This is a genomic window from Brevundimonas sp. UBA2416 (genome assembly GCF_002343105.1).
In the GTDB taxonomy this organism is placed as follows: Bacteria; Pseudomonadota; Alphaproteobacteria; order Caulobacterales; family Caulobacteraceae; genus Brevundimonas.
The window spans coordinates 942-52858 of sequence record NZ_DDRM01000042.1 but is presented as its reverse complement, the minus strand read 5'-3'; the positions used below and the strand labels follow the sequence as shown (position 1 = coordinate 52858).

General features: G+C 69.1%; 53 protein-coding genes and 1 tRNA gene. 27 read left to right on the top strand and 27 right to left on the bottom strand.

The window, feature by feature from the left end; genetic code table 11:
- The first annotated feature begins 238 nt into the window (after positions 1-238).
- From B3E43_RS13540 to B3E43_RS13495, 10 genes are all read left to right on the top strand, one after another.
- The gene (locus B3E43_RS13540; RefSeq protein ID WP_291833195.1) at positions 239-418 is read left to right on the top strand and encodes a Flp family type IVb pilin; all 180 of its coding nucleotides are present in this window, start codon (positions 239-241) and stop codon (positions 416-418) included.
- A gap of 222 nt (positions 419-640) precedes the next feature.
- A complete protein-coding gene (locus tag B3E43_RS13535; RefSeq protein WP_291833203.1) occupies positions 641-820 on the top strand; it encodes a Flp family type IVb pilin in 180 nt (59 codons plus the stop codon).
- Positions 821-939: 119 nt separating this feature from the next.
- On the top strand, positions 940-1452 hold the full coding sequence (locus B3E43_RS13530) for an A24 family peptidase (protein ID WP_292030359.1): 513 nt from the start codon (positions 940-942) through the stop codon (positions 1450-1452).
- A 112-nt stretch (positions 1453-1564) separates the two neighbouring features.
- Positions 1565-2485 carry a Flp pilus assembly protein CpaB gene (gene cpaB, locus B3E43_RS13525; protein ID WP_292030357.1) on the top strand — a complete coding sequence of 307 codons (921 nt, stop codon included), beginning with the start codon at positions 1565-1567 and terminating at the stop codon, positions 2483-2485.
- Positions 2482-3906, top strand: a complete 1425-nt coding sequence (locus tag B3E43_RS13520) for a type II and III secretion system protein family protein (RefSeq protein ID WP_292030354.1) — start codon at positions 2482-2484, stop codon at positions 3904-3906. Before cpaB ends, B3E43_RS13520 begins: the two co-directional genes overlap by 4 nt.
- A gap of 8 nt (positions 3907-3914) precedes the next feature.
- Positions 3915-4589 carry a CpaD family pilus assembly protein gene (locus tag B3E43_RS13515; RefSeq protein WP_292030352.1) on the top strand — a complete coding sequence of 225 codons (675 nt, stop codon included), beginning with the start codon at positions 3915-3917 and terminating at the stop codon, positions 4587-4589.
- 6 nt (positions 4590-4595) lie between these two features.
- On the top strand, positions 4596-6143 hold the full coding sequence (locus B3E43_RS13510) for an AAA family ATPase (RefSeq protein ID WP_292030349.1): 1548 nt from the start codon (positions 4596-4598) through the stop codon (positions 6141-6143).
- Between the two features lie 3 nt (positions 6144-6146).
- Positions 6147-7760: a CpaF family protein gene (locus B3E43_RS13505; RefSeq protein WP_292030347.1), complete on the top strand. Its 1614-nt coding sequence runs from the start codon at positions 6147-6149 to the stop codon at positions 7758-7760.
- 5 nt (positions 7761-7765) lie between these two features.
- Complete coding sequence (locus B3E43_RS13500) at positions 7766-8743, top strand: type II secretion system F family protein (protein WP_292030345.1); 978 nt, start codon at positions 7766-7768, stop codon at positions 8741-8743.
- A gap of 16 nt (positions 8744-8759) precedes the next feature.
- The gene (locus B3E43_RS13495) at positions 8760-9749 is read left to right on the top strand and encodes a type II secretion system F family protein (RefSeq protein WP_292030343.1); all 990 of its coding nucleotides are present in this window, start codon (positions 8760-8762) and stop codon (positions 9747-9749) included.
- Position 9750: 1 nt separating this feature from the next.
- Here the strand turns inward: B3E43_RS13495 and B3E43_RS13490 are convergent, their stop codons facing one another.
- Positions 9751-10185: an SRPBCC domain-containing protein gene (locus B3E43_RS13490; protein WP_292030342.1), complete on the bottom strand. Its 435-nt coding sequence runs from the start codon at positions 10183-10185 to the stop codon at positions 9751-9753.
- Positions 10186-10230: 45 nt separating this feature from the next.
- Positions 10231-11532, bottom strand: a complete 1302-nt coding sequence (locus tag B3E43_RS13485) for an MFS transporter (RefSeq protein WP_292030340.1) — start codon at positions 11530-11532, stop codon at positions 10231-10233.
- Between the two features lie 101 nt (positions 11533-11633).
- Between B3E43_RS13485 and B3E43_RS13480 the strand changes: the two genes are divergently transcribed.
- Entirely contained in the window at positions 11634-12947 is a 1314-nt protein-coding gene (locus B3E43_RS13480; RefSeq protein WP_349677588.1) for an amidohydrolase, read from the top strand.
- Positions 12948-12950: 3 nt separating this feature from the next.
- The gene (locus B3E43_RS13475; RefSeq protein WP_292030338.1) at positions 12951-13145 is read left to right on the top strand and encodes a hypothetical protein; all 195 of its coding nucleotides are present in this window, start codon (positions 12951-12953) and stop codon (positions 13143-13145) included.
- 178 nt (positions 13146-13323) lie between these two features.
- Here the strand turns inward: B3E43_RS13475 and dapE are convergent, their stop codons facing one another.
- Positions 13324-14484: a succinyl-diaminopimelate desuccinylase gene (gene dapE / locus B3E43_RS13470; protein WP_292030337.1), complete on the bottom strand. Its 1161-nt coding sequence runs from the start codon at positions 14482-14484 to the stop codon at positions 13324-13326.
- A 50-nt stretch (positions 14485-14534) separates the two neighbouring features.
- Between dapE and B3E43_RS13465 the strand changes: the two genes are divergently transcribed.
- Positions 14535-15005, top strand: coding sequence for a cupin domain-containing protein (locus B3E43_RS13465; RefSeq protein WP_292030335.1), 471 nt, complete (start codon positions 14535-14537; stop codon positions 15003-15005).
- Complete coding sequence (locus tag B3E43_RS13460) at positions 15002-16285, top strand: MFS transporter (RefSeq protein ID WP_292030333.1); 1284 nt, start codon at positions 15002-15004, stop codon at positions 16283-16285. Before B3E43_RS13465 ends, B3E43_RS13460 begins: the two co-directional genes overlap by 4 nt.
- A 10-nt stretch (positions 16286-16295) precedes the next feature.
- Here the strand turns inward: B3E43_RS13460 and B3E43_RS13455 are convergent, their stop codons facing one another.
- The gene (locus B3E43_RS13455) at positions 16296-16805 is read right to left on the bottom strand and encodes a GNAT family N-acetyltransferase (RefSeq protein ID WP_292030331.1); all 510 of its coding nucleotides are present in this window, start codon (positions 16803-16805) and stop codon (positions 16296-16298) included.
- A gap of 70 nt (positions 16806-16875) precedes the next feature.
- Positions 16876-17904 (bottom strand): 2'-deoxycytidine 5'-triphosphate deaminase, encoded by a 1029-nt coding sequence (locus B3E43_RS13450; protein WP_292030329.1) that lies wholly within the window; start codon positions 17902-17904, stop codon positions 16876-16878.
- Between the two features lie 87 nt (positions 17905-17991).
- Here B3E43_RS13450 and apaG point away from each other — a divergent pair, with 87 nt between their 5' ends.
- The gene (gene apaG / locus B3E43_RS13445; RefSeq protein WP_292030327.1) at positions 17992-18399 is read left to right on the top strand and encodes a Co2+/Mg2+ efflux protein ApaG; all 408 of its coding nucleotides are present in this window, start codon (positions 17992-17994) and stop codon (positions 18397-18399) included.
- 231 nt (positions 18400-18630) lie between these two features.
- Here apaG and B3E43_RS13440 read toward each other — a convergent pair whose 3' ends face one another.
- Positions 18631-19137, bottom strand: a complete 507-nt coding sequence (locus B3E43_RS13440) for a GcrA family cell cycle regulator (protein ID WP_292030325.1) — start codon at positions 19135-19137, stop codon at positions 18631-18633.
- Positions 19138-19445: 308 nt separating this feature from the next.
- Here B3E43_RS13440 and B3E43_RS13435 point away from each other — a divergent pair, with 308 nt between their 5' ends.
- From B3E43_RS13435 to argF, 3 genes are all read left to right on the top strand, one after another.
- Positions 19446-20252 (top strand): ABC transporter permease, encoded by an 807-nt coding sequence (locus B3E43_RS13435; RefSeq protein WP_292030323.1) that lies wholly within the window; start codon positions 19446-19448, stop codon positions 20250-20252.
- Between the two features lie 249 nt (positions 20253-20501).
- On the top strand, positions 20502-21698 hold the full coding sequence (locus tag B3E43_RS13430) for an aspartate aminotransferase family protein (protein ID WP_292030322.1): 1197 nt from the start codon (positions 20502-20504) through the stop codon (positions 21696-21698).
- Positions 21699-21712: 14 nt separating this feature from the next.
- Complete coding sequence (gene argF / locus B3E43_RS13425) at positions 21713-22627, top strand: ornithine carbamoyltransferase (protein ID WP_414631360.1); 915 nt, start codon at positions 21713-21715, stop codon at positions 22625-22627.
- Here the strand turns inward: argF and B3E43_RS13420 are convergent.
- The gene (locus B3E43_RS13420) at positions 22624-23130 is read right to left on the bottom strand and encodes a pyridoxamine 5'-phosphate oxidase family protein (protein ID WP_292030320.1); all 507 of its coding nucleotides are present in this window, start codon (positions 23128-23130) and stop codon (positions 22624-22626) included. The genes argF and B3E43_RS13420 overlap by 4 nt on opposite strands.
- 70 nt (positions 23131-23200) lie before the next feature.
- A complete protein-coding gene (locus tag B3E43_RS13415) occupies positions 23201-23407 on the bottom strand; it encodes a hypothetical protein (RefSeq protein WP_292030319.1) in 207 nt (68 codons plus the stop codon).
- Between the two features lie 219 nt (positions 23408-23626).
- Between B3E43_RS13415 and B3E43_RS13410 the strand changes: the two genes are divergently transcribed.
- From B3E43_RS13410 to B3E43_RS13400, 3 genes are all read left to right on the top strand, one after another.
- A complete protein-coding gene (locus tag B3E43_RS13410; RefSeq protein ID WP_292030317.1) occupies positions 23627-26479 on the top strand; it encodes an SEL1-like repeat protein in 2853 nt (950 codons plus the stop codon).
- 124 nt (positions 26480-26603) lie between these two features.
- Positions 26604-27527, top strand: a complete 924-nt coding sequence (locus B3E43_RS13405; RefSeq protein ID WP_292030315.1) for a sulfite exporter TauE/SafE family protein — start codon at positions 26604-26606, stop codon at positions 27525-27527.
- A complete protein-coding gene (locus B3E43_RS13400) occupies positions 27527-28333 on the top strand; it encodes a TIGR02186 family protein (protein ID WP_292030313.1) in 807 nt (268 codons plus the stop codon). Before B3E43_RS13405 ends, B3E43_RS13400 begins: the two co-directional genes overlap by 1 nt.
- Positions 28334-28416: 83 nt before the next feature.
- Here B3E43_RS13400 and B3E43_RS13395 read toward each other — a convergent pair whose 3' ends face one another.
- The 6 genes from B3E43_RS13395 to B3E43_RS13370 all read right to left on the bottom strand — a co-directional run bounded on the left by B3E43_RS13395 (position 28417) and on the right by B3E43_RS13370 (position 34909).
- Positions 28417-28638 carry a hypothetical protein gene (locus B3E43_RS13395; protein WP_292030311.1) on the bottom strand — a complete coding sequence of 74 codons (222 nt, stop codon included), beginning with the start codon at positions 28636-28638 and terminating at the stop codon, positions 28417-28419.
- Between the two features lie 201 nt (positions 28639-28839).
- On the bottom strand, positions 28840-29061 hold the full coding sequence (locus tag B3E43_RS13390) for a hypothetical protein (protein WP_292030309.1): 222 nt from the start codon (positions 29059-29061) through the stop codon (positions 28840-28842).
- A gap of 158 nt (positions 29062-29219) precedes the next feature.
- On the bottom strand, positions 29220-30314 hold the full coding sequence (gene hisC, locus B3E43_RS13385) for a histidinol-phosphate transaminase (protein WP_292030308.1): 1095 nt from the start codon (positions 30312-30314) through the stop codon (positions 29220-29222).
- A 16-nt stretch (positions 30315-30330) separates the two neighbouring features.
- A complete protein-coding gene (locus B3E43_RS13380; RefSeq protein WP_292030306.1) occupies positions 30331-31026 on the bottom strand; it encodes a hypothetical protein in 696 nt (231 codons plus the stop codon).
- Positions 31026-32066 carry a DUF2125 domain-containing protein gene (locus B3E43_RS13375; RefSeq protein WP_292030304.1) on the bottom strand — a complete coding sequence of 347 codons (1041 nt, stop codon included), beginning with the start codon at positions 32064-32066 and terminating at the stop codon, positions 31026-31028. Before B3E43_RS13375 ends, B3E43_RS13380 begins: the two co-directional genes overlap by 1 nt.
- Before the next feature lie 11 nt (positions 32067-32077).
- Positions 32078-34909 carry an ATP-dependent DNA helicase gene (locus B3E43_RS13370; protein ID WP_414631361.1) on the bottom strand — a complete coding sequence of 944 codons (2832 nt, stop codon included), beginning with the start codon at positions 34907-34909 and terminating at the stop codon, positions 32078-32080.
- Positions 34910-35000: 91 nt separating this feature from the next.
- Between B3E43_RS13370 and B3E43_RS13365 the strand changes: the two genes are divergently transcribed.
- Positions 35001-37544 carry a ligase-associated DNA damage response DEXH box helicase gene (locus B3E43_RS13365; protein ID WP_292030300.1) on the top strand — a complete coding sequence of 848 codons (2544 nt, stop codon included), beginning with the start codon at positions 35001-35003 and terminating at the stop codon, positions 37542-37544.
- Entirely contained in the window at positions 37541-38272 is a 732-nt protein-coding gene (pdeM, locus tag B3E43_RS13360) for a ligase-associated DNA damage response endonuclease PdeM (protein WP_292030299.1), read from the top strand. Before B3E43_RS13365 ends, pdeM begins: the two co-directional genes overlap by 4 nt.
- On the opposite strand, the gene B3E43_RS13355 is transcribed toward pdeM, so the two are convergent.
- The 4 genes from B3E43_RS13355 to B3E43_RS13340 are packed head-to-tail and all read right to left on the bottom strand — an operon-like array spanning position 38211 to position 41198.
- On the bottom strand, positions 38211-38981 hold the full coding sequence (locus tag B3E43_RS13355; RefSeq protein WP_292030297.1) for a lysophospholipid acyltransferase family protein: 771 nt from the start codon (positions 38979-38981) through the stop codon (positions 38211-38213). The genes pdeM and B3E43_RS13355 overlap by 62 nt on opposite strands.
- Position 38982: 1 nt before the next feature.
- Complete coding sequence (locus tag B3E43_RS13350) at positions 38983-39600, bottom strand: YdcF family protein (protein WP_292030295.1); 618 nt, start codon at positions 39598-39600, stop codon at positions 38983-38985.
- Positions 39601-39609: 9 nt separating this feature from the next.
- Positions 39610-40491 carry a cell division protein FtsX gene (locus tag B3E43_RS13345; protein ID WP_292030292.1) on the bottom strand — a complete coding sequence of 294 codons (882 nt, stop codon included), beginning with the start codon at positions 40489-40491 and terminating at the stop codon, positions 39610-39612.
- The gene (locus B3E43_RS13340; RefSeq protein WP_292030291.1) at positions 40488-41198 is read right to left on the bottom strand and encodes a cell division ATP-binding protein FtsE; all 711 of its coding nucleotides are present in this window, start codon (positions 41196-41198) and stop codon (positions 40488-40490) included. Before B3E43_RS13340 ends, B3E43_RS13345 begins: the two co-directional genes overlap by 4 nt.
- A gap of 66 nt (positions 41199-41264) precedes the next feature.
- Between B3E43_RS13340 and B3E43_RS13335 the strand changes: the two genes are divergently transcribed.
- The gene (locus B3E43_RS13335; protein ID WP_292030289.1) at positions 41265-42206 is read left to right on the top strand and encodes an MJ0042-type zinc finger domain-containing protein; all 942 of its coding nucleotides are present in this window, start codon (positions 41265-41267) and stop codon (positions 42204-42206) included.
- Positions 42199-42744 carry a phosphoribosyltransferase gene (locus B3E43_RS13330; protein WP_292030286.1) on the top strand — a complete coding sequence of 182 codons (546 nt, stop codon included), beginning with the start codon at positions 42199-42201 and terminating at the stop codon, positions 42742-42744. Before B3E43_RS13335 ends, B3E43_RS13330 begins: the two co-directional genes overlap by 8 nt.
- Before the next feature lie 25 nt (positions 42745-42769).
- Here the strand turns inward: B3E43_RS13330 and B3E43_RS13325 are convergent, their stop codons facing one another.
- The 4 genes from B3E43_RS13325 to argH are packed head-to-tail and all read right to left on the bottom strand — an operon-like array spanning position 42770 to position 46281.
- Positions 42770-43339, bottom strand: a complete 570-nt coding sequence (locus B3E43_RS13325) for a M23 family metallopeptidase (protein WP_292030283.1) — start codon at positions 43337-43339, stop codon at positions 42770-42772.
- A 45-nt stretch (positions 43340-43384) separates the two neighbouring features.
- Positions 43385-44659 carry a diaminopimelate decarboxylase gene (gene lysA / locus B3E43_RS13320; RefSeq protein WP_292030281.1) on the bottom strand — a complete coding sequence of 425 codons (1275 nt, stop codon included), beginning with the start codon at positions 44657-44659 and terminating at the stop codon, positions 43385-43387.
- A 7-nt stretch (positions 44660-44666) separates the two neighbouring features.
- Positions 44667-44903, bottom strand: coding sequence for a hypothetical protein (locus B3E43_RS13315; protein ID WP_292030279.1), 237 nt, complete (start codon positions 44901-44903; stop codon positions 44667-44669).
- A 10-nt stretch (positions 44904-44913) separates the two neighbouring features.
- The gene (gene argH / locus B3E43_RS13310; RefSeq protein WP_292030442.1) at positions 44914-46281 is read right to left on the bottom strand and encodes an argininosuccinate lyase; all 1368 of its coding nucleotides are present in this window, start codon (positions 46279-46281) and stop codon (positions 44914-44916) included.
- A gap of 61 nt (positions 46282-46342) precedes the next feature.
- On the opposite strand from argH, the gene B3E43_RS13305 reads away from it, so the two are divergent.
- Positions 46343-46966: a TlpA family protein disulfide reductase gene (locus B3E43_RS13305; protein WP_292030277.1), complete on the top strand. Its 624-nt coding sequence runs from the start codon at positions 46343-46345 to the stop codon at positions 46964-46966.
- Positions 46967-46970: 4 nt separating this feature from the next.
- On the opposite strand, the gene B3E43_RS13300 is transcribed toward B3E43_RS13305, so the two are convergent.
- Both B3E43_RS13300 and B3E43_RS13295 read right to left on the bottom strand, forming a co-directional pair.
- The gene (locus B3E43_RS13300) at positions 46971-47273 is read right to left on the bottom strand and encodes a hypothetical protein (RefSeq protein ID WP_292030275.1); all 303 of its coding nucleotides are present in this window, start codon (positions 47271-47273) and stop codon (positions 46971-46973) included.
- A 64-nt stretch (positions 47274-47337) separates the two neighbouring features.
- Positions 47338-47414: transfer RNA gene (locus B3E43_RS13295), tRNA-Met, on the bottom strand.
- 233 nt (positions 47415-47647) lie between these two features.
- Between B3E43_RS13295 and B3E43_RS13290 the strand changes: the two genes are divergently transcribed.
- Positions 47648-48871, top strand: a complete 1224-nt coding sequence (locus B3E43_RS13290; RefSeq protein ID WP_292030273.1) for a PQQ-dependent sugar dehydrogenase — start codon at positions 47648-47650, stop codon at positions 48869-48871.
- Here the strand turns inward: B3E43_RS13290 and dapD are convergent, their stop codons facing one another.
- The 3 genes from dapD to argB are packed head-to-tail and all read right to left on the bottom strand — an operon-like array spanning position 48872 to position 51359.
- On the bottom strand, positions 48872-49729 hold the full coding sequence (gene dapD, locus B3E43_RS13285) for a 2,3,4,5-tetrahydropyridine-2,6-dicarboxylate N-succinyltransferase (RefSeq protein ID WP_292030271.1): 858 nt from the start codon (positions 49727-49729) through the stop codon (positions 48872-48874).
- The gene (locus B3E43_RS13280) at positions 49729-50421 is read right to left on the bottom strand and encodes a pyrimidine 5'-nucleotidase (protein ID WP_292030269.1); all 693 of its coding nucleotides are present in this window, start codon (positions 50419-50421) and stop codon (positions 49729-49731) included. The genes dapD and B3E43_RS13280 overlap by 1 nt, the downstream gene beginning before the upstream one ends.
- On the bottom strand, positions 50418-51359 hold the full coding sequence (gene argB / locus B3E43_RS13275; RefSeq protein WP_292030267.1) for an acetylglutamate kinase: 942 nt from the start codon (positions 51357-51359) through the stop codon (positions 50418-50420). The genes B3E43_RS13280 and argB overlap by 4 nt, the downstream gene beginning before the upstream one ends.
- Positions 51360-51917: the final 558 nt, after the last annotated feature.

Here is a 51917-nt window from a genome sequence, read left to right as displayed (position 1 = left end):
CGGAGCGGAAACGCTCCGGCCCCTTTCCTTTGGCTGTCGCTGCAAACAGGACGCGGGGCTGCTGCACGGGCCGCCGTCCGCAACATGAAAACTTTTTAGAGTAAATCTCCAAGTAACCACGCCCACCCACGCAGCTTTAACCGTTATCGGCGAAAACAGTCCTGCGTTTGGGGGTCAAGCGGGCTACCGGCTCCCCCCGTATCAACAGCTCGCTTCACCCCGTCCAAAGGAAAATCCAATGACCAAGTTTGTTTCGAAGTTCATGTCCGACGAGTCGGGCGCCACCGCCATCGAGTACGGCCTGATCGCCGCGCTTATCGCCGTCGTCATCATCTCGGCCGTGACGGCCCTGGGCACGACCATCAAGACCAAGTTCAACGCCGTCGTCACCGGCATGGGCGGCACCGCCGGCGCCTAAGCGCCGACGACAGTCCTGAAACCGGCGAGGGGCCGGAGCGGAAACGCTCCGGCCCCTCTGCTGTTTGCGCCCTAGGCCGGGCCTTTGTGGGCAAGCTTTCGGTAAGGATGATCGTGCGCTTCAGCTTAACTGTGGGCGCCGCATGGTGAGGATGTTCAGGGGGTCAGGCGGTTGACCGGCTCCCCCCGCCAGTCACCAGCAACCCCTCGGGAGGAAAATCCAATGACCAAGTTTGTTTCGAAATTCATGTCCGACGAGTCGGGCGCCACGGCCATTGAATATGGCCTGATCGCCGCGCTTATCGCCGTCGTCATCATCTCGGCCGTGACGGCCCTGGGCACGACCATCAAGACCAAGTTCAATGATGTCGTGACCGGCATGGGCGGCACCGCCGGCGCCTAAGCGCCGACGACAGTCCTGAAACCGACAGGAGGCCGGAGCGGAAACGCTCCGGCCTCTTTCGTTTGCGCCAGAGGCTTTATGGCAACCGGGTTTTAACCGTCGGCAGGTCACAAGGGGGAATGGACACCATCACCCTGATCCTTCTTGGCGTCATGCCGGCGCTCGCCATCGTCGCGGGCCTCAAGGACCTGACGTCGATGAAGATCCCGAACTGGATCTCCGGCCTTCTGATCCTCGCCTTTTTCCCCGCCGCCCTCGCGGTCGGCCTCGATCCGATGACGGTAGCCGTCAATCTTGGCGTCGCGGCTCTCGCCCTGGTCGTCGGAGCCGGCATGTTCGCCCTGCGCTGGATCGGCGGGGGCGACGCCAAGCTGATGGCCGCGACCTGCCTTTGGCTGGGCGCCACCGGCTCGGGCATGTTCCTGCTGTGGACCGGCGTGATGGGTGGGCTGTTCTGTCTGGTCCTGTTGTTCGCGCGGTTTCATTCGCGCCCCTATCTGCTGGGCGCGCCCGGATGGGTGGTGCAGCTGATGGAGCCCCGCGGCGACATTCCCTACGGCGTGGCCATCGCCGCCGGAGCCTTGATGGCCTATCCGGCCTCGCCGCTGCTCGCCGCCTTCATCGCGGGATAGTCAGGTTCGGCCACCACTTAGGTCCGCGTTAACCCGCACCCGGCATGGTCGTTAACGGTAGGGGGCCGAAGGACCGATTCAGGGGTCCGGCCCGGCCTGCCGGAGACCGTCGATGAAGCCCGCCCGTATCATCGTGATCTGCGTCGCCGCCGTGGCCGCCATCGGCCTGGCCCTGGTCGTGCGCGCCATGGGATCGCCCTCGAATTCGCCGACCGCCGTCGCCGCCGCCGCCGCCGTCCCGGAGCGGCCCATGGCCAAGGTGCTGGTTGCGGCCAAGGATCTTCAGCCCGGACAGCGGCTGACTGAAGCGGATCTCGCCTGGAAAGACTGGCCCGTTGACGAGGTCAATCCGGCCTTCATCACCGACGGCACGACGCCTCTACCCTCCGCCGAGGCGGCTGAGGGCGCCGTCCCGGCCGCCGCGCGCCCCGAAGGGGCGGTGGCCTCGGTCACCCGCGCCGCCACGAATCTGACCACTGGCGGCGCCAAGGCGGACTATGTCGGCTCGGTGGTGCGTGAACCGATCCTGGCCGGAGAGCCGATCGTCGGCCGCAAGATCGTCCGCGCCGGGGACAGCGGCTATATGGCTGCCTATCTGGAGCCCGGCATGCGGGCCATGGCCATCCGCGTCACGGTCGAGACCGCCGCGGGCGGTTTCATCCTGCCCGGCGACCGGGTCGATGTCCTGCTCACCCGTGAGACCACCCTCAGCAACATGGGCGCCCAGGAAGGCGACCGGTCCAAATTCGCCTCCTCGACCGTGATGCAGAACATCAAGGTTCTGGCCATCGACCAGTCGACCCGGGCTGGCGACGACGAACAGGCTGTCGTCGGCGCCACCGCCACTCTAGAGGTCGGCCCTCGCGACGCTGAAGCCCTGGCCCTGGCCAAGTCCGAGGGCGAGCTGAGCCTGGTGTTGCGCTCCTACGCCGACACCGGCGGCCCTTCCGGGCGGGTCGCGCCGGTCGCCCGCCAATCCTCCGCCATCCGCGTCTATCGCGGCGGCGCGCCCGAAGTGGTGGTGGTCCAATGAAGCATCTGATCGCGATCGCTCTCGTCGGCCTGACGGTCGCCGCCGTCGCGCCCGCCGGGCCGACAGAGGCCCAGGCCCAGTCCCGCGCCGCCGTCCCGATGGGCGCCGGCGCCCAGCTGATCAATCTGCCGCGCGGCTCCTCGATGGCCATCGATCTGCCGTCCGACGCCCGCGACGTCATCGTGCCGAACCCGATGGTCGCGGAGGCCATGCTGCACTCGCCGCGCCGCATCACCATCATCGGCCTGCAGCCCGGTGAAACCGATGCCGTGGTTCTGGACACGGCCGGCCGCACCATCCTGTCGCTGCGCATCCGCGTCGACGCCGGCGTCTCGGCGCTCCAGGACACCCTGGGCCGGGTCATGCCGGGGTCGCAGGTCCGCGCCGAGGCCGTCAACGACAGCATCATCCTGACAGGTCCTGTCAGCAGCCCTGGCGAAGCCGACCGCGCGGCCCAGGTGGCGCGCGCCTTCGTCTCGGCCCCCGAAAAGGTCATCAACATGATGACCATCGCCGGTTCCGATCAGGTCATGGTCAGGGCCCGCGTCATCGAGGTCCAGCGCACCGCGATCAAACAGCTGGGTCTGGACGTCAACGGCGTCCTCAGCAGCGTCGGCGACGGCCTGACCTTCGCCCAGGGCGCCACCTTTGGCGTGTCGGGCAGCCAGCTGGGCGGGGGCGTGCTCAATTATCTCGACCAGGCCGGCGACGGCAGCCGGCTCAGCACCAACATCCGCGCTTTCGAGCGCGCCGGCCTGGTCCGTATCCTGGCCGAACCGAACGTGACCGCGGTCAACGGCGAGAACGCCGAGTTCCTCGCTGGCGGCGAATTCCCCGTCCCGAACGGGCGCAGCGTCGACGCCACCACGGGCCAGGTCACCATCGGCATCGAGTTCAAACCCTATGGCGTGCGTCTGGGCTTCCGTCCGATCGTCCTGTCCGAGGGCCGTATCTCGTTGCAACTGTCGACCGAGGTTTCCGAACTGACCACGGCCGGCGCCTACACCCTCGGCGGCACCGCCGACGACGCCCTGGTCATCCCCGCCCTGAACGTGCGGCGCGCCTCGACCACCGTCGAACTGCCTTCGGGCGGATCCATGATGATCGCCGGCCTGCTCCGCGAGGACACCCGCCAGAACATCGACCAGCTTCCCGGCATCGGCAACCTGCCGGTCCTGGGGGCCCTGTTCCGTTCGCGCGACTATCTGTCGGGCGAGACCGAACTGGTCATCATCCTGGAGGCCTACATCGTCTCGCCGACCTCGCCCGGACGGCTGCAGACGCCGGCCGACGGCCTGGTCATCGCCAGCGACGCCCAGACCCTGTTGTTCGGCCAGCTGAACCAGCAGTTCCGCCGGCCGGGCGATCCCGCCGCTCCCGACAGCGGCTGGAGCGGCCCCGTGGGCTATGTGATCGAATGAGGAACTCCGTGAAACGCGCCCTCGTCTCCACCGCCGCCGTCCTCGCCGCGGCCTTCGCCCTGTCGGGCTGCGCCTCCACCATGGGCGGCGACGCCTCCGCGCCGATGACGCCCCTTTCGCGCTATTCCCTCCAGGTCGAGCCGGGCCTGGATCGTATCGCCCTGGCCGTCCACGATCAGGGCCTGTCCTCGAACCAGCAAGTCGCCCTCCGCGGTCTGGCGGCGCGCTACGGCGCGTCGGCGGCGGGCCATGTCCGGATCGAGTCGCCCTCGGGCGACGATCCGGTCGCGGTCCAGCAGGCCTATGCCGTCCGCTCCTTCCTCCAGGCCGCCGGGATTCCTGAAGACCGCATCCAGATGGCCGCCTACGCCGCGCCAGATCCGCGGGCGCCGGTTCTGGCCGGGTTCGAGACCCTCCGGGCGTCCATTCCCGACTGCGCGGCCGAGGCCCGCAACATGGGCACCCGGTTTTCCAACCAGAGCTCGGGCGGCTTCGGTTGCGCCGTGACCGCCAATATGGCGGCGCAGATCGCCGACCCCCGCGACATTCTCGGCGCGCGCCCGATGACGCCCGCCGATTCCGGCCGCGCGGCGGTCGTGTTCGACAACTATCGCCGCGGTCAGATCAGTTCGACGCCGCAGGAACCCCTGGTGAACGGCCGCATCTCCGGGGCTGTGGAATAGCGTGACATGAGCAACGCCTTCGCGCCCCGGCCATTTGACGAGTTTGACGACGAGTTCGATCTCGACGCGGGCTACACCGCGCCCGGCGCCGCCATGCCGGCCGAAACCCATGTCGATCCGGAGACCTGTGAGGAGGTCATCGTCGACCAACGGCCGGCCCTGCAGTTCACCGCGCCCACCGCGCCGGCGCCGGCCGTCCAGCCCGTGCTCGAACACCTGTCCGACGAAACGTCCCTCCAGGGCGCCGGCTTCAATCCCGTCGGTGAACTGGTCGCCGGCGCCACGGCGGCCTTTTCGCCCATGACCGTGGGCGGTGGCCACACCGCCGAGGTGTCGGTTCCGCGCATTGCAATCCATGTCTTCGCCGAGCGGCAGGACACCCTGGCCGCTGCCGAGCGCGCCGGTCAGGACCGTCGGCTGTCGCGGGCGACGACCCAGATTCGCGTCGGCGGCGTCGCCGCTGCGGTCGAGGCCTATCGTCACGAGCCGACCCCGCCGTTGATCGTGGTCGAATGCATGAAGGACCCGCAGACGCTGCTGTGGGAAGTCGATCAGCTGGCCGAGGTCTGTGACGCAGGCACCAAGGTCGTGGTCGTCGGCGCCACCAACGATATCCTGCTGTTCCGCGAGCTGATGCGGCGCGGGGTCAGCGAGTATCTGGTCGCGCCGCTGCAGCCGCTGCAGCTGATCTCGGCCATCGGCGGCCTGTTCGCCGACCCGGCCCAGCCCTTCGTTGGCCGGTCGATCGCCTTCGTCGGCGCGCGCGGCGGCACCGGCTCCAGCTCGGTCGCCCACAACACCGCCTGGGCGATGAGCGAGCGAATCGGCGCCAATACCGTCATCGTCGACTACGACCTGCCGTTCGGCACCGCCGGCCTGGATTTCAATCAGGATCCGCTGAGCGGCGTCGCAGACGCGCTGAGCCAGCCCGACCGGCTCGACCCCGTTCTGCTGGACCGGATGATGGTCCGTTGCACCGACAAGCTCAGCCTGTTCGCCGCGCCGGCGACCCTCGACGTCGACTGGGACATCTCTCCGGAAGCGTTCGAGGAGGTGACGACCCAGATCCGCTCGACCGCGCCCTTTGTGGTGCTCGACCTGCCGCACCTTTGGTCCGGCTGGATGCGCCGCACCCTGATCGCCGCCGACGAGGTGGTCATTGTGGCGACGCCCGATCTGGCCAGCCTGCGCAACGCCAAGAACATGATCGACCTGATCAAACAGGGCCGGCCGAATGACGCGCCGCCGCGGCTGGTGCTCAACCAGGTCGGCGTCCCCGGACGTCCGGAAATTCCGGCCAAGGACTTCGGCGCGGCCCTGGGCGTTCACCCCAGCCTGATCATTCCGTTCGAGCCCAAGGTCTTCGGGGCCGCCGCCAACAACGGCCAGATGATCCTCGACGCCGGCGGCAAGTCCAAATCCGGCGAGGCCTTCCAGACCCTGGCCCAGATCGTCTCGCGTCGCGAACTGCCGCTGATCGCCGGGCCGAAGGGCAAGGCGGGCAAGGGCGAGGGCAAGTCCCTGTTCTCCGGCCTGTTCAAGAAGAAGTCTTGACGCGTGTTCGGCAAGCGCACAGGTCAGCCCGGCCAGGTCGCAACCGCTCCGCGGCCCGCGCCTGAAGCCGCGCCGGTCGCGCAGCCGTCGCCCGGCATTCAGGTTGAGGCCTTCGCTTTCGGCGGCGAGCCGGACGCCGATCAGCAGCAGACCGCAGCCCGCAAGGCGGAATCCTACGCCGCCAAGCCCGCCTCTCCGGCGGCGGATCGCCTGGACGCGCTGGCGTCGCGGCCCCGGCCGGAAGCCGAGCCGGCGCCCGCCCGGAACGCGCCCGGCCCCAAGGCCACGCCCGGCTTCGAGCAGCTGAAGAAGGCCCAGGCCGTCGCGGAGATCGTTCGCGAGCAGTCGGACTACTACCACGCCACCAAGACGACGATCTTCAACGCCCTGATGAACACCATCGACCTGGCCCAGCTGGCCCAGCTCGATACCAAGGCGGCGTCCGAGGAAATCCGCGACATCGTCGCCGAACTGGTGGCGATCAAGAACGTCTCCATGTCGGTCGCCGAGCAGGAGCATCTGGTCCAGGACATCGTCAACGACGTCCTCGGCTATGGCCCGCTGGAGCCGCTGCTGGCGCGCGACGACATCGCCGACATCATGGTCAATGGCGCCGGCCGGGTGTTCATCGAGGTCGGCGGCAAGGTCCAGCTGACCAATGTCCGCTTCCGCGACAACAACCAGCTGATGAACATCTGCCAGCGGATCGTGAGCCAGGTCGGCCGCCGCGTGGACGAGAGCTCGCCCATCTGCGACGCCCGCCTGCCCGACGGCAGCCGCGTCAACGTCATCGCCCCGCCGCTGGCCATCGACGGCCCGACGCTGACGATCCGGAAGTTCAAGAAAGACAAGCTGACGATGAAGAATCTGGTGGAGTATTCCTCCATCAGTCCCGAGGGTGCGCGCGTGCTTGGCGTCATCGGCGCCTCGCGCTGCAATCTGGTCATCTCGGGCGGCACGGGCTCCGGCAAGACGACCCTGCTGAACACCCTGACCGCCTTCATCGACCCGACTGAACGCGTCATCACCTGCGAGGACGCCGCCGAACTGCAGCTGCAGCAGCCGCATGTGGTGCGTCTGGAAACCCGCCCGCCCAACCTCGAGGGCCAGGGCATGATCACCATGCGCGATCTGGTGAAGAACTGCCTGCGCATGCGTCCCGAGCGGATCATCGTCGGCGAGGTCCGCGGCCCCGAGGCCTTCGACCTGCTGCAGGCCATGAACACCGGCCACGACGGCTCCATGGGCACACTGCATGCCAACAGCCCGCGTGAAGCGATCAGCCGGATGGAGTCGATGATCACCATGGGCGGCTACGGCCTGCCCTCGAAGACGATCCGCGAGATGATCGTCGGTTCGGTCGACGTCATCATCCAGGCCGCCCGCCTCCGTGATGGCAGCCGTCGGATCACCCACATCACCGAGGTGGTCGGGCTGGAGGGCGACGTGATCGTCACCCAGGACCTGTTCGTCTACGAGATCACCGGCGAGGACGAGAACGGCAAGATCATCGGCCGGCACCGGTCGACCGGCATCGCCCGTCCCCGCTTCTGGGACCGCGCCCGCTACTACGGGCTGGAGCGCGAGCTGGCCGAAGCCCTCGACGCGGCGGAGTAGGGCGGATGCTTCCGATCCTCGCCGCGGTTCTGGCGTTCATAACGGTCGGTGGACTGGGCTGGGCCCTGGTCGGCGGCGGCGATTCCAGCGAGGCGGCGGTCAAGCGCGCCCAGACATTCGGCGGCCCCAAGCAGAACAACGCCGCAGCCAGGAAGGCGGCCGCGGCCAATACGCCCGAGGCGCGCCGCAAACAGATCATGCAGCAGCTCCAGGAATCGGAGCGGGCCGAGCGCAAGGCGCGGATCAGTCTTGCCGCCAAACTGAAGCAGGCCGGACTGGCCACCAAGGTCTCGACCTTCTGGATTATCAGCGGCGTGCTGGGCGTGATCGCCTTCCTGTTTCCGCTGCTGTTCGGGCTCAACATCCTGATCGGTCTGGGCGCGGCCGTCGTCTTCGGCCTGGGCTTTCCGCGCTGGGTCGTCGGCTTCCTCGGCAAGCGGCGGATGAAGAAATTCTCCGGCCATTTCGCCGACGCCGTCGATGTCATCGTACGCGGCATCAAGTCCGGCCTGCCGGTTCACGACTGTTTCAAGATCATCGCCCGCGAGAGCCCGGCGCCTCTCGGCCCCGAGTTCCAGAAGCTGGTCGAAGGCCTCGGCGTGGGCCTGACGCTCGCCCAGGCGCTGGACAGGATGTACGAGCGGATGCCGACGCCGGAGCTGAAATTCTTCTCCATCGTCATCGCCATCCAGCAGAAGACCGGCGGCAACCTGGCCGAGGCGCTGAACAATCTTTCGGTCGTGCTGCGCGCCCGCAAGATGATGGGCGAGAAGATCAAGGCCCTGTCGTCCGAGGCGACGGCGTCCGCGGGGATCATCGGCTCGCTGCCGCCCGCGGTGATGATCCTCGTCAGCCTGACGACGCCCGCCTACATGGCCAAGCTTTTCACTGATCCGAGGGGCCAGTTCATGCTGCTGATCGCCGTGGCGATGATGGCCTTCGGCGTCTTCGTGATGAAGAAAATGATCGCGTTCAAGTTCTAGGGAACGGCTGGGTCCAATGGTCGAGTTTTTCACCAACGCGCAGAACCTGCTGAGCCTCGGCGTGGGCGTGCTGGTGTTCGCCACCCTGGTGACCTTGCTCGGCTCGTTCGGCGGCGGCGCCAAGCTGGAAGGGCGGTTGAAGGCCGTGTCGGTGCGGCGCGAAGAGCTCAAGCGGCGCTCGCGTCAGGCTATCGCCGCCCAGAACAGCGGCCCCCAGGCGCTTCGCCATTCGGACGAGGGTTTCAAGAAGCGCGTCGTCGAGCGGCTGAACCTGACCAAGCTGCTGGAAGATCCCAAGGTCGCCGAGAAGATGGCCCAGGCCGGCTATCGCGGACCCAAGCCGCTGACGACCTTCTATTTCTTCCGCTTCTCGATGCCGTTCGTCTTCCTCGGGGTGGCGGTGTTCTACCTGTTCATTTTCAACGATTTCGGCCTGCCCGTCATGACCCGGCTGACGGCCTGCATGTTCGCGGCGGTGATCGGGTTCTATGCGCCGAACATCTTTCTCTCGAACCGCATTTCAAAGCGGCGCGCCTCGATCATGCAGGCGTTTCCGGACGCGCTCGACCTGCTGCTGATCTGCGTTGAGGCCGGCATGTCGATCGAGGCGGCGATCCAGAAGGTCAGTCAGGAGATCGGCGGCTCGTCCATCGACCTCGCCGAGGAACTGACCCTGCTGTCGGCCGAGCTCAGCTATCTGCCGGACCGCCGCATGGCCTATGAGGGCCTCGCCAAACGGACCAACCATCCGGGCGTGAAGTCCGTCGCCACAGCCATGACCCAGGCCGAGACCTATGGCACCCCGCTGGGCACCGCGCTTCGCACCATGGCCAAGGAAAACCGTGAAATGCGTCTGTCGGCGGCCGAGAAGAAGGCGGCGGCCCTGCCGGCCAAACTGACCGTGCCGATGATCCTGTTCTTCCTGCCGGTGCTGTTCATCGTCATTCTGACCCCGGCCATCATCAGCATCCAGGACACGATGGCGGCCGGCGCCGCGGGCGGCTGATTCAGGCTTCGGCGGCGGCCTTCCAGGCGTCGGCGACGGCGTCGACCGCCTGGCGCAGATGCCTGCGGTGCTTGTCAAAATACATCTCGCCCCGCAGGCCCGAGAAGATGAAGCCATTGGCGACGATGCAGCTGTTCGGCTGTTCGAGTTGCTCGATCTCGAAATAGCGCAGCGAGCGGAACCACAGGCCGCGGCTCTCGGCCCAGACAAGCTGTGAATACGGCTGCCAGTCGCCGACGCGGGTGGCGGCGCGGCGCTCCGGCAGGCCCTCGATCTGCTCGGTCAGTTCGATACCGGCGCCGAAGGCGATCGTCCCCTCGAGGCCGGTCTCGACCGGATTCCAGCGGTCCCAGCCCGGCAGATCCGCGATCAGTTCCCAGATCTGGTCAGGGGTGGCGCGCACGCCGATGCGGCGCTCGATACGGGCGATTTCCATGGCCTCGATCTGCCACGGCTTTGGGACCGGGAAAAGGCCCGACCGTCAGCGATTGCCTTCAGGGCCGGGCTGGGACGCGGGCGGGGTCTCGGGCGACGGCGTCTCGTCGCGGTCGGGCAGGTCCGGCGGACCGGCGCGCAGTCGCGGACTGATGAAACAAAGGGCGGTCGCGACGGCCAGCAGGACGGCATTGGCAATGAAGGGCGCGGGCTCGGCCAGCTCGTACAGGGCGACGCCGATCACCGGAGGCGCGAGGAAGCTCAGTCCGGCCAGCGACATCATCAGCCCGGCAATCGCCCCCTGCTCGTGCGGGCCCACTGACAGGGATGAGCCGGCCGTGAATCCGGGACGGGCGAAGCCCACGCCCATCGACACGACCGCATAGCCGACGACAACCCCGTAGTAGCCGGGGGCGGCAATGCTCATCAGGTTGCCGACCAGCGCCAGGGCCGCGCCCCAGCGCATCAGGTCCGCGGGCTGCAGCTTGAGCAGCGGTATCAACCCCCACTGCGCCATCAGGGTCGCGGCGGCGCCGGCCAGCATGGCGATGCCGATGAAGGGCTGGGCGTCGCGCACGGCGATGCCGGTGGCCGACAGCTCATCGATGATATGGAAGCCCAGCACCGAGATGTTGGCCGCCTGGGCGCCGGTGACGAACAGGCCGTAGAGCAGATAGCCGCGCACGCGCGGGTCCTTCCACAGGCCCTTGCCCGCGTCGCCGCGATGGCCGCTGGGCGAAGGGACGCGCACGACCTCCCCGCTGGGCAGTTTGCGCCAGACGACGACCAGCACGACCAGCCCGAACAGGGCGAAGGCGTACATGGGCCCCGCCAGACCGATCAGCGGCAGGACGAAGAACGGCGCCAGGGCCGGACCGATCACCGTGCCGAGTCCCTGGGCAGAGGCCAGCAGGGACATGGCCTGGGTCCGCTGTTCCGGCGTCGTGCGGTCGGCGACATAGGCCTGTGAGGCGATCGGGGCGGCGGAACCGAAGACGCCATAGATGGTCCGCGCCACGCCCATCAGGATGAAGGCCAGCCCGGCGCCCAGCCACTGTTCCAGCCCGGAGGTGGCGGCGAGGCCGAAGCCGCTCATGGACAGGATGAAGCCGCCCAGGCCGATCATCATCACCCGCTTGCGGCCGAGCCGGTCCGACAACCGGGCCCAGAAGGGCGAGGCGACCGTCCACATCAGGGCCGAGATGGCGAAGGCCCCGGCCACCAGCGTGTCCGACAGCCGGAACTCGCGCCCGATGGCCGGCAGCACCGACTGAAGCGCCATATTCCCCGCCGCCGCGATCAGGCTGACGGAGAAAAGGATGGCGAAGGCGGGAGAGCGCAGGTTCACCGGGGGAGTCTAGGCCTGTCCGCGGGGCGCGTCTCCCCCCTCGCCCTTGCCTAACCCGCTCCTGTCCGCGACGGTGACAGCCTCAGATTTCGGGGACCGCCATGACCATCCGCCGCCTGCTCGCCGTCTCCACCCTGTCGTTGGCGCTGTCCGCCGGCTTCGCTCACGCCCAGAGCCCGGTCGCCCTGGATCGGATCGAGGCGGCGGTCACCGCCGGCACGCCGCGCGTCGTCGCCTGGCGCCGCGACCTGCACGCCAACCCCGAACTGGGCTTCGCCGAGACCCGCACCGCCGCCCTCGTGGCCGAGCATCTGCGGGCGCTGGGCATGGAGGTCCGCACGGAGGTGGGCAAGACCGGCGTCGTCGGCGTGCTGCGCGGCGGCCGGCCCGGCGGGGTGGTGGCGCTGAGGGCCGACATGGACGCCCTGCCGGTGCTGGAGGCCACGGGCCTGCCCTTCGCCTCGACCGCGACCGGGACCTATATGGGCAATTCGGTGCCGGTGGCCCACGCCTGCGGCCATGACGCCCATGTGGCCATGCTGATGGGCGCCGCCGAGGTTCTGGCCGGGATGCGCGAGGACATCCCCGGGACCATCGTCTTCATCTTCCAGCCCGCCGAGGAAGGGGCGCCTCCGGGCGAGCCGCTGGGCGGAGCCCGGCTGATGATCCAGGAAGGCGCGCTGGCCAATCCGCGGCCCGACGCCATCTTCGGCCTGCACGTTGTGCCGGGCCGGCCCGGTTCGGTCTTCTACCGTCCCCGCGGATTCATGGCCGCCTCGGACCGGGTCGACATCACCCTGCACGGCCGCCAGACCCACGGCGCCTGGCCGTGGAAGGGCGTCGATGTCATCGCGGTGGCGTCCCAGATCGTCCAGACCATCAACACTCTGACGGCGCGGACCATCGACCCGACCACGACGCCGACGGTCTTCACCATCGCCACGATCGACGCGGGCGTGCGCTACAACATCATTCCCGAGGACGCGACGCTGTCCGGCACCTTGCGCACCTTCGACATCGCCCAGCGCGACGATCTCGTGCGCCGCGCCGGCATCGCCATCGACAATGTCGCGGAGACCTATGGCGCGACGGCCGAGTTCACGGTGCGCCAGAACGCGGCCCTGGTGTTCAACAATGAGGAACTGTCCGCCTGGCTGGCCCCGGTGCTGACCGAGGCGGCGGGCGCAGGCAACGTCAATCCGGCCACGCCACCGACGACCGTGGCCGAGGATTTCAGCTATCTGTCGCAGGAGGTGCCGGGCGTCTTCTACCACCTCGGCGGTTCCAAGGATGGGGTCGACCCGACCACCTCGCCGCCCAACCATTCGCCCGGCTTCGACGTCAATGAGGCCGTGCTGCCGCTCGGCGTCCGCACCCATGTGCTGAGCGCCATCCGGTTTCTGGAACGCGACTGACCCGTGGCCGACGAACTGGAAAAGTTGAAAGCGCGCCGGGTGACGGCCCTCTATCGCCTCGATCTGATCGGCAAGGGCGCCCGGCTGACGTATGAGGACGGCACGCCGGTCGACATGAAGTCGGAACGGGTCCGGCTGGAGGAGATGGTGGCCGACCTCGACCGCCGGATCGCGAGGCTGGAGGCCACGCTGCACTGAGGGGCGGTGGTGAGCCGCCTCACCCCCCTCCCGCTCATCCCCGCGAACGCGGGGATCCAGTTCTTTGGGTGATGGTTCGGTGCTGAAGGGGCTGTCCGCATGTCCGGAAACGCCGGCGTCACGCTGGACAGCACTGGGTCCCCGGGTTCGCGGGGATGGGCGGAAAATGGGACGTGATTCAAGCCCGCGCGAAATAGGTCCGGATCACGGTCCGATAGACGCCTGCCAGCGCCTCGATCTCGGCCACGGGCGCGCGCTCGTCGATCTGGTGCATGGTCTGGCCGACGAGCCCCAGCTCCAGCACGGGGCACATGGCGCGGATGAAGCGGGCGTCCGAGGTGCCGCCGGTGGTCGAGGCCTCGGGGCGGCGGCCGGTGGAGGCTTCGACCGCGTCCTGCACGCCGGTGACGAACGGTCCGGCCTGGGTCAGGAAGGCGTCGCCCGAATGCAGGTGTTCGAGTTCGATCCGCAGCCCGCTTTCGGCCTGGGCCTTGCCCGCCTCGGCGTTGAGCCAGGCCATCAGGGTCTCGCCCGTGTGGTTGGGGTTGAAGCGGATGTTCAGCCGGCCACGCGCCTCGGCCGGGATCAGATTGGTCGCCGTATTGCCGACATCGAGCGTGGTCAGCTCCAGATTGGACGGCTGGAAGGCCTCATAGCCTGCGTCGAGTTTGTGATCCGCGAGACGGGCGACCAGCCGGGCCAGCACCGGGACCGGATTGGCGGCCCGGTCCGGATAGGCCACGTGGCCCTGTTTGCCGTGGACGGTGATCCAGGTGTTGAGCGACCCACGCCGGCCGATCTTGATCATGTCGCCCAGGGCATGCTGCGAGGACGGCTCGCCGACCACGCAGGCGTCGATGACCTCGCCCTCGGCCATCAGGGCCTGGACCACCCGTTTGGTGCCGTGCAGGGCCGGGCCCTCCTCATCGCCGGTGATGAGGAAGGACAGGGAACCCGGAATCTCGCCCTCTGCCAGAGTGCGTGAGACCGCCGCGACCCAGGCCGCGATGCCGCCCTTCATGTCGACCGCGCCCCGGCCGTAGAGGATCCCGTCCTTCACCTCGGCCTCGAACGGCCCGGAGGACCAGGCCTCGGTCGAGCCGGTCGGCACTACATCGGTATGGCCCGCGAAACAGAGGTTCGGCGCCGCAGTCCCGCGCCGGGCGTAGAGGTTCTCGATGTTCTCGAAGGGCATGCGCCGGCAATGGAAGCCCAGCGCGGTCAGGGCGCGCTCCAGCACATCCATCGCGCCCTCGTCCGCGGGGGTGACCGAGGGCCTGCGGATCAGGTCGCGGGTCAGGGCGACAGGATCGATAACGGGAGTTGATGCGACGCTCATAAGGCTGTGCTTTACGGGGTTCGGACGACCGCGAGAAGGGCGCCTTTCCCATGCCGAAGATCGACATCGACAGCGCGCCCACGGGGCACGGCACGGGCTATCCCGAGGAATTCGCCGGCCCCTGCAAGCCGCGCCGCCGCTGGAAGCTGGGGGATGCCGCCGGGCTGGACCAGTTCGGTGTCAATCTGTTGCGGCTGCCGGCCGGGGCCTGGTCCAGCCAGAGGCACTGGCACGAGGGCGAGGACGAGTTCGTCTGGGTGCTGGAAGGCGAGGTCGTGCTCGTCGAGGACGACGGAGAAACTCTGCTGCGCGCCGGCGACTGCGCCGGCTGGAAGGCGGGCGTGCCCAACGGCCATGTGCTGCAGAACCGCTCCGGCGTCGAGGCGGTGCTGCTCGAAGTCGGGACGCGCACGCCGGGCGGGGATGCCGGCGACTATCCCGACATCGACATGCAGTTCCGGCAGGGCGGCTATTTCCACCGCGACGGGACGCCGTATCCGAAAGTCGACCGCCGCACGTGACCGAAACGATCGAGACGACCGAGCCCGTCCAGCCTCCGCCCCCGCCCGAAGGTCCGGCCAGCCCCTGGGCTATCCGCGACTTCCGCCTGCTCTGGGTCGGGCGGGTGGCGGCGGTGCTGGGCATCCAGATCCAGTCCTCGGCCCTTTTGTGGCAGGTCTATGAGATCGCGCGGCGCGACCATCCGATCGAGGAGGCCAGCCTGTATCTGGGTCTCGTCGGCCTGTGCCAGTTCCTGCCGTTGCTGGCCCTGACCCTGCCCGCCGGGGCGCTGGCCGACCGGCGGGACCGCAAGAACACCGTCACCCTGTCGGTCATGGTCGAGGGCGGTTGCGCCCTAGCCTTCCTGTTCATGGCGCTGCATGGCTCGCCGCCGTTGTGGGGCCTGCTGGCCGTCGCCGCCGTGTTCGGGGCGGCGCGGGCCTTCCTCGCCCCGGCCAGCCAGGCCTTCCTGCCCATGGTCGTCGGGCGCCGCGCCCTGCCGCCGGCCATCGCGGCCCAGTCGATCGCCTTCCAGACCGGGGCCATCGCCGGGCCGGCGCTGGGCGGGGTGATCGTCGCCGTCTCGGTTCCGGGGGCCTATGCCGTCGCCCTGGCCATGTTCGCCATCGGCTTCGCCAGCCTTGTGCTGATCCGCACCAGCGGCAAGCCGGCCCCGTCGCCGACCCGGGTCTCACCGGTCGAGCAGGTCAAGGAAGGGCTGGCCTACGTCTGGAACACAAAGATCGTTCTGGGCGCGATATCGCTGGACCTGATCGTGGTGCTTCTCGCGGGCGTGGCGCTGCTGACGCCGATCTTCGCCGCCGACATACTGCATGTCGGGGCCGTCGGCTTCGGCCTGCTGCGGGCGTCGTTCGGCGCCGGGGCCCTGCTGGTGGCCCTGTATCTGAGCCGTTTCCCGATCGTGCAGCACGCGGGCCGATGGATGTTCGCCTCGGTGGCCGTGTTCGGCGTCTGCACCCTGACCTTCGGCCTCTCGACCAGCGTCTGGCTGTCGGGCGCGGTACTGTTCCTCGGCGGGGCGGCGGACATGATCAGCGTCAACATCCGCCAGACCCTGATCCAGCTGGCCACGCCCGATCACATGCGTGGCCGGGTCAGTTCGGTGTCCATGCTGTTCATCGGCGCGTCGAACGAACTGGGGGAAGCCTACTCCGGCGTCGCCGTCCGCTTCCTCGGCCCCATAGGCGCGGCGGTGTTCGGAGGCATCGGCGCGCTGACCGCGACCGGCCTCTGGGCGCGGTGGTTCCCGGACCTGAGGAAGGCGGATCGGTTGAGCTGATCGCCCGCACTCAGATCCCGAGCGCACACATCTGGCACAGCGCCATCTCTTCACGCGCCCGGCTCTTGCGATGGACGGGGTCCGCAACGTGACAGAATCCCAGCTTCGCCAGAACGCGGCCGGACGCGGGATTGTCGATGAAATAGCCCGCCGTCAGACGGGTGAGCTTCAACTCATCCCTTGCGATGCCGATCATCCTGGCGCCGAGTTCGGTGGCGAGGCCCTGTCCCCAATGCGACTTCGCGATCCAGTATCCGAGTTCAACCTCACCGCCGGGCATACGGTCCAGCCCGGCCACGCCGACCAGCACCTGTGACCGCTCATCGCCGTGGAAGGCCAGGAGGCGAGGCTCTTCCGGATTGAAGGCGGCCGCGACGAATTGTTCGGCGTCGGCCAGGGTGTACGGCCACGGTGCAGAGCCGAGGTTGCGTACGATATCCTGGTCTCCGATGGCGGCCAGAACGGCGGACGCGTCGTCGGTTCGGCTCGGCCTCAGATGCAGGCGTTCGGTTCTGTACATCGGGGCCGCCGGCGGTGGGTGTGCTTTGCGTGTTCTGGGCGCGCCGGGAGGCTTGGCCTGACCCAGAGGGCTACCACGGCTTGAAGTGTTTGCTCAGCTTCAATCCCTGCCGCTGGTAGTGGCTGCCGCCCTCGCCGTAGAGCCGTGTCGGGCGTTCGGTCAGCGGTTCATAGACCAGCCGGGCGACGATCTGGCCGTGTTCCAGCAGGAAGGGCGTGTCGTGCGTCCGGACCTCCAGAACCCCCTTGGACCCCGCGCCGTGCGCCTCATCGGTGCCGAAGCCGGGATCGAAGAAGCCCGCGTAATGGACCCGGAACTCGCCCACAGACGGATCGATCGGGGTCATTTCGGCGGCCTGGTCGACGGGGATCTCCACGTCGTCCGACGACGCCAGAATGTAGAACTCACCCGGATCGAGCAGCAGCTCGCCGCGACGCAGGGTCAGCGGTTCCCAGAAGTCGCGCGGGTCGTGGCCGTCGATGTTGTCGAGGTCGATCACCCCGGCGTGGCGGCGTCCGCGGAAGCCGACCACGGACCCCTCGCCGCCCTGCAGTTCGACGCCGACGCTGCGGGTCTCCAGCTTGGGCGGTTCGCCGGCCTTGAGCCGAAGCTGGTTCAGCCGGGTGCCGGGACGGACCAGGATGGGGAAGGTCTGGGGCGAGATCTCCAGATACAGCGCCCCCTCATAGCCTTCGGCCACATCGTCAAAGCTGGCGCCGCGATCGGTCAGCAGGCGGACGAAGACGTCGACGCGGCCGGTCGAGCTCTTGGGATTGGCGCGGGCGATCAGGCCTTTCGGCAGGCTCAGCCGCTCCTGCAGGCGGGCGATATAGACGCAGCCGCGCTCCAGCACGACGCCGCCGGACAGGTCGATCCGGTGCATGGCGACGTCGGCGATCCGGTCCTCGACGGTGCGTTTCCCGGGCAGGAAGGAGGCGCGGACGCGCCAGGCCTGGTCGGAAAGGCGCAGGTCCAGACTGGCGGGCTGGACCTGATCGGCGTCGAAGGGGGTGTCCGAGGCGATCGCGCCGCCGGCGATCAGGGCCTCGATGGACTGGCAGGGCAGGATGCCGGGGGTGGGGAATTCGATGGACTGCATGGATACGGCTTACACGATTCCGCCGCCTGTCTCCCCTCCCGCGCGGCCTGCGCTTGACGTGAGCCGGCGTTGGGCGACGATGGGTGGATGTACGACACGCGCGCCTATGAAGCCGAAACCGACGGGATCGTGGTCCGCGTCCAGCCCAGCTATCTGGCCGGCCAGTCCGATCCGGAGGGCGGCCGCTGGGTCTGGGCCTATCAGGTGGAGATCGTCAATCTGACCGGCGTTCCGGTGCAGCTGATGGCGCGCCGCTGGGTCATCACCGACGCCCGCGGCCATGTCGAGGAGGTGCGGGGTCCCGGCGTCATCGGCGAACAACCGACGATCCTGCCGGGCGAAAGCTATTCCTACGCCTCGGGCTGTCCGCTCGGCACGGCCTCAGGCTCGATGGTGGGCGGCTATGCCATGACCGACGCCACGGGGCGCGCGTTCGAGGCGGCCATCCCGGCCTTCAGTCTGGATGTGCCGGGGGACCGGCGGGTGCTGAACTGAGAGGGTGAGGGGCTGCGTCAACCCGGATAACCGCAGCCCCGCCCCAGTACTCGAGTCCCCGTGCGGGTGGGGTCTCGAGGCGGAGGGCGGCTCTCTAGGAGCCGTTCATGACAGCCGTATGGCCGAATTGGTTAATGAGCGGTGAGGCGGTCGCCGCCGAAGCCGCGACCAGCCTCGAGACGCCAACCGCGCTCAAGTCACGAGCGACCGCGTCGCGAGTGATAGCGCCCCTTAAATGTAGCGCCGCAGGCTGCGGGCCAGGTCCGTCGCGCCGCGCTTGACCTGGGGCTGATAGGCGACGCGGGCATGTTCGACGCAATAGACGCCTTCCGACGCGCGGCGGCCGCAGAAGCTGAACTCGGTCGAGGAAGGGTCGCCGATCGGCCATTTGCACATATGGGCGCCCAGGGTCATGACCGTGGCAGTGCCGGGCAGGTCGGGCATGGGGGCCGGAACCGAAGGCGCAGCGGCCGGGCGCGGCTGGACGGCTTCGATGCGGCGCGGAGCCGACGGCGCCTGGGTCGGCTGGGCCGGACGCGGACGGGCGGGGCGGAAGGTGGCGCGCGCCGGCTGTGACGGGGCGGCCCGGCCCGACAGGCCGAGGCGGTGCACCTTGCCGATGACGGCGTTGCGGGTGACGCCGCCGCCCAGTTGTTTGGCGATCTGGCTGGCAGACTGGCCCTCGAGCCAGAGTTTCTTCAGCGCGCCGACGCGGTCTTCTGTCCAGCCTGCGGTCATAGCCAACCCTCCGGGTCTCGGATTCAATATATGGGGTCCAGAGGTCCCTCCCGGGCTCTCGACCTACCACTAATCGTAAACGAGGTCCTAACAGACGCAAGATGTGCGAATCAGTCCGTCCACAGGAACCAGATGTGGTGTGGTTAACGGAGGGGGAGGGATTGGGGATTAGGGATGAGGGATGAGGAAAGGCGGCCGATGCACACGGGCCTCCCGGGCTGCCGGCCTCCCCCTTCAAACTAATCCCTCATCCCTAATCCCTAATCCCTCCCTTGCATCCCGCTCCCCCACCCCGCATCTGCCCACCCATGACCGACCTGAGCACCACCCCCCAGCCCCGCAGCTATCCCGGGATCAACTGGATCGGCGTCCAGACCCTGTACCTGCGCGAGGTGCGTCGGTTCTGGAAGGTGGGGGCCCAGACGGTTGCGGGGCCGGTGGTCACCACCCTGCTGTACATGCTCGTCTTCGTGGTGGCGCTGCAGGGCGCGCGGCCGCCGCTGCACGGCACACCCTTCCCGGAGTTCGTGGCGCCCGGCCTGATCATGATGGCCATGCTCAACAACGCCTTCGCCAACGCCTCGTCCAGCCTGATCCAGGCCAAGGTGATGAACACGGCGACCGATTTCCTGACCCCGCCGCTCAGCCCGCTTGAGCTGACCATCGGCTTTGCCCTCGGCGCCGCCACGCGCGGTCTGGTGGTCGGGATCGTGACGGCGATCTGCGTCATGCCCTTCGCCCGGCTGGAGATCGCGAACCTCGGCCTGATCCTGTGGTTCGGCCTGATCGCCTGCCTGATCATGGGGATGCTGGGCGTTTTCGCTGGCCTCTGGGCCCAGAAGTTCGACCAGCTCGCCGCGGTGCAGAATTTCGTCATCATGCCGATGACCTTCCTCAGCGGGACCTTCTACCTCGTCGAAAACCTGCCCGGGCCGTTCGCGACGATCAGCCATTTCAACCCGTTCTTCTATCTGATCGACGGCTTCCGGGCCGGTTTCATCGGCAATGCTGAGGGGAACCTGATGATCGGCGTGGTCATGAGCGGGGTTCTGGCTGTGGTCATGGCCTGGGCCTGCTGGGCGGTGTTCAGGTCCGGCTGGCGGCTGAAGACCTGATGGCCCTCCTGCCGGCCCGAGAACATGCCGGCATGGCCTTCGAGGCCGACGCCGCCCATGTGCTGAAGGATCTGAGGACCCTCAAGGCGATAATGGAGTCGGCGGCCTGATCCTTGTCGGGATCATGGAGGCCGGGCGATTGGCCGGTGTTGACTAACACCGTCCTCCGGCCGACAAGGCCTGACCCTTATTCCAGCGGTCCCGGCGCTCTTCAGCGGCGGGGCCGTCTCGCTTTTGGAGGCTTGTCCCGTGTCTACTGAACATCTGATGGGTGTCTACAACCGCGCGCCGCTCGAGGTGGATCGTGGTCAGGGCGCGCGTCTGTGGGCGAAGGACGGGACCGAATACCTCGACTGCGTCATGGGCATCTCGACCAACGCCCTCGGCCACGCCAATCCCATCCTCGTCCAGGCGGTCAAGGACCAGGCGGAAAAGCTCTGGCACGTCTCCAACATCTTCAAGATTCCGGGGCAGGAGGCGCTCGCCGATGCGCTCTGCGAAAAGTCGTTCGCCGACGTGGTCTTCTTCACCAACTCGGGTACCGAGGCGGTCGAGTGCGCGATCAAGACGGCGCGCCGGTATCATTTCGCCAACGGCCAGCCCGAGCGGATCGACATCTACGGCTTTGACGGATCGTTCCACGGCCGCACCTACGGCGCCATCAACGCGGCGGCCAACCCCAGCTACACCAACGGCTTTGGCCCGCCGATGGAGGGCTTCCACCAGCTGGTCTTCGGCGATCACGAGGCCCTGAAGGCCGCGATCGCCAACCCCAACACCGCCGCCATCATCGTCGAGCCGGTGCAGGGCGAGGGCGGCTGCCGCGCCATCCCCGAGGTCTGCCTGCGCGGCCTGCGCGAGCTGTGCGACGAACACGGCGTCCTGATCATCTTCGACGAGGTCCAGTGCGGCATGGGCCGGACCGGCAAGCTGTGGGCCCATGAATGGGGCGGCATGGCCCCCGACATCATGGCCATCGCCAAGGCGCTGGGCGGCGGCTTCCCCGTCGGCGCTTGCCTGGCCACGACCAAGGCGGCCACGGGCATGGTCGTAGGCGTGCACGGCTCGACCTTCGGCGGCAATCCGCTGGCCATGGCCGTCGGCGCCGCCGCCTTCGCCGAGATCTCGAAGCCCGAGACCCTCGCCCACGTCAACGAGATCGCCGGCTATCTGAAGCAGCAGTTGCACGGGCTGAAGGAACGCTTCCCCGATGTGATCGTCGAGGTGCGGGGGAAGGGCCTGCTGATGGGCATGAAACTGGTCCCGAACAACCGCGAATTCATGGGCTGGGCCCGCGACGAGGCGCATCTGCTGATCGCCGGCGGCGGCGACAATCTGGTTCGCATCCTGCCGCCCCTGAACTTCACGCTGGACGAGGCGCGTGAGGCTGTCGAACGCCTCGAGAAGACCTGCGAGTTCGCTCGTACGAAGCTGGCCGCAGCCTGACCGGAGAGCTGAAGATGGTCCGCCACTTCCTCGACATCTATCGGCTCGAAGCCGGGGAACTGCGCGCCATTCTCGATGACGCCCATGCCCGCAAGGCGGCCCGCATGGGCTGGCCGAAGGGCCGCGCCGACGCCGATACGCCGGCGAAGGATCGCGTGCTGGCGATGATCTTCGAGAAGAACTCCACCCGCACCCGCTTCAGTTTCGACGCCGCCATCCGCCAGCTGGGCGGGGCCTCGATCATCGCCAACGCCGGCGACATGCAGCTGGGCCGCGGCGAGCCAGTCGAGGACACGGCCCGGGTCCTGTCGCGCATGGTCGATGCGGTGATGATCCGCGCGAACAGCCATGAGGACGTCGAACGCTTCGCCCGCGTCGCGACCGTGCCAGTGATCAACGGCCTGACCGACCGCTCGCACCCGTGCCAGATCCTGGCCGACATCATGACCATCGAGGAGCATCGCGGGCCGATCGCCGGCAAGACGATCGCCTGGGTCGGGGACGGCAACAACGTCTGCCACAGCTTCATGCACGCAGCGCCGAAGCTGGGTTTCCACCTGAACGTCGCCTGTCCGGGCGACTATCATCCGGACCTGCACGACCTCGCCAAGGGCGGCAATCACGTCACCTTGACCAGCGACCCGCGCGAGGCCGTGGCCGGGGCGGATGTCGTGGTCACCGACACCTGGGTGTCGATGGGCGACGGCGACTATGAGGCGCGGCTCGAGGCCTTCGAGGGGTATGGCGTCGACGCCGCCCTGATGGACGCCGCCGCCAGCGACGCCGTCTTCCTCCACTGCCTCCCCGCCCACCGCGGCGAGGAGGTGACGGACGCCGTCATCGACGGGCCGAAATCGCTGGTCTGGGACGAGGCCGAAAACCGCATCCACGCCCAGAAGGCCGTGCTGGCATGGTGTTTCGCGGGCTAGTTCAGGTTCACGTCCGCCACGCCGCCCGCGTCCGGCAGCGTCTTCGTCAGATTGGCCTTGGCGACTTCAAACATGAACCGCACCGGTCCCTTCTTTGACACCCAGATGCGGCCGTCGTCGGCGTCGAAGCGCAGCAGGGTCAGGTGCGGGTCGTCCTTGCCCTCGGGGTACCAGGCCGCGAGGATCGGGTTCCAGTGCTTGTCGATCAGCGCCGCATTGCGCGGCGCCACCGACAGCGTCCCGTGAATGCAGGCCCAGACTTCCTGGTCCTTCGAGCCATAGGTGAACATGGCCGACTGGTCGGGGATGGCCGCGTCCTTCGCCAGATCGGTGTCGTCGCGGGTGAAGAACCAGATGGTCCCGGTCTCCTCCTCGCGGAAGGCGGTCATCGGCTGGCTGTGATAGCCGGGCTGGTCGAGACCGAGCATACCGGTGTTGGACGTCTTCAGGTGGTCCCAGAACTCTTTCTCGGCTTCGGCGGCGGTGAGGGTATTGTCGCCCATGGCGGTATCTCCTGATCTCGGGGGTGGGTCAGGAATGGCCGGGGGCCGGAGGGGTTCCGGCGAGTGTCGCCTAGTAGGGCCGCTGTGGCACGCCCATCAGGGTTCCGAGGTGGATGGTCAGGATCAGGATCGCAACGCCCGACAGCAGCATGATGAAACGCCAGGGGATCATGCGCACGCCGCGCGTCAGGTCCCACGGCCGCGAGCCTCGCCAGCCGGCAAAGACAGCCATGCCGAGGGCGGCGGCGAGCAGGGCGAGAGTCAGGGTCAGGCTCATGGGCGCGAGGTGGTCCGTCGAGGGGGTCGGCGCAAGGCCGAAATCGTTGCCGGGAGGTTAATCTTCATGCGTCGTTAACCACGTCCGCGCGAGATATTCATCGGGTCACGACGCTTTCCACAGGAAGATGGGGATACCGCTACATCTTGGGGTTAACCACGCGTTTACACCCATCATCTTGGCGTCTAGCGTTCGACACATGGGTCGGGAGACGAATCAGTGAGCGCAGCCGCGGCGCCTTGGAGCGTGAAGGGCATTGAGCCCAAGGCGCGCGAGATCGCCAAGGACCTCGCGCGTCGCTCGGGCATGACGTTGGGCGAGTGGCTGAACACCATCATCATGGAAGACGGCGACGATGACGAAGGCGGCTTCACGCCCCTGTCGCGCCGTCCCCATGCCGCCGACAGCATTGACCGCCGCGGCCGCAGCCGTCGCGTGGACGACGCCTACGGCTCCGGCGCGAACGAAGATCAGCTGCAGCGTCTCGGCGCCTCGATCGACGCCATCGCCGCCCGCCTGGAAGCCGCCGAGCGCCGCTCGACCATCGCCATCCAGGGGGTCGACCAGGCCGTCTCGGGTCTGGTGCGACGGCTCGAAGGGCAGGACCAGGCCGGCAAGACCTACGCCCGCCGGATCGACGACATCGCCGAGGAACTGCGCGAGGGGCACAAACGCCTGCGCCGCTTCGAGCAGGAGGTCGGGCCGCAAACCGCCGAAACGTTCGGCAAGGTCGAGACGACCATGGGCGCGCTGGCCGGCCGCCTGTACGACATCGAGGAGCGCCAGCGTTCGAGCGTCAATGAGCTGCGCCACCGGATGGACGCGGTCGAGAAGGTCGCCGGTCCCGGCGTGGGGGCGGATCTGCTGGCCCAGGTCGGCCAGCGGCTGGACGAGGCCCAGGGCCGCACCGCCGAGGCCCTGCGCAATCTGCAGGCCTCCTTCGCCGGACTGGACCAGCGGCTGCGCGCCGCCGAGTCCCGCTCCGAGCCCGAGGGCGCCCGGGAGGCCGCCCGGTTCGAAAAGCTGGCTGAAACGCTGAGCCGTCAGGTCGAGGGCAACCGCGCCGAGATGATGCGGCGGCTCGATACCGCCGAATCCGAAGGCCGGATGGACCGGATCGAACGCGCGGTGCTGGCCATCGGCGATCAGGTCAAGACGTCCGAGGAGCGTTCGGCCAAGGCCGTCGAGACCATGGGTCACGAGGTCCTCCGTATCGCCCAGAACCTGAACGGCCGGGTCCAATCCATCGAGGCTGACACCCCGGTCCGCTTCGAACAGCTGAGCCGCAAGGTCGAGGCCGACATGGGCCGGTTCGCCCAGGGCGTCGAGCAGCGGCTGATCGCGACCGACGACCGCCACGCCCTGGCGCTGGAGAAGCTGGGCGGCGAGATCACCCGCATTTCCGACCGTCTGAGCGAACGCATCGCCCAGTCCGAGCGGCGCTCGCAGCAGGCGCTGGACGACATCGGCCGTCGGCTCGCCGACAGCTCCGCCCGCATCGAACAGGGCTATGACCGGGCGTCCGGCGAACTGGCCGAGCGCATGCGGATGTCGGAAGAGCGCACGGCGGCCCTGATCGCCGAGGCGCGCGGCAATATCGAGCGCCGCGCCGAACCCGCGGCGCCGACCCCGGCCGTCGCCCCGGACTCCGACTGGCGGGCCGCGGCCCTCCCGGACGCCGCCTTCCCCGGCGCGCCATTCTCTGACGCCGTTTTTGACGATCCGATCTATGCTGAGCAGCAGGCCTGGTCCGCTGATCTGGCGCCGCCCGAGCCGGCCCCCGCGCCGGTCAGCTCTGAGGTTCCGGCCGACGAGGTTCTGAGCGCCGAAGCCATCTTCGACGCCGTCATGCGCGGCCCGCGCGTGGATGAACCGTCCGAAGCCCCGCCGATGGCGGCTACGGCCCCGTTCGGCAGCCGGCCCGCCTCTGCTTCGCTGGCCGAGGAGGTCGGTCCTCCCCCGCAGATTCCCGCCTTCACCCCGCCGCCGTTCAACGCCGCGTCCCAGCCCGCGCCCGTTCAGGTTCCGCCGGCTCCGACAGCCTTCGGCCAGGGCTTCGGCGGTGCCGATGTGTCGGACGCGCTGGAGGCCACAGCGCCGGGCAAGTCTGATAGCGCCTACGATGGCGGGCAGGATGATTTCGACGGCGAGACGGATTTCGTGGACCCCCGCGCCCTGCGTGCGGCGGCGGCCCAGGGTCGGGCCTCCTCGACCCGCCAGACCATCGACGCCGCCCGCGCCGCCATGGCGGCCCCGGCTGTGGAGGCGCCCGCCCGCTCGGGCTTCGGCCTGAAACGCGGTGGCAAGTCCCGCCTGCAGGAACGGCTCGACAAACAGGCCTCGAAGGACGGCGGGACGGTCCGCAAGGCGCTGGGCGCCTCGGCCATCGCGGTCCTGCTGACCGCCGGCGGCGCCTATGCGACGGGTCAACTGACTGGCTCGGGCCTGAATATCCCCGGCTTCCCGGGCGCCGAACCGGCCGCGCCGATTGCGGCGCTCGCCGTTGTGCCGGCTGCGGCTTCGGCCGAGGACCTCGCGCGGGGTGAGGACCTGTATCAACAGGCGACGGCGCGGCTCGATGCGGATGAAGCCGGCGGGCTCGATCTGCTGAAACAGGCCGCCGCCACCGGCTACACCCCGGCCCAGCTGCACCTGGCCGGACTCTATCAGGACGGCGATCAGGGTCTGAACGTCAATCTTGCGGAGGCCCGGACCTGGGCGCGTCGCGCGGCGGACGGAGGCGACGCCCGAGGGATGCACGCCTACGGCATGTATCTGTTCGACGGCATCGGCGGCGACCAGAACCGGACCGAGGCGCTGGACTGGCTCAAGCGGGCGGCGGAGCTCGGTCTGGTCGACAGCCAGTACAACGTGGCCAAACTGTACGAAACCGGCGACCAGGGCATCCAGTCAGACCTCACCGAGGCCTACAAATGGTATCTGATCGCAGCGCGCGCCGGCGATGTCGACGCCCGGTCGGCGGCCGAACGTCTGCGCGCCACGGTGCCGGCCGCCGCCCGCGGCAAGGCGCAGGCCGAGGCTGAGAGTTTCCAGGTCGAACCACTCGCCTGAGGCGGGAGGCTCGAGCTTTTCTGGCGCATCGGGTGGCGGGGGCCGTCCGGTGGGTCTAGGACACCATCACTTCCGTCGTCGCCTTTCCGGCGCCTAGCCTCAGTTCCAGCCGAAGGCGCGTCCTTTGGATATCTATCTGCCGATCGCCGAGGTTTCGGTGAACTGGCCGCTCCTGGTTCTGCTGGGCGCGACGGTCGGATTCGTGTCCGGACTGTTCGGTATAGGCGGCGGCTTCCTGATGGCCCCGATCCTGATCTTCATGGGCATTCCGCCTTCGGTTGCGGTGGCCAGCCAGGCCAGCCACGTCGTCGCCTCCTCGACCTCGGGCGTCATCAGCTACACCAGTCAGAAGGCGGTCGATTACCGCATCGGCGGGGTGATGGCCCTGGGCGGGGTCATCGGCGCCCTGCTGGGCGTTGAGTTGTTCCGCTACCTGCGTCTGCTCGGCCAGGCCGACATGGCGGTGGCTGTCTCCTACCTCCTCTTCCTCGGCGCCATCGGCACCCTGATGCTCTACGAGAGCCTGGGCCAGATCCTGCGCCGGGTGCGCGGCGAGATCCTGCCGCACAAGGAGCGTCGCCGGCCGCTTTGGCTCTACGGCCTGCCGTTGAAAATGCGCTTTCCGCGTTCGGGCCTCTACATCAGCGCCATTCCACCATTTGTTCTCGGTGGTTTCGCCGGCGTCCTCTCGGCCATCATGGGGGTCGGCGGCGGCTTCATCCTGGTGCCGGCCATGCTTTATGTGCTGCGCATGAAGGCCGGGGTGGTGGTGGGCACCAGCCTGTTCCAGATCATCATCGTCACGGCCATGACCACCGTCCTGCAGGCCGGCCGCAACCAGACCGTCGACATCGTCCTGTCCATGCTGCTGCTGGTCGGCGGCGTCGTCGGAGCCCAGTATGGAGCCCGGCTGTCGGGCCGGTTCCGGCCGGACGTGCTACGCGCGCTGCTGGGACTGATCGTCCTGCTCGTCGGCATCCAGATGGGACTGGAGCTGTTCGTGCGGCCATCGGACCTGTTCGCCTTTGCGCCGGGAGTGCCCGATTGATGCAGGCTCTTCCCCCGCCACCCCCGGCCATCGTCGCGCCCGCGCCGGAACGCTCGGTCGGCACCACCGGCCAGGTCCGGGTCGCCGCCGCCATGACCGACGCCCGGGTCATGATCGATTCCAGTTTCCGGGGCGCCTCGATCGTCCTGTACGGCGCTGTGTTCAATCCCACGGACCGACCGGCCGATGTTGTGGTGGTGGTGCGGGGTCCGGACGGGCCGGTCCGCCTGGTCAAGAAGACCCGTCACATGGGCTTCTGGCTCAATAGCCGCCCGGTCCTGTTCGAGGGCGCCCCCGGCTTCTACATGACGGCCTCGACCCGGCCGCTGCCCGACATCGCCGACTTCGGCCAACTGAGGCGGCTGGGTGTCGGTGTGGATCACCTGCGAATCAATGCGCCACAGGAGAGCCGCACGGTCACCCGCTATGGCGTGCGCGACGTGGTCGTTAGCCGGCTGGGCGAGGACTATCTGGACTACCGCCGCGCCGTGATCCGGCTGCGGGAGGCCGCGGCCCTGTACAACACGGATCCGGACGGGGTGGAGTTCGTCGACGCCGGCCTGTTCCGCGCCGAGCTGGAGCTGCCCGCGGTCGCCCCCACGGGCGAGTATTTCGCCGAGGTCTGGCTGTTCCAGGACGGAGAGCCGGTATCGGTCTCGAATCTGACCCTGACCGTCGAAAAGGTCGGGATCGAGCGCGGCCTCTATGAGTTCGCCCATCGCCGGCCGTGGAGCTACGGCATATTGACCGTTCTGCTGGCGGCCTTGATGGGCTGGGGGGCGAGCCGGCTGTTCAGACGCAGCTGACGCCGCCTCGCGGAATGGTCGACGGGCAAAGAAAAAGGCCCCCCGCGGATGCGGAGGGCCCTTTCGATGGAGATGCCTTGATCTCAATCGCTTTCGCCGTCGTCCGTGATCTCATTGATGATAAGAGCGCCGGCGATGACGCCGATGATGGCGATCAGGGGAAGCGGGACAGCAGCGAGCTCGCTCGAATCGGCAGCCTGGGCGCCGACGCGGTCGCCCACGCGGGCGGAGGCTTCTGTGGTGGCGGCGGCCTGGCCAGCAACCAGCAGCAGGCCGGCGACAGTGGCGGCGATGATCTTCTTCATGGACGGGACCCCTTTTTTATTATTTCGAGTAACCGTGTAATGTCAGTAGCTCGGCTTGGCAAGGCTGAATCCGTGTTCATGGGCTGACGCACGAGGCGACTGTTCAGACGCGGCTGACGGGCCTTGCCGGACTGTCCATCGCGCAAAGAAAAAGGCCCCCCGCGGATGCGGAGGGCCCCTTCAAATGGAGATGCCTGAAACTCAGTCGCTTTCGCCGTCGTCCACGACTTCATTGACGGCGAAACCGACCAGGATGGCGGCGCCGATGAAGATCAGGGGCAGCGGGATCGCAGCGAGTTCGCTCGACTCACCGGCCTGGGCGCCGACGCGGTCGCCCACGCGTGCGGAGGCTTCGGTCGTGGCGGCAGCCTGGCCAGCGACCAGCAACAGGCCGGCGGCGGTGGCGGCGATGATCTTCTTCATGTGAGTCCCCTCGGAAAGTTTCAAGGGCTATCTAACGACGCAACCTTGGCAAGGCAAGGCCATCTGCGTGTCCTCCCGGCAACAACTCCGGAGTGAAAACAAGGCGAAAGCGCGCTTATGGCGGGCAATTTGGTCAGGACCCCACATCGGATGGTGGATCACCCGGCCGCCGCGAACTCGCTCAGCGCGTCGATGACCGCCCGGTTCTGATCCTCGGTGCCAATCGTTATCCGCAGGCAGTCCGGCAGGCCGTAGCCGCCGACGGGACGGACGATGATGCCCCTGGAGTTGAGATAGTCGTTCGCCGCGGCGGCGCTGCGCTTCTCGTCAGGGAAGCGGACCAGCACGAAATTCCCCGCCGAGGGGAAGACATCGAAGCCGAAGCCCTTGATGGCCTGGGTCAGACGCGGCCGCCAGGCGTGGACGAGGTCGCGCGACGCCTTCTGGTGCGCCTCGTCGCCCAGGGCGGCGACGGCCGCCTCGATGCCGGGGACCGAGACGTTGAACGGCAGGCGGATGCGGTCGACCGCCTCGCAGACTTTCAGCGGCGCATAGCCGAAACCGATGCGCAGGCCGCCGAGGCCGTGGATCTTGGAGAAGGTGCGGGTGACGATGACATTGTCGCTGTCGCGGGCGAGCGGGAAGCTGGTCTCCCAGTCCGGCTCGGCGACGAATTCGGCATAGGCCTCGTCGATGACCAGCAGGATGTGCGGCGGCAGGGCCGCGTGCAGACGGCGGATTTCCTCGGCCGTATTGTAGCTGCCGGTCGGGTTGGACGGGCTGGAGACATAGACGATGCGGGTGCGGTCATCGACCTCGGCCAGGATGGCCTCGGGCGTCAGCCGGAAGTCGGGTTCAGGGGCCAGCTTCACCGTCGCCTGGTTGGCCAGGGCGCTGATGCGATAGGCGAGGAAGCCGTATTTGCCGCTGACGACGTTGTCGCCGGCGGTGAGATAGGTCTGGTTCAGCAGGGCGAAGACCTCGTCCGAACCGTTGCCGAAGATCACTCGTTCAGGCTCCAGCCCGTGGTGCTCGGCCACGGCGTCGCGCAGCTTCATCGCCCGGCCGTCCGGGTACATGTGGATGTTCCCGATGGCGGCGGCATAGGCCTCGCGCGCCTTTCCGCCGGCGCCCAGGGCGTTCTCGTTGGACGAGAGCTTCATCGGCTCGGCCACGCCCTCGATGCGCGACTTGCCGCCGACATAGGGGGCGATGTCGAGGATGCCGGGCTTGGGCGCAGGCGCGTCGGTCATGGGGCGGTCCTCGAAATCAGAACTGGGGGGCGGCGCCGATGACGCCGGAAAGGCTGCCGGGCGCGGATGAAAGCCGCCCGTCCTCGGCCTGCACATAGCCCGCGAGCATGAACAGCTTCAAGCCGCCCGCCGCGATCAGCGGACTGGCGGCCAGGCCGGCGGCGGCCAAGGTCTCGATGATCCGGGCGTCGGGAGCCTTGCTGTCGGTGGCCCAGAAGGTCCGGTCGTCGCCGGTCGGTCCAGGCTGCGTCCGCTGCACCAGCAGGGCGCGGGGCAGGCCCCGGCGGTCGTCGGGCAGGGCGGCGAACACGCGCAGGGCGGGCTCGGCCAGCAGCCGTCCCCACCAGGCCTTGCCCGGCGTCAGGTCCAGCAGGGCGCGCGATCCCTCGCGGACGGCGGCCAGCGCCTGCTCCGGTTCCGCGGCTGTGCGGGCGGTCAGGCCGAAGCGGTCGGCGGCCAGGGTCTGGCTGGCGGGCCCCCAGACGACCAGCGGCGCACTGTTCGCCGCGTCAATGCGCCCCAGCACCGCGCGAACGCCGGCGGCCACTGCAGGGGTCAGGCCGGTCAGCAGTTCGCGCATGGCGATTACGTCAGCGTCCGGGGTCGGCCGGGCGCCGGCCGCGATCCTCAGGCGCACAGCCTCGGCGACGGCGCGATCCAGAGCGAGCCTTTCAGAGTCGGCCTCCGGCTCGATCAAGGGCCCTGGCGGCATCAGAACAGCCGCGGCGCCGGCGCGAGGGCGAAAGGCCCCAGCCAGGTGCGGCCGTCGCGGAACTGCACAACCAGGTCGACCGGGCGCTCGCCCGAAGCCGCTGTGGCCGCGGCGGCGCCCGCGGCTCCCATGCGGTTGACCGCCCCGGACTGCGACCGCGCCAGACCGGCGATGGCGGCCATGGGCTGTTCGGCGGTCAGGGCCAACGACCCCTGCAGCCGGCCGTCGGCGCGCGCGAACAACGCATCGCTGGAAATGACGGCGGTGCTGTCCCCTGCCTTCAGCCGACCCCGAACGGCGCTGAACCGGCCGCCGGCCTCCGTCCAGGCGGCGAAGACCCCGGCGGCGTCCATGCCCTGCAGCCGGCTGGCGCCGACGATGGTGGTTTCGACATCGGCGCTGAGGCGGCCCTGGCGGGTCGCCCCCTCGACCGGGCCGCCCGGCCGCCCGCGCGCGTCGACAAGGCGGAACAGCACGTCCAGTTCGTCGGTCGAGGCCTGGCCGTCGGTCAGATGCGGCCGGGTCTCAAGCTGGATCCGTTCCGCCGAGACGATGGGAAACGGCTCGGCGCCTTCCAGCGCGGTGAAGGTCGGGCGGATCATCTCGGCCCGCAGATCGGGGAAGCGGTCGCGAAGATGGCTGATGCTGAAACGCAGACCGTCGCCGGCGATGGCGATCCTGCCCTTGTCCGCCCGCGTAAGGGTCAGGCCGTCGGGGGCCACGACCACCCAGTGGTCGGGATTCCAGGAACTGGCTTCGGCGACCAGTTCAGGCACCGAGACGCCATGGCCGGAGGGGGCGAGAATGTCGGCTTGCGGCATCGACACCCGCGTCCGGAACGGCCAGCCGGTGATGCTGACCGGGGCGTGGGTGATGGTCCAGCCGTCCTGCTTCAGGACCTCGACCTGGGCGGTCAGCCGGGTCTCGACCTGGTCGGTCAGCCAGAACCACCAGCCGGTCCATGCGGCGAGCAGCAGGCCCACGATCATGAAGGGCACGGCGAGGCCGCGGCGGGAATGGCGGGGGGCGGTGTCGGTCATCGGGGCTTCGTCTAGTCCGGCTTGAGGAAGGCGCCAACCAGTTCCACCGCCTCGGCCAGCCCCATGCGCTGGACCTCGGTGCCCGGCGGCAGGCTGGCGAACAGGCGGGTCGGGGCGGCGGCGTCGAGCATGACGAAGACTCCCTTGTCGTCGGCGCGGCGGATCAGCCGGCCGAAGGCCTGGGCCATCTTGGCGCGGGCGAGGGCGTCGTCGAAATTGCGCCCGCCCGCGCCCTCGCCGCCGAAGCGCAGGCGGCGCGCCTTGTGCAGCAGGTCGGGGCGGGGCCAGGGCACGCGATCGAAGGCGAGGATGCGCAGGGACCGGCCCGGCACATCGACGCCGTCCCGGACCGCATCGGTGCCCAGCAGGCAGGAATCCTGTTCGGCGCGGAAGACGTCGACCAGGGCCCCGACCTCGAGCGGATCGACGTGCTGGGCGTAGAGGGGGATACCCGCCTTCGCCAGATCCGGGCCCAGCCGCTCATAGACCGCCTTCAACCGGCGGATGGCGGTGAACAGGCCCAAGCCCCCGCCGCCCGCCGCAAGGAAGAGTTCGCGCATGGCCGCCGCCGTCTGGCGCGGGTCGTCCTTGACCAGGTCGTTGACCACAATGACCCGCGCATTGGCGGCGTAGTCGAACGGGCTTTCGACCTTCAGCGTCCGGGCCGGTTCGATCAGCCGGGCTGAGCCGGTGCGCAGCCGGGCCATGTCGAACGGATCATCCGCGTTCGGATCGGACAGGGTGGCGCTGGTCACCAGCACGCCGTGGGCGGGCATGATGACCGCGGCCTCCAGCGGCACGGTCGGGTCGATCCAGTGGCGGCGCAGGGCCACGTCCATAATCCGGCCGAAGGCGGCTTCGGCCGACAGCCAGTCGAGGAAGTCGGGATCCGGTTCGTCCGACGAGACCTCGAGCGCCGCCAGCATCGACCGCCAGCCGGGCAGGGTCATGCGGGCGCGGCGGTCGAGGCCGCGCAGGGCCCCTTCGATGCGGGCGCGCGACGCGCCATCCAGATCGGCGGCCTCGTCGTCGAGGATGTCTTCCAGATGCCGCGACAGGGCCAGCAGCGGCGCCTCGACGGCGGCCAGGGCCTGGGCTGCCTCGCGCGCGGCTTCCAGCACCGGTTCGGTGACGGGGCGCAGGGAGCATTCCATGCCGAACTCGACCCCGCTGCCTGACGCATTCTCGCTCGTCCGCGCCCGGAGCTGTTCCAGCGCGGCCAGCAGGAAGCGTTCGATCGGCCCGACCGGATTAACCTCGCCCGAGGCCGGGGCGATGCGGCCGGATACGCCCTCGCCGGGCAACTGGGCGGCGGCGCGCACGGCGTCCTGCAGCGCCTTGGTCGCTGCCTCGTTGTCGGCGCACAGGTCGCCGAGCCGCTGTTCCAGACCGCGCCCGCGACGGCCGCGGCCCTCGGGCCCGCGCAGCCAGCGGCGCAGTTCGGCGGCCTCCTGACCCGACAGGCAGGCCGAGAAGGCGCTGTCGGCGGCGTCGAACAGATGATGGCCCTCGTCGAAGACGATCCGCTTCAGCGCCGCCGTCTCACCGTCCTGCTTCAGCCCGCGCGCCGAGCGGGCGCCGTCGAAGGCGGCCTGTGTCATGACGAGGGCGTGGTTGGCGACAACGAGATCGGCGCGGCGGCTGGCGCGAATGGTCTTTTCGACGAAACAGGTGCGGTAGTGGGGGCAGGCGGCGTGGACGCATTCGCCGCGGCGGTCGACCAGATTGGCGGCGCTGGCCTGATGGCTCGGCCCTGTCGCGAACAGGCCGGGCAGCCAGCCCGAATAGTCGCCGCCGGTCATGTCGCCGTCGCGCGTATGCATGGCCCATCGGCTGGCCAGCGCCATGCCGACCAGGTCGCCGTTCCCCAGCTGGGCCGCCTGCACCATGTCCTGCAGGTTCAGCAGGCAGAGGTAGTTCTCGCGCCCCTTGCGGACGACGGTCTTCTTCTTGCGCTCAACCGGGTCGGGCCAGAGGGCGGCGCTCTCGCGGTCGATCTGGCGCTGCAGGGCGCGGGTGTAGGTCGAGACCCAGGCGGCTCCCTGATTCCGCTCGGCCCACAGGCTGGCGGGGGCGAGGTAGCCGAGGGTCTTGCCCGTGCCCGTGCCGGCCTCGGCCAGCAGGAACCGGGGGCGGCCCTCCTCATTGCGTGGCGAGAAGGCGTAGGCGGCCTCGGCGGCGTAGTCGGACTGGGTCGGCCGGGTCTCGTCGAGGCCCGAGGCCTGAAGCAGTTTCTCCAGGCGGATGCGGGCGCTCTCGGAATCGACCGGGGCGGAGCCGGCCTCGCCGCGCGGGGCCTCGTCCTCCCATTCCGGCAGGCGCGACCAGACGTCGAGACCGCTGCCGCGATGATTGCGGTCCCGGAGCGGCCGGGTCCGCAGGGCGCCGGAGACGCGCCAGGCCCAGGACCAGCCGGCGCGGCCCAGGGTCTCGGCCAAGGTGAAGGCGGCCTCCCGGTCGGGATAGGCCGGGTCGGCCAGTTCGCGCAGCAGGCCGTCGGCGGCGCGGCGCAGGGCCTCGGCCTGGGCCTCCGCCCCCTTCGGTTCGCTCATCCCCATGGCGAGGGCCAGACCGCTGGGCGAGGGGGCGCAGAAGCGGGCGGGGCGGACAAAGGCGAAAAGCTCCAGCACGTCCAGCAGATCAGACGAGCGCGGCGGCGGGGCGATGCCAAGCCGGCGCGCGGTCAAGCTGGCGTGGGCCACCATGACCGGGGCGGTGGTGAAGGCCCCCTCGGCGGCCCCGCGCCCGATCTTCCTCGCGCCCTCGCCATCGCAGATCGCCCCCGCGCCCGGCGGAATCGCCAGCGCCGGCGGCAAGGCCAGCCATGGTTCGGCTCCGGTCAGGGCGGCAGCGGATGTGAGGGAGTCGGTGGACACGACCGATAGATAGCCGGTCGGGACATGAAACGGAACGGGAACATGCTATAGGCGCGGTGTGACGCCGCCGCCCGCTCCTGCAACGCTTTCGCCCCTGTTCGCCGACTGGTTCGCGCGGCGCGGCTGGTCGCCGCGTCGGCATCAGCTGGAGATGATCGCGGCGGCCGAGGCTGGGTCGCACGCCCTGCTGGTGGCGCCGACGGGGGGCGGCAAGACGCTGGCAGGGTTCCTGCCGTCGCTGGTGGAACTGGCCGAGCGAGGGCCAAGGCCGGCGTTCGGGCCGGGATCGGGGGTACACACGCTTTATCTGTCGCCGCTGAAGGCCCTGACGACCGACGTCGAGCGCAATCTGATGACGCCGATCCGCGAGATCGGGCTGAACATCCATGTCGAGAGCCGGACGGGCGACACCAAACAGTCGAAGAAGGCGCGGCAGCGCGAGTTCCCGCCGGACATCCTGCTGACCACGCCCGAACAGCTGGCCCTGTTCTGCGCCTGGGACGGGGCGCGCGACTATTTCGCTGATCTGAAGTGCGTCGTGCTGGACGAGGTGCATGCGATCTGGAGCGGCAAGCGGGGGGACCTGCTGTCGCTGGGTCTGGGGCGGTTGCAGCAGTTCGCCCCGGCCATGCGGCGGGTGGCGCTGTCGGCGACGGTGGACGATCCGGAGATGATCGCGGGGTGGCTGAAGCCCGGTCTGGACGACTCCGTCACCATCGTCCGAGGCGACCCCAGCGCGCCGCCGGTGGTCGATGTGCTGGTCTCCGAAGGCAAGGTGCCGTGGGCCGGCCACACCGGCCAGCACGCCATCCCCGAGGTCTATGAGGCGCTGAAGCGCTCGGGCATGACCCTGATCTTCGTCAACACGCGCTGGCAGGCGGAGTTCGTCTTCCAGTCGTTGTGGGCGATCAATGAGGACGACCTGCCGATCGCCCTGCACCACGGCTCGCTGGCGGCGGAACAGCGGCGCAAGGTCGAGGCGGCGATGGCGCGGGGCGACCTGCGGGCGGTAGTCTGCACCTCGACGCTCGACCTCGGCATCGACTGGGGCGACGTCGATCTGGTCATCCAGCTGGCCGCGCCCAAGGGCGCCTCGCGGCTGGTGCAGCGGATCGGCCGGGCCAACCACCGACTGGACGAGCCGTCGCGCGCCCTGATGGTGCCGGCCAGCCGGTTCGAGATGCTGGAATGCCAGGCCGCGCGCGAGGCGGTGGCCGAGAACGCCTTCGACTGGGAGCCTGTACATACGGGCACGCTGGATACGCTGGCCCAGCATGTCATGGGCTGCGCCTGTTCCGAGCCGTTCGCACTGGATGATCTGTATACGGAGATCACCGGCTGCGGCCCCTATCGCGGGCTGACGTACGAGGCGTTCGAGGAGGTGGTCGATCTGGTCGCCACCGGGGGCTATGCGCTGCGCACCTATGAGCGGTTCGCGCGGATTGTGCGGACGCAGGACGGCAAGTGGAAGGTCCGCAACGCCCAGACGGCGCAGCGGCACCGGATGAACGTCGGCACCATCGTGGCGGCGGCGACGCTGAATGTGCGCATCGCCTCGCGGCGCGGGGGCGCGTCGAAACAGCTGATCGGCGGCCGCAAGGTCGGCGAGGCGGAAGAGAACTATTTCGAGCAGATGTCGCCCGGCGACACCTTCGTCTTCGCCGGCCAGGTCTGGGCCTTCCAGGGCATCAACGGCATGGATGCGCTGGTCACTCACGCCCAGGACAGGGACCCGAAGATCCCCTCATGGGGCGGATCGAAATTCCCCATGTCGACGTCGCTGGCGAGCCGGGTGCGGGCGATGATCCAGGACCGCGACCACTGGCGCGTCCTGCCGCCCGATGTGCAGGAGTGGCTGGAGCTGCAGGAGGCGCGGTCGGTCATCCCGGATGCGGAAACCCTGCTGGTCGAGACCTTCCCGCGCGGTTCGCGGCATTTCCTCGTCGCCTATCCGTTCGAGGGCGGGCTGGCGCATGCGACCCTGTGCATGCTGCTGACGCGGCGGCTGGACCGGCTGGGCGTCGGGCCGCTGGGGTTCGTCTGCACCGACTATTCGCTGGCCATCTGGTCGATCAAGCCCCTGATCGACAAGAATGGGGACGGCCTCGACCTCGGCGCCCTGTTCGAGCCGGACATGCTGGGCGACGATCTGGAGAGCTGGCTGGCCGAGAGCTTCATGATGAAGCGGACGTTCCGCAATTGCGCCCTGATCTCCGGGCTGATCGAAAAGCGCCAGCCGGGCAATGAGAAGACCGGCCGGCAGGTGACCTTCTCGACGGACCTTATCTACGACGTGCTGCGGCGGCATCAACCCGACCATCTGCTGCTCAAGACCGCCCGCGCCGATGCGGCCGCGGGCCTGCTGGATGTGGCGCGTCTGGGGCAGTTGCTGGAGCGGATCCGGGGCCAGATCAAACATGTGCCGCTGGAGCGGCCCTCGCCCTTCTGTGTCCCGGTGCTTGTCCAGATCGGTCGGGAGCGGGTCGGCGGTGGACAGGCGGCGGAGATGATCTTGGACGCCTCGGCCTACGGGTTCGACGAGGAGACGCTGATCGCCGAAGTGATGGCGGACGCGCCGCCCGAACTTGCGGGGGCGGAATGAACGCCGCTCTGAGACAGGCCCTCTCCCCCGCTCGCTGCCCCAGCGGCGGGCTGCGGGTCCATATCGAGGGCGAGCCCTGCGTGCTGCGCTGCTCGGGCGCCTTGTGGGTGCTCAACCACCGCACCCTGATCGCAGCCGACCTGCATCTCGAGAAGGGCTCGGCCTTCGCAGCCCGGGGCCAGATGCTGCCGCCCTATGACAGCCGGGCTACGCTGGACCGGCTGGAGGCCGAGATCGAGGCGCTGCAGCCGGCGGCGGTGGTTCTGCTGGGCGACAGCTTCCACGACGCGGCCTCGGTGGGCCGGATGGCGGCGGACGACAAGGCGCGGCTGGACCGGCTGGCGGCGGGCCGTGAATGGATCTGGCTGGAGGGCAATCACGACATCGCCGCCCTGGCCGGGGCGATGGACGACCTTGTCGGGGAGGTGGTCGAGACGATGTCGTTCGGCTCCCTGCGCCTGATCCATGAGCCCCAGCCGGGCGTGCAACCCGGGGAGATTGCAGGCCACCTCCACCCGGCGGCGCGGGTGGCGGCGCATGGGCGGGGGGTGCGACGGCCGTGTTTCGTGACGGACGGGCGGAGGGCGGTGCTGCCGGCCTTCGGGGCGTTCACGGGTGGGCTGGATGTGAGGGACCCGGCGATCGCCGGGTTGTTCGCGGAGCCGCCTATGGTTGCGGCGTTGGGACGGGACCGGGTGCATGCGCTGGCATGGGAGATGCTGCGGTAGGCGCGTGCCCCAGCAGCGCATTCGACGCCCCTTCCAGCCGCTCCTCCAGCGCCGCCATGAATGCGTCCCGCTTCAGTCCCGCCGGGATCGCCGGCAGGAACTCATAGACGATCGTCCCCGGATACCGCCGGAAGCCGTGCGCCGGCCAGTAGACCCCCGAGTTGGTCGCCATCGGGATGCAGGGGCAGTCGAGGTCGCGGTAGAGGGCGGCGATGCCGGGTTTGTAGTCGGCGGGGGCGCCGACCGGGGCGCGGGTGCCTTCGGGGAAGATCAGCATCTGACGGCCCTCGGCGAACCGGGCGCGCGCCTGGCGGACCATGTCCTTCAGGGCCTTGGAATGGGCCGAGCGGTCGACAGCGATCATCTTCGTCTTGGTGGCGAACCAGCCGAAGAAGGGCAGGGGCGCCAACTCCTTCTTCATGATGAAACAGTTGTCAGGCAGGACCGCGAAGGGCGCGATCACGTCCAGCATGGACTGGTGCTTGCCGGCGATCAGGGCGGCGCCGGTCGGGCGGTGTTCCAGCCCGCGGAACTCGACCTTGACCCCGGCGATCCAGCGCAGGCCGAACAGGCAGAATTTCGACCAGCTGCGGATCACCCACATGGCCGGGCGGTAGGGCATCAGCAGGGCCGGCGACAGGCCGACGGCGAACAGGACCATCGACAGATAGAGCCAGGCGACGAACAGCAGCGACCGGATCGTGACCACGTCAGGCGGCCTGTTCTGCGGGAGCCTCGGCGGCAGCGCCGCGGCCGCCGCCCACCGTCGCGCGGGCGAGGGCGGCGAGATATTTCATATATTCCAGCGTCATCCGGCGGGCCGTGACGGCGGCCTTCCACCAGCGGGAATTGTCCAGCGAGGGCGTCTCGACCGCATAGGGCGTCAGCTCGATTCCCGGCGCGGCGGCGCGGATCTCGGTCAGGGCCCGAGGCATATGATAGTCCGAGGTCACCACGATCAGGCTGTCATAGCCCTTGGCATCAGCCCAGGCGGCGATCTCCTGGGCGTTGCCGACGGTGTCCTCGGCCTCGAAGCCCAGATCGACGCAGCAGTTGAACAGGCGGTTGGAGCCGGGCGTCAGGGCGCGCAGTTCCTGACGGCGGACCTCGCGGTTGACGCCCGAGATCAGCACCCTCTGGCCCTTGTCCTGTTCCAGCAGGCGGATGGCGGCGTTGACCCGCTCGGCCGAGGGGCCGGTCAGGGCCACGATGGCGTCAGCGCGGGCGGGCTCGGCCGCCGGTGCATAGCCCCGCACCCGATCGGCGAAGGCGAACAGTCCGATCAGCCAGATCAGCACCAGCGTGGCGATGAAGGTCAGAAACTTCATGCGCCTAACCTAGTGACCCCGCTTCAGCCGCGCCAGCGCGGTGAATCGCGCGGCCACAAGCGCCACCGTACCCGCGAGCAACGGACATGGCGAGAGAATCAGCAGGTCGCTCCACGCCAGCGGCAGGGCCGGCGTGACCCCCTCGGCCCCGCCGAGGAAGCGCAGGGCGGCGATCAGCAGCATGGCGACCAGCGCGCCGATGGCCCCGGCCCCGGCCGCCAGCAGGCCGTAGCGGGCCTGATACAGGCCGGCGATAGCGCCGTCGGAAGCCCCGTTGAGGCTGAGGGTGTTGATCACACCCGACTGCGCCGCCATCCCCGCCCGGGTGGCGTAGGCGACGGCGGCTCCGGCCGCGCTGGCGGTCAGCAGGAAGGCGGCGGCCGCAAGCAGGGTGATCAGGCCCGCCGACCGCTCGACCTCGCCGCGCCACAGGCTGTGGTCGTCGACGGTGGCGTCCAGTCCGGCCTCGGCCAGGGCCCGGCCGAGGGTGACGGCGCTGGCCGGTGCGGTCAGATCCAGCCGCACGGTGACCAGTTGGGGGATGGGCAGGTCGGGCAGGACGGCGTCGCCGATCCATGGGCGCAGCAAGGCCTCCGCGGTCTCGCGGTCCATGGCCTCGGCCTCGGAGACTCCCTCGACCCCGGCCAGGGTCTGGGCGGCGCGGGCGGCGGCCTCGGCGCCCGTCTCGCCGACGCGCGGGCGGACCTGCACGGTGGCCTCGGACCGCAGCTCACGCGCCCAGCCGTGGGCGGCCCGGTCGGCGGAGACGGCCCCGACGGCTGACAGGCAGGCGAGAAAACACAGCACAGCGATCAGGCCCGCCAGCCACGCCTCGCCGCCCGCATCACGCGGCAGCAGCGACGGGCGGGCGTTTAACAGGCGGCGGATCATGTCGCGCCCCCGATCAGCCGTCCGCCTTCCAGCCGCAGGACGGTCGCGCCCGAGCGTTCGGCCAGCGCCTCGTCATGGCTGGCGATCAGCACGGTGGTGCCCAGCCGGTTCAGCGTCTGAAACAGTTTCAGAAGCCGCTCGGCCATGGCGGCGTCCACGCTGCCGGTCGGTTCGTCGGCGAGGATCAGGTCGGGCCGGGTGACCACCGCGCGGGCGATGGCCAGCCGCTGTTTCTCTCCACCCGAGAATGAGGGTGGGGCGTCATCCATCCGGTCGCCGAGGCCGACCCAGTCCAGCATCTCCTCGACGTCGCCGGCATAGTCGGCCTGTTTGCGGCCCGTCAGCCGCAGGGGCAGGGCGACATTGTCGAAGGCGGACAGGTGATCCAGCAGGCGGAAGTCCTGGAACACCACCCCCATCCGGCGGCGGAAGGCGGGCAGGGCGCGGCGCGTCGCCGTGGTGGCGTCCTCGCCGAACAGATGCAGGGTTCCGACGGTCGGATGCTCGGCCAGGGTCAACAGTTTCAGCAGCGTCGACTTCCCCGCCCCGGACGCCCCGGTAAGGAAGTGGAAAGAGCCGGCTGGCAAGGTGAGACTAACGTCCCGCAGCGCGCGGTGCGTCGCCGCATAGCCGAAACCCACGCCAGACAGGCGGACGGTCGCGGTCGCGGCGTCGGATTCATAAGCGCGGCGGGGCTGGACGGGCATGAATTTCGGGTCAGGACGCGGCCAGGCCGCGACGGGAGGGGGCGAAGAGCCTCGCAGTCAGCGCACATGATACTGACCTGCCCGTCCTGCGCCACCAGCTATTTCACCCCGGATGAGGCGATCGGGGCGGGCGGCCGGACTGTCCGCTGCAAGTCGTGCCGCCACACCTGGCGCGCGACCCTGGACGAGCCTCTGGAGCTGTCCCAGTCCTCGACGCCGAGCGAGGCCGTCAGCTTCGCCCATCGCGACGAACCCGACCCCGAATCACTGGCCGAGACGCCGGCCCCCGAACTGCCCAAGGCCTTCCGCGCCCGCGCCGAACAGCAGCGCCGCCTGCGCCGCGCCGCGGCTCATGGCGTGGTCTGGGCCGGCATCGCCTCCGGCTTCGCCGCCCTGCTCGGCAGCGCCTGGCTGTTCAGGGTCGAGGTCGTTGAACTGGCCCCCCGCGCCGCCGCCGCCTATGCCGCCATCGGCCTGACGGTGAACCCGACGGGACTGGATTTCGAGGCGGTCAGCGCCAAACCCCTGCCCAATGACCCGGGCAAGGTGATCGTCTCCGGTGCGCTCAGGAATGTGCGCGACAATGAGCGGACCGCCCCGCCCGTGCGCGTCGCCCTGCTGGACGCCCACGGCGCCGAAATCGGCCACGCCGTCATCCGCATCGACGCCGCCCCGGTTCTGCCCGGCAAGGTCCAGGGCTTCGCCGCCGTGATTCCCGACCCGGGCGCGCGCGGCCAGGGCGTCGGCGTCGCCTTTGTGCTGGATGAGGCTCCGTCCCGCGCCGCCCCGCCGCCCGCGCCCCATGCCGATACACGCCGGCCCCCCGCCGCGCCCACGCCTGCCCATGCGGAGGCGCCGACCGCCCCTGCCGCGGCCCCGCCCGCTGACGGCGGCCTGCGCCCCGCCCTGTCCCCCGGCGCCTCGGCCCCGCTGGACATGCAGCCGATCGACGCCGTGCCAGTGGTGGACACCCATAGGGAAGAGGCGGTATCCGCCTCGCATGGCTGACACCGCCCCCCAAGACGCCGCCAAGCCCACCGTCCTGCTCCCGGAAGCCGAGGTCCAGCGCATCGTCGCCGACCTCGCCGCGCAGATCGCCCCGGTGATCGACGATGAGACGGTGGCGGCCGTGCTGCTGACCGGCGGCCTGTGGTTCGCCGCCGACCTGACCCGCGCCCTGTCCCGGATCGGCCGCAATGTCCGCTTCGACGCCCTGTGGCTGGCGTCCTACGGCGACGAACAGACCAGCCGGGGCCGGATCGACGTCTATGCCGATTTCCAGCGTTCGATCGAGGGCCGCCGTGTCCTGATCGTCGACGACGTCTTCGACACCGGCCTGTCGCTGGCCGAGGCCGTGCGGATCGCGAAGGCGAAGGGCGCGTCAGAGGTTCTCACCGTCGTCTTCGCCAAGAAGCCCTGGCCGTTGCCGCGTGCTCCCGAGCCGGACTTCGTCGGCTGGGAGGCGCCGAACCGGTTCCTGGTCGGCTACGGGCTGGATCACGCGGGCGCGCTGCGCGGGCTGCCGGACGTGTGCGCGCTGGACTAGAGCCAGCCCGCAAGTTGAAGCCAGGTCAGGGCTGACGCATCTGCGCCATGGCCCTCAGGTCGAACCGAATCTGCAGCGGCGTTTCGCCCCGCCACGCGCCGATATGGGTGTGGGGGGAACGGCCGAAGCCGTTGTTGCCGATGCGCGCGACGGGTTGGCCGGCAACGACTTGATCGCCGACCTTTACCATGGCCCCCTGGATGTGGGCGTACAGGACATGCGTTCCGTCGGACCGGGCAAAGACGACAATGCTCGCGGGCGGTGAGCCGAGATGGCCCGGGACGTTGACCACCGGATTTTCAGTCAACCGCACGACCTGGCCGTCAAAAGGGGCCAGCAAGGGCTGGTTCCAGCCGTACCAGTCTTCGTTGGCGGCCCCATCGGTTCGGAACGGGGCCAGATAGCCGCCCGATTCATCGCTGGGTCCGCCCATGACGATGCAGTCAGCGCCGAGGCTGTCGCCCGGGTAGGCAAGCTGCCCCTCCCAGTGTTCGCTGCACATATAATCCGACGCGACGAATGGGTGGATCATCACCTGTTCGATGGGCGACCCGGCAGTTTGAAAAGCCAGACTGGCCAAGAGAAGAGCAATCATTCGAACCCCATGCGTCCGGACAATCAGATTTGAAGCCGATTCCGGCTAGAGCCAGTTAACGACGGACTCACGGGCCAACAAGTCTTCGTACGAGGGGCGCCTTCGCACGATGGCGTAGGCCTCGCCATTGACCAGAACTTCGGGAACCAGAGGCCGCGAATTGTACTCGCTGGCCAGCACAGCGCCGTAGGCGCCCGCGCCCATGAAGGCCACAAGGTCCCCGGCCTGCATCGGCGGCAGCAGGCGGTCGCGAGCGAAGATGTCGGTGGATTCGCAGATCGGGCCGACGAGATCGTACAGGCGCGCCTCGCCTTCGCGCGGCCGCACCGGGACCAGATCGTGGAAGGCGTCGTAGAGGGCGGGGCGCATCAGGTCGTTCATGCCCGCGTCCAGCACCAGGAAGCGCCGGCCGTCGCCCCGCTCATTGACCTGGATGACCCGGCTCAGCAGCACCCCGGCATTGGCGGCCAGCAGGCGCCCCGGCTCGAACGCCGCCTCGACCTCCAGACCGTCCAGCACCCGCGCTGCCATGGCGACATAGGCCGCGATCGAGGGCAGGTCCGACTGGCCGTGATAGGGCACGCCCAGCCCGCCGCCGAGGTCGAGCCGCGTGACCGACAGCCCGGCGGCGCGCAGCTCCAGGGTCATCGTCCGCAGGGCGCGGAACGCCGCCTCCAGCGGCTCCAGCGTGGTGATCTGGCTGCCGATGTGACAGGCCAGCCCGACCGGCGTCACATGCGGCGACAGACTGGCGCGGGCGTAGAGGGCGTGGGCCTCGTCCGCCGGCACCCCGAACTTGTCCGTCGCCCCGCCGGTGGTGATCTTCGCATGGCCGCCCGCACCGACGGCCGGATTGACGCGGATAGCGATCTCCGGCCGCGCGCCCTTCGACGCCGCCACCGCGATCAGCCGGTCCAGTTCGACCGCGCTCTCGACATTGATCTGGCGCACGCCGACTTCGATGGCGAAGGCCAGTTCGGCGTCGGTCTTGCCCACGCCCGAGAAGACGATGCGGTCGGCGGGCACACCGGCCTTCAACGCCCGCCGGATCTCGCCCTCCGAGACCGTATCGGCGCCGCAGCCGAGCCGGGCGAGGGTCGCCAGCACCGACAGGTTGGAGTTGGCCTTCACCGCAAAGGCGATCAGGGCGTCGCCCAGGGCCGCCGGATGGGCCGCGACCGCGTCGGCCAGCAGGCCGTAGTGCCGGGTCAGGGTCGCGCTGGAGTAGACATAGGCCGGCGTGCCGACCGCTTCGGCGAGCGTCTTCAGCGGCACGCCCTCGGCCTGAAGCGCGCCGTTGATGCGGTCGAAATGATGCAAGGGAAGCCTAGCCGGGGTTGGAGCCCGAACCACCGTAGGGGCTCGAGCTGGGGCCGCCGTCGATCGGGACCTGGCTGGGCGGACGGTTGACGGTGGCGGGCTCGCGCAGGCTGGGGGCCCGCTCGTCGCGCATGCCGCGCTCGGTCTCCCGGGCCGGCGGGGCGTCGAGGTCGGCCATGCGGCCGCACGCAGCGGCCGAGACGGCGATCAGGGCGGCGACGCCCGCAAGCACGATCTTCTTCATCCCAAACCCCTTACGCGAGACGCGTCTTCCACTCGGCGATGCGCGCGCGGACCTGTTCCGGCGCCGTGCCCCCGAAGCTCTGGCGGCTGGCGCAGGAAGCCTCGGGAGTGAGCACCTTGTAAACCGCTTCCGTCACGCCGGGCTCAAGGGACTGCAGTTCGGTCAGCGGCAGTTGCGACAAATCCACGTTCAGGGCCTCGGCCCGCTTCACCGCCGCGCCGGTGACATGGTGCGCCTTGCGGAACGGCAGGTTCAGCTCGCGCACCAGCCAGTCGGCCAGATCGGTGGCGGTCGAGAAGCCCGAGCCGGCCGCTTCGCGCATCCGTTCGGTGTTCGGCTGCAGGGCCGAAACCATGGCCGTCATGGCCCCCAGGGCCAGCGTCAGGGCGTCGAACGCCTCGAACACCGGCGGCTTGTCCTCCTGCATGTCCTTGGAATAGGCCAGCGGCAGGCCCTTCATCACTGTCGACAGGGCGACCAGCGAACCCATGATCCGGCCCGTCTTGGCCCGAACCAGTTCGGCGGCGTCGGGATTGCGCTTCTGCGGCATGATCGAACTGCCGGTGGTCAGGTCGTCCGGCAGGGTCACAAAGCCGAACTGCGGCGTCATCCAGATGACGATCTCCTCGGCCAGCCGCGACAGGTGTCCGGCGCAGATCGAGGCGGCGGCGAGGCTTTCCAGCGCGAAGTCGCGGTCCGAGACGGCGTCCAGCGAATTGCCCATCGGCCGGTCAAAGCCCAGTTCGGCCGCCGTCATCTGGCGGTCGATGGGGAAGGGGGAACCGGCCAGGGCCGCGGCGCCCAGCGGGTTCTCGTTCATCCGCGCCCGGGCGTCGGCGAAGCGGGCGGCGTCGCGGCCGAACATCTCGACATAGGCCATCAGATGATGGCCGAAGGTCACCGGCTGGGCCGGCTGCAGATGGGTGAAGCCCGGCATCAGATCGGCGGCGTGCTGCTCCGCCCGCACCAGAAGGGCCGACTGCAGCCCTTTCAGCTGGTCGACGGCGGCGTCGCAGGCGGCGCGGACCCAAAGGCGGAAATCGGTCGCCACCTGGTCGTTGCGGCTGCGCGCGGTGTGCAGCCGGCCCGACGGCTCTCCGATCAGTTCGGCCAGCCGCGCTTCCACATTCATGTGGATGTCTTCGAACTGGTCGCGGAACGGGAAGGAGCCGCCGCGGATCTCGACCTCGATGGCGTCCAGCCCGCCCAATATTGCGTCGGCGTCGGCTTGCGTGATGATCTTCTGCGCCGCCAGCATGCGGCAATGGGCGCGCGACCCGGCCAGATCCTGGGCCCACAGGCGGCGGTCCACGCCGATGGAGACGTTGATCGCCTGCATGATGTCGGCCGGCCGCGCCGAGAAGCGTCCGCCCCAGATGTCTTGACCTTCCGCGTTCGGAGAAGGCTTAACTGACGCTGGCGACGGGGAAGGCTTGGTCATGAAGGGCTCGAAGGCGGCGGGGATAGCGATCGCAGGCGCGCTGGCGGTCGGTATGATCGTCGGCGCCGGGCTGCTATACGCCAATCGCGACGCCTTCTTCAAAGCCGCAACGCCCGAACCGGCGGCGAAGAGCGAACTGGCCCGCTTCGCCACCGGCTCCCTGACCCGGCTGGAGACGCTGGAAGCCACGCCGATGGCCCCGGCCTATGTGTTCAAGACCCGCGAGGGGGCCGACGCTACCTTCGCCCAGTTCCGCGGCAAGGTGGTCGTGGTCAACCTCTGGGCCATGTGGTGCGCGCCCTGCCGCACCGAGATGCCGACCCTGGCCCGTCTGGACGAGGCCTATCCCGACGACCAGCTCGTCGTGCTGCCGATCAATGTCGACGCCACCGCCGACGGTCTGGCCGACGCCCGCAGCTTCATCGACGTGCACGAGCCCCTGCCGCTCTACAGCGACATGAAATTCCAGCTGCCGTTCGAACTGCCGGGCGAGGGCAAGATGCCCCAGACCGTGATCCTCGACCGTCAGGGTCGCATCCGCGCGTCCTTCTCCGGCGAGGCTGACTGGGCCAGCCCCGAAGCGCGCGCCCTGATCGACGCGCTGCTGGCGGAGCCGGCCTGACGGGTTAGTTGGCCGGGACGCGCTCTTCGGTCGCCGGATCGATCGCGCCGGGCCGGCCCTCGGCGGCGGCCTCGGCCTGATTGTCTTCCAGTCGGGCGGCGACATTGCCCGCGCCTTCCTCGACCGCCCGCGCAGCCTTCATGGCTCCGGACTCGATCACCTCGCCGGCCTCGGCGGCGACCTCCCCGGCCCGGTCGCCTGCGACCTCGGCCTTGGTCTCGGCTTCCTGTTGTTCAGCCGGCGTGCAGGCGGCGGCGCCCAGCGACAGGGCGGCGACGGCGGCGAGCGTGATGGTCTGGATGCGCATGGAAAATCCCCTTCGGCGTTGAACCTTGGCGGTTAACGCGGGGAAGCGGGAGGGGTTGCGGCAATGGTGGCTGGAGGCGGGCTCGAACCGCCGACCTGTGGGTTATGAATCCACCGCTCTAACCAGCTGAGCTACCCAGCCCCGTTTGACGATCGCGTCGCTCGAGTCCCGGCGGGAACTGGTCTGTCCGCCGGAAGAGCGGTGCCTATATAGGCGGGCGCCGGTGGATTCAAGCCGCCTTCACGCCGTCCCGGGGCCGGGGCCCAGACCGGGGCCCAGACCGGGGCCATGCGTCGCAGACGGGTGACGCCGCCGCGGCGGAACGGCTAGGCTGCGGAGACCGTTTCCCGCTCGTCTGATTCAAGGGGTTTCCCATGCGCCTGCTCGCCCTCGCCGTCTCCGTGTCCGCCGTGGCCCTGGCCGCCGCCTGCGCGGTTCCCGGGCAGGACGAGGCGCGGCCCGGCGATCCGGTCGAGACCCGCGCGGCCAATGCGCCAGACCAACAGCCCGCCTTTGCCGGCCAGACCCGCGCGCCCGGCGTGCGCACCGCGGTGGCCATGGCGCATACGGTGGTGGCCTCGGGGCTTGAGGAGCCGTGGGGTCTGGCGCTGCTGCCCGACGGCCGCTGGCTGGTGACCGAGCGGCCCGGCCGCCTGCGCATCATCACCGCCGCCGGGGCGGTGGGCGAACCGATCGCGGGGCTGCCGGCCGTCGATGCCCAGGGGCAGGGCGGTCTGCTGGATATCGTGACCGGCCCGACCTTCGCCGACGACCGGATGATCTACTGGAGCTATGCGGAGCCCCGTGAAGGCGGCAACGGCACGGCAGTGGCGCGCGGACGGCTGTCGGACGACGGATCGCGGGTCGAGGCCGTGCAGGTGATCTTCCGCGCCATGCCGACCTATGCGGGCCGGCTGCACTATGGCTCATCCCTCGCCTTTGCGCCGGACGGCCGGCTGTTCATCACCGTGGGCGAGCGATCCGACGTGCCGATGCGGCCACAGGCCCAGGACCTGGGATCGCACATGGGCAAGACCATCCGCATCAATGCCGACGGCTCGGTTCCGTCCGACAATCCCTTCGTTGGCCGCGCCGGGGCCCTGCCGGAGATCTGGTCCCTGGGGCATCGTAATGCGCAGGGCGTCGCCATCGCCGCGAACGGCGACGTCTGGACGGTCGAGCACGGCACGCGCGGCGGGGACGAGGTCAACCTGGACCGGGCGGGCCTCAACTACGGCTGGCCCGACGTCGCCTACGGCGTCGAATACCGGGGCGCGGCGATCAACGCCGGGATCACGGCGCGCGAGGGGACGGAACAGCCGGCCTACTACTGGGACCCGTCGATCGCGCCGGGCGGCATGATCCTCTACGACGGGGCCATGTTCCCCGGTTGGCGCGGCAATCTTCTGGTCGCCGTGCTGAAGGACAAGCACATCGCCCGGCTGGTGCTGGACGGGAACCGGATCGTCGGCGAGGAGCGGCTGATGACCGACCTCGGCGAACGGGTCCGCGACCTGGCCGTGGCGGCGGATGGCGCGGTGTGGGCGGTCACCGATGAGGCGGACGGCAAGCTGGTCCGGCTGGCGGCGGTGAACTGATCAATCGCGCAGCAACTCGTTCACGCCCGTCTTCGCTCGCGTCTGGGCGTCGACCCGCTTGACGATCACCGCGCAATAAAGACCCGGCCCGCCGTTCGGATCGGGCAGGCTGCCCGGCACCACGACCGAATAAGCCGGCACTTCGCCGCGGAAGACCTCGCCCGTCGCCCGGTCGACGATCTTCGTCGAGCCCGACAGATAGACGCCCATGGCCAGGACAGCGCCCTCGCGGACGATGACGCCCTCGGCCACCTCGGCGCGCGCGCCGATGAAACAGCCGTCCTCGATGATGGTCGGATTGGCCTGCAGCGGCTCCAGCACCCCACCGATTCCGGCCCCGCCGGACAGGTGCACATTCTTGCCGATCTGTGCGCAGGAGCCGACCGTGGCCCAGGCGTCGACCATCGATCCCTCGTCGACGAAGGCGCCGATGTTCACGAAACTGGGCATCAGCACGACGTTGCGGCCGATGAAGGCCCCGCGGCGGACGATCGAGCCGGGCACGGAGCGGAAGCCCGCCTCCTGATAGTGGGCCGCGGTCCAGTCGCCGAACTTGTTGGGGACCTTGTCCCACCAGGGCCCGACCCCGGGTGCATGGCTGGCAGGACCGCGGTCGCCGCCGCGCATGATCTCATTGTCGTTGAGCCGGAAGGACAGCAGCACCGCCTTCTTCAGCCACTGGTGGGTAATCCAGACGCCGTCGGCGCCGCGCGAGGCGACCCGCGCCTTTCCGGAGTCCAGCCGTTCCAGCGCCTGTTCGACGGCCTTGCGGACCTCGCCGTGGGTGGCGGCCGAGATATTGGCGCGGCCTTCCCAGGCGGCCTCGATGACGGCTTCCAGATGGGTCAGGTCGGTCATCAGGCGTCTCCGGACAGGCGGGCGGTGGCGAGGAAGGGGCCGAGGGCGGCGGCCCGGTGGTCGGCGAAGGGCGTCTCTGCGTCCCGGGCGTGCGGCCCGACCAGCACCGTGGTCATGCCGATGGCGTGGGCGGGTGCGAGGTTGCGCACAGTGTCCTCGAAGAAGGCCGCCGTGGTCGGATCGACGTCGAATCGCTCCGTCATCCGGGCGAAGGTCCGGGGGTCCGGCTTCGGAATCAGATCGGCGTCCTCCAGCGAGAACAGGCCGTCGAACAGATCGGCCAGATCCAGCTTCTCGACCACCCGTCGGGCATGGGCCATCGAGCCGTTGGTGAAGACGATGCGGGGGCCCTCGAGCCGCTCCAGCGCCGCGCGCAGGCCGGGGTCGGGGGCCAGGACATCCAGCGGTACGTCATGGACTTCCGCCAGGAAGTCGTGCGGATCAATTCGATGATGCGCCATCAGACCGGCCAGCGAGGTGCCGTAGTCGCGCAGATACCCCTTCTGGACCACCATCGCCTCATCCGCCGGCAGGCCGGCGGTGCGCACGACATAGTCGTTGATGCGCTGCTGGATCAGCCCCATGAACTGGCTTTCGGGCGGATACAGGGTGTCGTCGAGGTCGAAGATCCAGCTGCGGACATGGCGCAGATCGGCGCCGTATTCCGTCGCCTCGACCGGCTCCGCCGTCATCCGGCCTTCACCAGCGTGCCGGCGCCGTGCTCGGTGAACAGTTCCACCAGCATGGCGTGGGGCCGGCGGCCGTCGAGAATCACCACGGCCTCGACCCCGTCGCGGACCGCGGCCATGGCCGTCTGCAGCTTGGGAATCATGCCGCCCGTGGCGACGCCGTCCTCGATCAGTTTCGAGGCCTCGCCGACCGTCATCTGGCGGATGATCTCGCCGTCCGCGCCCTTGACCCCCGGGACGTCCGTCAGCAGCAGCATCCGTTTGGCGCCCAGCGAGCCGGCGACGGCGCCGGCGACGGTGTCGGCGTTGACGTTGAAGGTCTGACCGTCCTCGGTCACGCCAATGGGGGCGATGACCGGCACCCAGTCGGCGTCGGACTCCAGCAGACGCTTGATCAGCTTGGGGTCGACCCGCGTCGGTTCGCCGACAAAGCCCAGATCAACCTCATGCTCGATCATGCTGTCCGGGTCGCGCTTGGTGCGCTTGGTCTTTTCGACGGTCAGAAGGCCGGCGTCCTTGCCCGACAGGCCGACGCCCCGGACATCCGCCTCGCGGCCGGCCATGGTGATCCAGTGGGCGATCTCCTTATTGACCGCGCCGGACAGGACCATTTCGGCCACCTGCATGGTGTCGGCGTCCGTGACCCGCAGCCCGTCGACGAAGGCGGACTTCACGCCCGCCTTGTCAAGCATGGCGCTGATCTGCGGTCCGCCGCCGTGCACCACGACCGGATTGACGCCCATCAGCTTCAGCAAAACCACGTCCGCGGCGAACTGACGCGCCACGGCGCTCTCGCCCATGGCGTGGCCGCCGTACTTGATGACCACCGTCTTGCGGTCATAGATCTGGATAAAGGGCAGGGCCTCGGCGAGCGTTTTCGCCGTCTCCCAACCTTGCGCGTCTTTGGCGCGATCCTCGGATTGCCGTTCGGTCTCGTCCATGATGAGCAGGCTCCTAAAGCGAGGTCCGGGTCCTGTCACCTGAAACCCGTGCGCGCCCGGACCGTTGGGTCCGGTATGAAAGAACATGAGATCGACGACCGCGACCTGACCCGGTCCCGCCCGACGGATCCGGCGTCTCTGCAGGGGCTCGACCCGGTGCTTTGCCCTGAATGCCAGGGAGTCGGAGCGACGGCGACGGGCGAGACCTGCCCTGTCTGTGAGGGAACCGGCAAGGCGACCGGAAGGACGGGTGGCGGCTGAGTCCGCCATTTCCGGCGCCCGCCTCCCCTCACAAGGGACAAACAGGGGGCGAAATTCCCGAAAGCAGGCTGAAAACGCCGTCGTGTAGCCCATCAGCCACGCTCGCCAGCCTTCGTATCCGGCCATCTCGACCTGGGCCAGCGGGGCTGTTATGACACCTTAGCGGCGGCTACTACGCCGTCACAAATTCACTTGGGCTGCGGAGGGCATCCACCCATGCGCGTTAAAACTTTCATTCTGGCCACCAGCGCAGTCGGGGCTCTCGCCCTGTCCGCCGGCGTCGCCAACGCCGAGCCG

Excerpts from the sequence above, each read along its gene's own strand:
- B3E43_RS13540 (WP_291833195.1), top strand. The coding sequence starts at position 239 with ATGACCAAGTTTGTTTCGAAGTTCATGTCCGACGAGTCGGGCGCCACC.
- B3E43_RS13535 (WP_291833203.1), top strand. The coding sequence starts at position 641 with ATGACCAAGTTTGTTTCGAAATTCATGTCCGACGAGTCGGGCGCCACG.
- B3E43_RS13530 (WP_292030359.1), top strand. The coding sequence starts at position 940 with ATGGACACCATCACCCTGATCCTTCTTGGCGTCATGCCGGCGCTCGCC.
- cpaB (WP_292030357.1), top strand. The coding sequence starts at position 1,565 with ATGAAGCCCGCCCGTATCATCGTGATCTGCGTCGCCGCCGTGGCCGCC.
- B3E43_RS13520 (WP_292030354.1), top strand. The coding sequence starts at position 2,482 with ATGAAGCATCTGATCGCGATCGCTCTCGTCGGCCTGACGGTCGCCGCC.
- B3E43_RS13510 (WP_292030349.1), top strand. The coding sequence starts at position 4,596 with ATGAGCAACGCCTTCGCGCCCCGGCCATTTGACGAGTTTGACGACGAG.
- B3E43_RS13500 (WP_292030345.1), top strand. The coding sequence starts at position 7,766 with ATGCTTCCGATCCTCGCCGCGGTTCTGGCGTTCATAACGGTCGGTGGA.
- B3E43_RS13495 (WP_292030343.1), top strand. The coding sequence starts at position 8,760 with ATGGTCGAGTTTTTCACCAACGCGCAGAACCTGCTGAGCCTCGGCGTG.
- B3E43_RS13490 (WP_292030342.1), bottom strand. The coding sequence starts at position 10,185 with ATGGAAATCGCCCGTATCGAGCGCCGCATCGGCGTGCGCGCCACCCCT.
- B3E43_RS13480 (WP_349677588.1), top strand. The coding sequence starts at position 11,634 with ATGACCATCCGCCGCCTGCTCGCCGTCTCCACCCTGTCGTTGGCGCTG.
- dapE (WP_292030337.1), bottom strand. The coding sequence starts at position 14,484 with ATGAGCGTCGCATCAACTCCCGTTATCGATCCTGTCGCCCTGACCCGC.
- B3E43_RS13465 (WP_292030335.1), top strand. The coding sequence starts at position 14,535 with ATGCCGAAGATCGACATCGACAGCGCGCCCACGGGGCACGGCACGGGC.
- B3E43_RS13455 (WP_292030331.1), bottom strand. The coding sequence starts at position 16,805 with ATGTACAGAACCGAACGCCTGCATCTGAGGCCGAGCCGAACCGACGAC.
- B3E43_RS13450 (WP_292030329.1), bottom strand. The coding sequence starts at position 17,904 with ATGCAGTCCATCGAATTCCCCACCCCCGGCATCCTGCCCTGCCAGTCC.
- apaG (WP_292030327.1), top strand. The coding sequence starts at position 17,992 with ATGTACGACACGCGCGCCTATGAAGCCGAAACCGACGGGATCGTGGTC.
- B3E43_RS13440 (WP_292030325.1), bottom strand. The coding sequence starts at position 19,137 with ATGACCGCAGGCTGGACAGAAGACCGCGTCGGCGCGCTGAAGAAACTC.
- B3E43_RS13435 (WP_292030323.1), top strand. The coding sequence starts at position 19,446 with ATGACCGACCTGAGCACCACCCCCCAGCCCCGCAGCTATCCCGGGATC.
- argF (WP_414631360.1), top strand. The coding sequence starts at position 21,713 with ATGGTCCGCCACTTCCTCGACATCTATCGGCTCGAAGCCGGGGAACTG.
- B3E43_RS13420 (WP_292030320.1), bottom strand. The coding sequence starts at position 23,130 with ATGGGCGACAATACCCTCACCGCCGCCGAAGCCGAGAAAGAGTTCTGG.
- B3E43_RS13415 (WP_292030319.1), bottom strand. The coding sequence starts at position 23,407 with ATGAGCCTGACCCTGACTCTCGCCCTGCTCGCCGCCGCCCTCGGCATG.
- B3E43_RS13400 (WP_292030313.1), top strand. The coding sequence starts at position 27,527 with ATGCAGGCTCTTCCCCCGCCACCCCCGGCCATCGTCGCGCCCGCGCCG.
- B3E43_RS13395 (WP_292030311.1), bottom strand. The coding sequence starts at position 28,638 with ATGAAGAAGATCATCGCCGCCACTGTCGCCGGCCTGCTGCTGGTTGCT.
- B3E43_RS13390 (WP_292030309.1), bottom strand. The coding sequence starts at position 29,061 with ATGAAGAAGATCATCGCCGCCACCGCCGCCGGCCTGTTGCTGGTCGCT.
- hisC (WP_292030308.1), bottom strand. The coding sequence starts at position 30,314 with ATGACCGACGCGCCTGCGCCCAAGCCCGGCATCCTCGACATCGCCCCC.
- B3E43_RS13380 (WP_292030306.1), bottom strand. The coding sequence starts at position 31,026 with ATGCCGCCAGGGCCCTTGATCGAGCCGGAGGCCGACTCTGAAAGGCTC.
- B3E43_RS13375 (WP_292030304.1), bottom strand. The coding sequence starts at position 32,066 with ATGACCGACACCGCCCCCCGCCATTCCCGCCGCGGCCTCGCCGTGCCC.
- pdeM (WP_292030299.1), top strand. The coding sequence starts at position 37,541 with ATGAACGCCGCTCTGAGACAGGCCCTCTCCCCCGCTCGCTGCCCCAGC.
- B3E43_RS13350 (WP_292030295.1), bottom strand. The coding sequence starts at position 39,600 with ATGAAGTTTCTGACCTTCATCGCCACGCTGGTGCTGATCTGGCTGATC.
- B3E43_RS13345 (WP_292030292.1), bottom strand. The coding sequence starts at position 40,491 with ATGATCCGCCGCCTGTTAAACGCCCGCCCGTCGCTGCTGCCGCGTGAT.
- B3E43_RS13340 (WP_292030291.1), bottom strand. The coding sequence starts at position 41,198 with ATGCCCGTCCAGCCCCGCCGCGCTTATGAATCCGACGCCGCGACCGCG.
- B3E43_RS13335 (WP_292030289.1), top strand. The coding sequence starts at position 41,265 with ATGATACTGACCTGCCCGTCCTGCGCCACCAGCTATTTCACCCCGGAT.
- B3E43_RS13330 (WP_292030286.1), top strand. The coding sequence starts at position 42,199 with ATGGCTGACACCGCCCCCCAAGACGCCGCCAAGCCCACCGTCCTGCTC.
- B3E43_RS13325 (WP_292030283.1), bottom strand. The coding sequence starts at position 43,339 with ATGATTGCTCTTCTCTTGGCCAGTCTGGCTTTTCAAACTGCCGGGTCG.
- B3E43_RS13315 (WP_292030279.1), bottom strand. The coding sequence starts at position 44,903 with ATGAAGAAGATCGTGCTTGCGGGCGTCGCCGCCCTGATCGCCGTCTCG.
- B3E43_RS13305 (WP_292030277.1), top strand. The coding sequence starts at position 46,343 with ATGAAGGGCTCGAAGGCGGCGGGGATAGCGATCGCAGGCGCGCTGGCG.
- B3E43_RS13300 (WP_292030275.1), bottom strand. The coding sequence starts at position 47,273 with ATGCGCATCCAGACCATCACGCTCGCCGCCGTCGCCGCCCTGTCGCTG.
- B3E43_RS13290 (WP_292030273.1), top strand. The coding sequence starts at position 47,648 with ATGCGCCTGCTCGCCCTCGCCGTCTCCGTGTCCGCCGTGGCCCTGGCC.
- dapD (WP_292030271.1), bottom strand. The coding sequence starts at position 49,729 with ATGACCGACCTGACCCATCTGGAAGCCGTCATCGAGGCCGCCTGGGAA.
- B3E43_RS13280 (WP_292030269.1), bottom strand. The coding sequence starts at position 50,421 with ATGACGGCGGAGCCGGTCGAGGCGACGGAATACGGCGCCGATCTGCGC.
- argB (WP_292030267.1), bottom strand. The coding sequence starts at position 51,359 with ATGGACGAGACCGAACGGCAATCCGAGGATCGCGCCAAAGACGCGCAA.